Source organism: Paenibacillus residui, from assembly GCF_042677205.1.
GTDB lineage: Bacteria > Bacillota > Bacilli > Paenibacillales > NBRC-103111 > Paenibacillus_L > Paenibacillus_L residui.
This window is the reverse complement of record NZ_JBHTIU010000042.1, coordinates 1-57,671: the sequence shown is the minus strand read 5'-3', so window position 1 is coordinate 57,671 and position 57,671 is coordinate 1. Positions and strand designations below refer to the sequence as shown.

43 protein-coding genes and 4 pseudogenes (1 of these 47 running past the window's edge) are annotated in these 57,671 nt (G+C 46.9%); 42 read left to right on the top strand and 5 right to left on the bottom strand.

Translation table 11 applies throughout. The features are described 5' to 3' along the window. The 22 genes and pseudogenes from ACFQ03_RS14150 to ACFQ03_RS14045 form a co-directional block, all read left to right on the top strand. Positions 1–208: the 3' portion of a DJ-1/PfpI family protein gene (locus ACFQ03_RS14150; RefSeq protein ID WP_213528212.1), read on the top strand. 452 nt of this gene lie to the left of the window's left edge; 208 of the gene's 660 nt are visible here — the last part of the coding sequence; its start codon lies off the left edge, out of view; its stop codon occupies positions 206–208. Between the two features lie 345 nt (positions 209–553). Further along, on the top strand, positions 554–868 hold the full coding sequence (gene trxA / locus ACFQ03_RS14145) for a thioredoxin (protein ID WP_036623452.1): 315 nt from the start codon (positions 554–556) through the stop codon (positions 866–868). Positions 869–892: 24 nt separating this feature from the next. Beyond that, complete coding sequence (locus ACFQ03_RS14140; RefSeq protein ID WP_036623451.1) at positions 893–1,795, top strand: NAD(P)/FAD-dependent oxidoreductase; 903 nt, start codon at positions 893–895, stop codon at positions 1,793–1,795. Positions 1,796–1,905: 110 nt separating this feature from the next. Continuing rightward, positions 1,906–2,814 (top strand): class I SAM-dependent methyltransferase, encoded by a 909-nt coding sequence (locus tag ACFQ03_RS14135; protein ID WP_036628257.1) that lies wholly within the window; start codon positions 1,906–1,908, stop codon positions 2,812–2,814. A gap of 78 nt (positions 2,815–2,892) precedes the next feature. Further along, positions 2,893–4,278, top strand: a complete 1,386-nt coding sequence (locus tag ACFQ03_RS14130) for a DHA2 family efflux MFS transporter permease subunit (protein WP_036628256.1) — start codon at positions 2,893–2,895, stop codon at positions 4,276–4,278. A 122-nt stretch (positions 4,279–4,400) separates the two neighbouring features. Next, positions 4,401–4,802 carry an Rrf2 family transcriptional regulator gene (locus tag ACFQ03_RS14125; protein ID WP_036623450.1) on the top strand — a complete coding sequence of 134 codons (402 nt, stop codon included), beginning with the start codon at positions 4,401–4,403 and terminating at the stop codon, positions 4,800–4,802. A 414-nt stretch (positions 4,803–5,216) separates the two neighbouring features. After that, on the top strand, positions 5,217–5,384 hold the full coding sequence (locus ACFQ03_RS14120) for a type II toxin-antitoxin system HicA family toxin (RefSeq protein WP_074048767.1): 168 nt from the start codon (positions 5,217–5,219) through the stop codon (positions 5,382–5,384). Between the two features lie 39 nt (positions 5,385–5,423). Next, complete coding sequence (locus ACFQ03_RS14115) at positions 5,424–5,708, top strand: type II toxin-antitoxin system HicB family antitoxin (protein WP_213509925.1); 285 nt, start codon at positions 5,424–5,426, stop codon at positions 5,706–5,708. Beyond that, positions 5,705–6,010 carry a hypothetical protein gene (locus ACFQ03_RS14110; RefSeq protein WP_379288899.1) on the top strand — a complete coding sequence of 102 codons (306 nt, stop codon included), beginning with the start codon at positions 5,705–5,707 and terminating at the stop codon, positions 6,008–6,010. The genes ACFQ03_RS14115 and ACFQ03_RS14110 overlap by 4 nt, the downstream gene beginning before the upstream one ends. An 18-nt stretch (positions 6,011–6,028) precedes the next feature. Next, positions 6,029–7,495: a spore germination protein gene (locus ACFQ03_RS14105; protein WP_379288897.1), complete on the top strand. Its 1,467-nt coding sequence runs from the start codon at positions 6,029–6,031 to the stop codon at positions 7,493–7,495. Positions 7,496–7,510: 15 nt separating this feature from the next. Beyond that, positions 7,511–8,695: a Ger(x)C family spore germination protein gene (locus tag ACFQ03_RS14100; protein WP_379288895.1), complete on the top strand. Its 1,185-nt coding sequence runs from the start codon at positions 7,511–7,513 to the stop codon at positions 8,693–8,695. Next, positions 8,692–9,783, top strand: coding sequence for a GerAB/ArcD/ProY family transporter (locus ACFQ03_RS14095; RefSeq protein ID WP_007130945.1), 1,092 nt, complete (start codon positions 8,692–8,694; stop codon positions 9,781–9,783). The genes ACFQ03_RS14100 and ACFQ03_RS14095 overlap by 4 nt, the downstream gene beginning before the upstream one ends. A 7-nt stretch (positions 9,784–9,790) precedes the next feature. Further along, positions 9,791–10,009 carry a hypothetical protein gene (locus tag ACFQ03_RS14090; protein ID WP_379288905.1) on the top strand — a complete coding sequence of 73 codons (219 nt, stop codon included), beginning with the start codon at positions 9,791–9,793 and terminating at the stop codon, positions 10,007–10,009. Between the two features lie 194 nt (positions 10,010–10,203). Further along, positions 10,204–12,765, top strand: coding sequence for a LuxR C-terminal-related transcriptional regulator (locus tag ACFQ03_RS14085; RefSeq protein WP_379288893.1), 2,562 nt, complete (start codon positions 10,204–10,206; stop codon positions 12,763–12,765). Between the two features lie 213 nt (positions 12,766–12,978). Then, positions 12,979–18,039, top strand: coding sequence for an RCC1 domain-containing protein (locus tag ACFQ03_RS14080; protein WP_379288891.1), 5,061 nt, complete (start codon positions 12,979–12,981; stop codon positions 18,037–18,039). A gap of 288 nt (positions 18,040–18,327) precedes the next feature. Continuing rightward, the gene (locus ACFQ03_RS14075; RefSeq protein WP_213593033.1) at positions 18,328–21,564 is read left to right on the top strand and encodes an S-layer homology domain-containing protein; all 3,237 of its coding nucleotides are present in this window, start codon (positions 18,328–18,330) and stop codon (positions 21,562–21,564) included. 209 nt (positions 21,565–21,773) lie between these two features. Further along, complete coding sequence (locus ACFQ03_RS14070) at positions 21,774–21,968, top strand: hypothetical protein (protein ID WP_379288888.1); 195 nt, start codon at positions 21,774–21,776, stop codon at positions 21,966–21,968. Positions 21,969–22,163: 195 nt separating this feature from the next. After that, complete coding sequence (locus tag ACFQ03_RS14065; RefSeq protein ID WP_379288886.1) at positions 22,164–25,076, top strand: S-layer homology domain-containing protein; 2,913 nt, start codon at positions 22,164–22,166, stop codon at positions 25,074–25,076. A 567-nt stretch (positions 25,077–25,643) separates the two neighbouring features. Beyond that, positions 25,644–27,059, top strand: a complete 1,416-nt coding sequence (gene ltrA / locus ACFQ03_RS14060) for a group II intron reverse transcriptase/maturase (protein WP_379288884.1) — start codon at positions 25,644–25,646, stop codon at positions 27,057–27,059. 427 nt (positions 27,060–27,486) lie between these two features. Then, a pseudogene (locus ACFQ03_RS14055) lies at positions 27,487–27,705 on the top strand (group II intron reverse transcriptase/maturase); the annotation flags it as partial. Between the two features lie 4 nt (positions 27,706–27,709). Further along, positions 27,710–28,060: a hypothetical protein gene (locus ACFQ03_RS14050; RefSeq protein ID WP_050954049.1), complete on the top strand. Its 351-nt coding sequence runs from the start codon at positions 27,710–27,712 to the stop codon at positions 28,058–28,060. Positions 28,061–28,256: 196 nt separating this feature from the next. Further along, positions 28,257–28,349 (top strand): annotated as a pseudogene (locus ACFQ03_RS14045) (GTP cyclohydrolase); the annotation flags it as partial. Between the two features lie 1,227 nt (positions 28,350–29,576). Here the strand turns inward: ACFQ03_RS14045 and ACFQ03_RS14040 are convergent. Continuing rightward, a pseudogene (locus tag ACFQ03_RS14040) lies at positions 29,577–29,789 on the bottom strand (IS256 family transposase); the annotation flags it as partial. Between the two features lie 739 nt (positions 29,790–30,528). Between ACFQ03_RS14040 and pbp4 the strand changes: the two are divergent. The 18 genes from pbp4 (at position 30,529) to ACFQ03_RS13950 (ending at position 49,347) form a co-directional block, all read left to right on the top strand. After that, positions 30,529–32,556, top strand: a complete 2,028-nt coding sequence (pbp4, locus tag ACFQ03_RS14035) for a penicillin-binding protein PBP4(5) (protein ID WP_379288882.1) — start codon at positions 30,529–30,531, stop codon at positions 32,554–32,556. A gap of 73 nt (positions 32,557–32,629) precedes the next feature. Further along, on the top strand, positions 32,630–33,019 hold the full coding sequence (locus ACFQ03_RS14030; protein WP_379288880.1) for a BlaI/MecI/CopY family transcriptional regulator: 390 nt from the start codon (positions 32,630–32,632) through the stop codon (positions 33,017–33,019). Continuing rightward, entirely contained in the window at positions 33,019–34,812 is a 1,794-nt protein-coding gene (locus ACFQ03_RS14025; protein ID WP_379288878.1) for a BlaR1 family beta-lactam sensor/signal transducer, read from the top strand. Before ACFQ03_RS14030 ends, ACFQ03_RS14025 begins: the two co-directional genes overlap by 1 nt. Before the next feature lie 69 nt (positions 34,813–34,881). After that, the gene (locus tag ACFQ03_RS14020; protein WP_144936252.1) at positions 34,882–35,463 is read left to right on the top strand and encodes a DUF4256 domain-containing protein; all 582 of its coding nucleotides are present in this window, start codon (positions 34,882–34,884) and stop codon (positions 35,461–35,463) included. A 294-nt stretch (positions 35,464–35,757) separates the two neighbouring features. Beyond that, positions 35,758–36,111: a VOC family protein gene (locus tag ACFQ03_RS14015; protein ID WP_144936250.1), complete on the top strand. Its 354-nt coding sequence runs from the start codon at positions 35,758–35,760 to the stop codon at positions 36,109–36,111. A 91-nt stretch (positions 36,112–36,202) separates the two neighbouring features. Continuing rightward, positions 36,203–36,706, top strand: coding sequence for an MFS transporter (locus tag ACFQ03_RS14010; protein WP_379288875.1), 504 nt, complete (start codon positions 36,203–36,205; stop codon positions 36,704–36,706). Between the two features lie 126 nt (positions 36,707–36,832). Then, positions 36,833–37,546 (top strand): MFS transporter, encoded by a 714-nt coding sequence (locus ACFQ03_RS14005; protein WP_379288903.1) that lies wholly within the window; start codon positions 36,833–36,835, stop codon positions 37,544–37,546. A gap of 145 nt (positions 37,547–37,691) precedes the next feature. Then, entirely contained in the window at positions 37,692–38,267 is a 576-nt protein-coding gene (locus ACFQ03_RS14000; RefSeq protein WP_144936246.1) for a PadR family transcriptional regulator, read from the top strand. Between the two features lie 48 nt (positions 38,268–38,315). Then, positions 38,316–39,560, top strand: a complete 1,245-nt coding sequence (locus tag ACFQ03_RS13995; RefSeq protein ID WP_379288873.1) for a mechanosensitive ion channel family protein — start codon at positions 38,316–38,318, stop codon at positions 39,558–39,560. Positions 39,561–39,787: 227 nt separating this feature from the next. After that, entirely contained in the window at positions 39,788–40,066 is a 279-nt protein-coding gene (locus ACFQ03_RS13990) for a hypothetical protein (RefSeq protein WP_144936242.1), read from the top strand. Then, positions 40,050–40,349, top strand: coding sequence for a type II toxin-antitoxin system RelE family toxin (locus ACFQ03_RS13985; protein WP_379288870.1), 300 nt, complete (start codon positions 40,050–40,052; stop codon positions 40,347–40,349). Before ACFQ03_RS13990 ends, ACFQ03_RS13985 begins: the two co-directional genes overlap by 17 nt. 182 nt (positions 40,350–40,531) lie before the next feature. Next, positions 40,532–42,340 (top strand): cache domain-containing sensor histidine kinase, encoded by a 1,809-nt coding sequence (locus ACFQ03_RS13980; RefSeq protein WP_379288868.1) that lies wholly within the window; start codon positions 40,532–40,534, stop codon positions 42,338–42,340. Beyond that, positions 42,341–43,186, top strand: a complete 846-nt coding sequence (locus ACFQ03_RS13975) for a response regulator transcription factor (protein ID WP_379288866.1) — start codon at positions 42,341–42,343, stop codon at positions 43,184–43,186. A gap of 824 nt (positions 43,187–44,010) precedes the next feature. Next, positions 44,011–44,934: an ABC transporter permease gene (locus tag ACFQ03_RS13970; protein WP_379288864.1), complete on the top strand. Its 924-nt coding sequence runs from the start codon at positions 44,011–44,013 to the stop codon at positions 44,932–44,934. After that, positions 44,934–45,809, top strand: coding sequence for a carbohydrate ABC transporter permease (locus tag ACFQ03_RS13965; RefSeq protein WP_379288862.1), 876 nt, complete (start codon positions 44,934–44,936; stop codon positions 45,807–45,809). The genes ACFQ03_RS13970 and ACFQ03_RS13965 overlap by 1 nt, the downstream gene beginning before the upstream one ends. Before the next feature lie 59 nt (positions 45,810–45,868). Next, positions 45,869–47,521 (top strand): hypothetical protein, encoded by a 1,653-nt coding sequence (locus tag ACFQ03_RS13960; protein ID WP_379288860.1) that lies wholly within the window; start codon positions 45,869–45,871, stop codon positions 47,519–47,521. A 1-nt stretch (position 47,522) separates the two neighbouring features. Then, positions 47,523–48,443 (top strand): sugar phosphate isomerase/epimerase family protein, encoded by a 921-nt coding sequence (locus ACFQ03_RS13955; RefSeq protein ID WP_379288858.1) that lies wholly within the window; start codon positions 47,523–47,525, stop codon positions 48,441–48,443. Further along, positions 48,412–49,347 carry a DUF6528 family protein gene (locus tag ACFQ03_RS13950; RefSeq protein ID WP_379288856.1) on the top strand — a complete coding sequence of 312 codons (936 nt, stop codon included), beginning with the start codon at positions 48,412–48,414 and terminating at the stop codon, positions 49,345–49,347. The genes ACFQ03_RS13955 and ACFQ03_RS13950 overlap by 32 nt, the downstream gene beginning before the upstream one ends. Before the next feature lie 477 nt (positions 49,348–49,824). Here ACFQ03_RS13950 and ACFQ03_RS13945 read toward each other — a convergent pair whose 3' ends face one another. Both ACFQ03_RS13945 and ACFQ03_RS13940 read right to left on the bottom strand, forming a co-directional pair. Next, positions 49,825–50,583, bottom strand: a complete 759-nt coding sequence (locus ACFQ03_RS13945) for a ThiF family adenylyltransferase (RefSeq protein WP_379288854.1) — start codon at positions 50,581–50,583, stop codon at positions 49,825–49,827. Beyond that, positions 50,583–51,191, bottom strand: coding sequence for an N-acyl amino acid synthase FeeM domain-containing protein (locus ACFQ03_RS13940; protein WP_379288852.1), 609 nt, complete (start codon positions 51,189–51,191; stop codon positions 50,583–50,585). The genes ACFQ03_RS13945 and ACFQ03_RS13940 overlap by 1 nt, the downstream gene beginning before the upstream one ends. Positions 51,192–51,313: 122 nt before the next feature. On the opposite strand from ACFQ03_RS13940, the gene ACFQ03_RS13935 reads away from it, so the two are divergent. Continuing rightward, positions 51,314–52,522 carry an HD-GYP domain-containing protein gene (locus ACFQ03_RS13935; protein WP_379288850.1) on the top strand — a complete coding sequence of 403 codons (1,209 nt, stop codon included), beginning with the start codon at positions 51,314–51,316 and terminating at the stop codon, positions 52,520–52,522. Positions 52,523–52,841: 319 nt separating this feature from the next. Continuing rightward, on the top strand, positions 52,842–56,009 hold the full coding sequence (locus ACFQ03_RS13930; protein ID WP_379288848.1) for an AAA domain-containing protein: 3,168 nt from the start codon (positions 52,842–52,844) through the stop codon (positions 56,007–56,009). Between the two features lie 191 nt (positions 56,010–56,200). Here ACFQ03_RS13930 and ACFQ03_RS13925 read toward each other — a convergent pair whose 3' ends face one another. Continuing rightward, positions 56,201–57,277, bottom strand: a complete 1,077-nt coding sequence (locus tag ACFQ03_RS13925) for a DUF4179 domain-containing protein (protein WP_379288846.1) — start codon at positions 57,275–57,277, stop codon at positions 56,201–56,203. Then, positions 57,274–57,591 (bottom strand): annotated as a pseudogene (locus ACFQ03_RS13920) (sigma-70 family RNA polymerase sigma factor); the annotation flags it as partial. The gene ACFQ03_RS13925 and the pseudogene ACFQ03_RS13920, both read right to left, overlap by 4 nt. Positions 57,592–57,671: the final 80 nt, after the last annotated feature.

The window sequence follows — 57,671 nt, the reverse complement described above, 5'->3', positions numbered from 1 at the left end:
TCCGATTGAAGCAAGAGTCGTTGAAGATGGTCCTCGCTTCGTAAGCGGGGGAGGCGTGACTTCGGGTCTTGATGTGGCCTTGTATTTGGTTGATCGTGAGTTAGGTCCTCAAATCGCAAATGCTGTAGAACAGTTATTCGAGTACGAGAAAAGAGGCACGGTGTGGCGAGCGGAAGGCATTGCGCCGATCCATTTTGACGAAAACTAATACCGATCCGATAAGAGCAACAGCGGCAGACTAGGATGATGCAAAACACCCTGGCCTGTCCGCTGTTGTTGGCTCGATCACAGGCCAAAAGAATACAACTGGCTTGGGTTTGGCTAAATTTTCTTGGGACTGACTTGCATCTTATCCAAAACAAAGTTATCATAGATACATGAAGTCTTTAATTCGAATGGAGGAGTGCTATGAAAACTCACAAGCCACTGATTATGCGTTTGAGGTGATGTTCCATTTACTGGCAACAACGCCGGACAAGATTACTAGACCCATCTTATGACAAATTAAAGATATTATATATCCATAGTATATTTAATCGAAAGGAAGATCACGATGGCTATTCAACATGCGAAAGATTCTACTTTTAATGAGATGGTGCAAACGGAAGGTATAACAGTAGTGAATTTTTGGGCCGCTTGGTGCGGTCCATGCAGAATGTTTGCACCTGTATTAGAGGAGTTTGAAAGGGAAGCAAATGATTCCATTAAAGTCGTTAAAGTTAATGTAGACGAAAATCCGGTAACCTCTTCACAATTTCAGATTATGAGCATCCCGACAACCATTATATTCAAAGATGGACAGCCTCTATATAAAGAAATAGGCATATTGTCGAAAGGTGAACTGCAGCAGCTTGTTGGCTCCAAATAAATCAACAAAAAAGGGGAGATTCTTTTGATTTATGATTGTGCTATTATCGGCGGAGGCCCGGCAGGACTCAATGCGGCTCTGGTACTTGGGCGGGCCAGACGCAGTGTTGCGTTATTTGATAACAGCCAGCCCCGAAATGCGGTTACACATGCCTCTCATGGATTTATAACAAGAGACGGTGTGACACCCGCCGAGTTTAGGCGTATTGCATATGAGGAGGTTCTGGGGTATCCCTCCGTTGAACTTTTACCTTGGGAGGTAACCGAGATTCACCGGACTGATCACAGGTTCGTCGCCGTGGCGTCAACCGGAAAACGGATTGAAGCACGCAAATTACTGATCACCACTGGACTTAGGGAGATTTTCCCGGATATTCCAGGTTTGCGTGATTGTTATGGAACAAGTTTGTTCAGTTGTCCCTACTGCGATGGTTGGGAGCTTCGAGATCAGCCGCTAATTGTTGTTTCCGAGAACTCTGGAGTGTTTCATATGGCCAAGCTGCTCTATACCTGGAGTAAAGATCTTGTGGTTTGTACAAATGGGCATGCGGTTCTGGACAACGATCAAAAACAACTGTTGAAATCCAGAAACATCGAAGTGGTTGAACAAGCAGTAACGATGTTTATCGGTCATGAGGGGAAATTGCGGCAGGTGGAATTTGCAGATGGCACGCGAATCGAGAGAACGGGAGGATTCATTACACCGGAATGGAAACCGAAGGCGTCTTTTCAGGGTTCGCTTGGTTATGAGGTAAATGAGTTTGGCGGTATCGCCACAAATGAGTGGGGCAAAAGCTCGGTTCCAGGTGTGTATGCCGCCGGGGATGCAGCTTACGTCATGCCTTCCCAGTTGATTTATGCCGCAGCAGGCGGAAGCAAAGCGGCGATTGGCATCAACATGGAGCTGACCGAAGAGGATTTCGTTTAGCTCTAAGTGGACATGTCCTTCTCTTGGGGAAAAGTTTCTTAGAGAGAAGGACTTTTTTCAAAAGTCATAAGTGTAATGACTGCATCAAACAGAAAGGGATGAAGAGGATGATGACGAACGATTTTTTTAATGATGCCGTTTGGGAAGCAGCTTGGAAGAAGGATCCAGATACAGCGATTAGCAAAATGAAAAAAGTTGGAATTGATCCAGCACATACTTTTGACCATAGGGCAAAGTCATTTAACGAGCAGGCGTTTAGCGAAGAAGGCAGGCGAAGAACAAAACGGATAATGAATTGGCTGGAAAGTCAGGGTGTGACATTTAAAGATACCTCCATATTAGACATTGGAGCGGCCTCAGGCGGATTTACAGTGCCGTTTGCGGAGAGAGGGGCTAGTGTTACTTCTGTGGAGCCTAGTCTTCCATTAGTTGAGCTCTTGAAAAGTAATATAACGGGATTAAAGAACGGGAATGTAGAGATTGTGGCTGAGCCTTTTGAAGACATTGATATTCAAGCAAAGGGGTGGGAAAAAGCCTTTGATTTCGTATTTGTCTCCATGTGCCCGGTTATTGCCGACTGGGAGAGTGTGGAGAAAGTGCTGAGCTGCGCACGACAGTATTGCTATATCAGCCTGTCTGTCGGCTCCAGGGAGCACAGTCTGGTAAAAGAGATTTGGCCTTTGGTCACTGATCAGCCCATGAAAACGGAACATTTGGAAATGGCTTATTTGCTCCATTTACTGTATCTCAAAGGGTATTCCTATCAGTCGCTCGTAACCCGGGAAATGAAATCTACAGAGGTACCTAGAGACACGGCGCTCCAGGAGGTGATGGAATGGCTGAGAATCTTCGGTTTGCCTGCGGACGACCAGAACAGGAAAATCATAGCCAATTATTTGGAACGGACCTATCCGACGGATAAGGTTGTCATCCAGCAGGGTGGGCGTTTTGGCAAGGTGCTTATTCAGTTGAAGGATCAGAGCATGTACACCGGTGTCCAAGAATTTTCCCATAAGTAATTTCTTTAACTATATAATGGACAAAAAATATCTGTAATATCTACAAACTGGAGTGTCTGTAGTAAATTGAGGAACGTTATGAAAAGAAAACCTGTAATCATTGTCGCATCTCTAATCGTCGCGAATTTTTTGGCACAACTCATGCAAACCATGCTGAACACGGCTTTGCCACAAATGATGCTTGACCTTGGAATCCAGGTCAATCGGGCGCAATGGCTGATCACCGTCTATCTTCTGGTTTCTGGAATTGTCATCCCTGTGACGGGATTCCTGATCGGAAAATACTCGACGCGAACCCTGTTTTTCGCATCCGCTGGGGCCTTTACGACAGGGACGCTAATTGCCGGCTTCTCCGTCGACTTCACATTGATCCTAAGCGGACGAATTATTCAGGGGATTGGCGCCGGATTGCTGGTACCGGTGTTCCTGAATACGATTATCCTAGTGTTCCCAAAGGAAAAACTCGGGGCAGCGATGGGACTGGCCAGTCTCATTGTGGGACTCGCCCCTGCACTGGGGCCGACGATTTCCGGCTTCGTGATTCAACATCATTCTTGGAGAATCTTATTCTATGGGGTGGCGCCCATAGCGATCGCGAACCTGTTTGTCGCCTATTATTGCTTGGAAAACGTTTGGGATACGCATAAAGCGAAATTGGACTGGAGATCGATTCTTTATTCAAGTTTGGGCTTCGGCAGTCTGTTGTATGGATTTAGTATCCTTAGCGATCAGGGAAAAGGGATTCAGCTTGCGCTGACCTTCCTTATCGTGGGATTCGCACTGTCGTTTCTGTTTGTGAAGCGCCAATTCAAACTGGCCGTCCCTTTGCTTGATTTCAACGTATTTCGTTACCCGAGATTTACTTATGCATCGATTATAGGCGTAGTCCTGTTCATTGTGATGGCCGGGGTGGAACTGCTGCTCCCGATATATGCACAAAATGTCAGGGGACTACTGCCTAGAGAATCGGGGCTAATGCTGCTCCCAGGTGCATTGCTGATGGGGGTGTCCGGAGTGGTATCGGGTAAAATCTACGACCGTTATGGCGGTCGCTATTTGATTCGGATCGGCTTCTTCGGGATAGCCGCCGTAACGGCTCTATTAACGATAGCGCTATCGATTCACGCTCCGTATGGTCTGTTGGTAGGGTTATATGCGTTGCTTATGACCGGGGTCGGTTTTATGATGACCCCAATTACTGCTTTTGCCATGGCGAGCTTGCCGAATTCGATGATGAATTACGCTTCGCCGATGACCACGGCCATACGTACATTGGGCATGTCAATGGGCGGGGCACTGCTCATCACCCTGGTGACAATTACCGCAGATTATAGCTCATTCTCTTTTCCGATCAATATGCATCAAGGAATTCAAGCCGCGTTTTGGTCACTAGCCCTCGTTGCAGCGAGTGGTTTTCTTCTTACTTTCTTTGTTCCATATGGTAAAGGTTCAGTGGAATCGTAGGTCTTGGAGTGTTGCCAGTTACAACGAATAAAGGAGTAATAAGGGAGGCGATATTTGACATAAGCCAATATAAAAAGTTATTATGGGCACATAAAGTCCATAATTGAGGTGAACATCACGTTATGAAATTTTCTAAAGCGACAAACTATGCTCTTCATACGATGCTCTTTCTTGCCGCATTCCCGCCGAACAAACTTATCGGCGTACAGCAATTGGCGGAGAGACAAGAGGTTTCTCCAACGTATTTATCCAAAATCCTTACCAAGCTGGTCAAGGCAGGAATGATTGAATCGACTTCAGGAGCCAATGGTGGATATCGCTTAAAACGGAATTGGGAAGAAATCTCGTTTCTCGACGTGATTCATGCCATTGAAGGCTCCGCCTCCTTATTCGACTGTGAAATGAATCATGGATCAGAGTGTTTAGTTCAGAAGGTGATGGTATCGGCTGAAGAGAAAATGGAGGACTTTTTAAAAAACCAAAAATTATCTGAGATTGCTAAGAAAATGACGGTAGTTCTTTGAAGAAAAACTGTTTTTATGAGAATGGTTTATTTTATTAAACCGTTTGGGAAAAGCATGAAAGGAAGATATACAAACGGCATTGAACAAGATTGTGCTGCGTTAGATTGATACCATTGTCCTCTCGACCGCATCGATGTCGCGAAGAAGAGCTCTCGATATACCTTAATGGTGAATCGAGAGCTCTTCTTTTGCATATTCGGAAACTTGTCGAATGCAGGAGCCTGGAGGGTCTGGTTTAATTCGTGAAATGATGGGTCAGGAATCGGGATGATGGACTGAAAAATAAAGTATTAGACGGGAAAGCACTCGTCCCTATTCTTCCTCCGCAGGATAAATTGCCGACGTTCGGACAATATCGTTACTGGTTCAAGACTTGGAAGATACCTTAAAAAGGCGGATTAGTTTGCGTTCTCAATTGACAAATATAATAGTATTTGTTACCGTGGATTTTTCTCGGGAAGTCATCACCAGTTCAAGCACCCAACCCAAAAGGGACGAACAACCGTCAAACATCCTGACAAAGACATTCCCGTTCCTACGCTCAAAAGCATTGAACGGCGGTCGGGGTTAAAGTTTGAATAGCCCCGGCTCCCTCCCGACCATTCAAAGGAGGTATCCGACATGAAGAAGCCGGAGCGATATTTCTACCCTGCCGTTTTCACTTATGACCCCGGCAAGGAAATCGCTGTTGTTTTCCCTGATCTGGATTGCGCGACAAGCGGAACGGACGATCACGATGCGCTTTTGTCCGCGCGGGAACTGCTCGGCATTGTCCTGTACGGGCTGGAAGAAGATGGCGAACCTATTCCCGCTCCAACGCCGCTTTCCCAGATTCAAACCACGCAAGCGAACGAACGCGCTGTGCTGATTGATGTCTATATGCCATCTATCCGCAGGCGCAAGTGAACCGTTCTGTCAATCGGACGGTCACGCTTCCGGCTTGGCTGAACGCCGCCGCGCTGGAGAAGGGCATTAACTTTTCACAGGCACTGCAATCCAAGCTGATGCAGGAATTGGGCATTGATCGCGTGAACGATGCGAAGTGCTTCCTACACAGTCACATTCGCACTCCCGGCGCAACCTTTCCCGGCTTGGACGTTTTCTTGAATGTCTCGTATGGATTTCACCTCACGATAATTTGCAACAGCATAACTGCCAATGGAATAAGAATCCACCCAATAGGAAATAATGATAATGATGAGATGTGAGAATCTGGAGGTTCGTCGATGGCAAGAAAAAAACAAAATCAATCGATCAAGAATGATTTTTTCGGAGACATTCAATCAGCCCTCGGGTTACCCCCGGACTTGGTCTGCCGATCCTTGTTTGTCCAAGGGGAACAAACCGTGCAGTGCGTATATCTGGAATCGATGGTCAATAAAAAAACGATTGACGAATACATTTTGAAATCGTTCACGGAAAATACGTTTTCCGAAGGGGAAGCGCCTCGTTCCGCCGAAAGCGGTTTTTTGCGCGAATTTTCCTTTTCCGATCCATATGAACAGTTGCGGGAACATGCCGTAAAAGCACTCCTTGCAGGCCATTGCGCACTAACCGATTTTGCAAGGGAGCGCGTTTGTCTCATCAATGTGACCGAATCCAAACAACGCTCCATTGAAGAACCGAAGTCGGAATCGACCATTCGCGGGCCGCACGAAGGCTTTACGGAAAGCATTCTGACCAATGTGGGGCTTGTCCGCAAAAGAATCCGCAACCCATTCCTCCGGTTTGATAAAATGAACATCGGCAATCAAACCGGGACGACTTTGCTTATGGTGTACATGGAGAACCTCGCCCCGGAATCGCTGGTCCGGGAAGTGCGCGGCAGATTGTCAGCCATCCGGACGGACAGTGTGCTGGAAAGCGCTTATGTGGAGGAATTCATCCAGGACCGGATTTGGTCTCCTTTTCCGACGCTTACCAACACCGAACGCCCTGATATGGTAGCTGCCCAGTTGCTGGATGGTAAAGTGGCCGTGATGGTGGACGGAACGCCCAACGTCCTGCTTGCCCCCATGACGTTTTTCGAGTTTTTCAGTTCTCCTGAAGATTATTATCAGCGAGCGGACATCGCCACGTTTATTCGCTGGATTCGGTTGATTTCCTTTTTTACGGCCGTGTTCGTCCCTTCCTTGTATGTCGCGGCCACGACGTTCCACCAGGAACTGATCCCGACCCAACTCCTGATCAGTTTGTCCGCCCAGCGGGAAGGGGTTCCCTTCCCCGCCATCTTCGAAGTGTTGTTAATGGAAGTCGTGTTTGAAATTATCCGGGAGGCGGGGCTGCGCATGCCGCGGGCGGTCGGACAGGCGCTTTCGATCGTGGGGGCGATTGTACTGGGGCAGGCGGCGGTGGAAGCCGGTCTCATTTCCGCCGCGATTGTCATTGTCGTTGCCATAACCGGCATCACCAATTTTGTCGTTCCGGTTTACAGCTTCGGCATGTCACAACGCCTGCTTCGCTTTTCGTTCGTGCTGTTGGCCGGCTTTATGGGCCTTTTTGGCATTTTATGCGGTGCCCTGTTTCTGGTTGCCCATCTGGTGTCGCTTAAGTCATTTGGCGTTCCTTACTTCACTCCCGCTTCCCCGTCCATAGGAACCGATTGGAAAGATGTGTTGGTGCGGCTGCCCCGGCCCTGGCTGGATCCGAACGGTCTGCCCGGATATATTCGGAATATGAAGAGAAAAAGGTAATCTGGAGGAACAAACATGACCAACCGGTATGCAGCGGGTCTGTTCATCCTGATGATGTTTACCGCCCTGCTTACGGCTTGCTGGGACAGGACGGAGATGAACGAACTGGCGCTGGTCAGTATGATGGGGGTGGACAGCGATCCGGAGAGCGACAAAATAACCGTGTATTACCAGATCATCAACCCGCTCAGCGGCACTTCCGCCAAAGGTACGCCGGGAGGCGAACAAGCCCCTGTGTACACTTACGAAATCAGTGGATCCTCTTTTGGAGAAATCAAATCTACGATTTACAAAATGTTGCCGCGCAAGTTATTTATGGCCCACTGCAAGGTGCTGCTCGTTTCCCAGCGGGCCGCCAAACAAAACATGCGCGATATTGTCAACTTTATCGAAATGCAACCCAACGGCCGCTCATCGGTCCCGATGCTGATTGTCGACGGATCGATATCTCAGGTCATGAGAACATTAACTCCCCTGGAGCGGGTGCCGTCTGACACGATCGATTCCAGGCTCGACCTGCTGATCCGGAATTCGCTCCTGGTGGGAAAACAGATCAAGGTCAGTGATGTCATTGAACGGATGGAAAAGTCAGATACGATCGTATTACCGTTGATCACCGGAATGACAGAGGCACCTTCTTCCAACAGCGGGGAAAGGTCGGCGGATATCGACGCCAATCAAAACAACTTTATCATCCGAGGCGGGGCGGTTTTCCGTGATTATCGCATGGCGGGCAAACTGAATGATACGCAGCTGGTCTGGTACCATTTGCTAAATGGCGATCGAGGTCGCCACGTGCGACAGTTTCAGGTGGAAGGAAAACAGGTATCCGTGGAATTGAGACTGGTTCGCATAAAACGTGAGGTCTTCTGGAAATCCGACCAACCTGTCGTTCGGATCCGCATGGACCTCGAACTTTCCACTGCCTATACAATCGAGTCCGTCCCGAAGTCTCGGAACGAGGTGGAGAGACTTGAAAACAGACTGAATCAGATCATAGCAGACGAGTCGCTTGCTTTCTATCAAATGATAAGGGAGCGTGGCTGGGATCTGTTAAGCATCAACGACTTGTTGCGCAAACAAACGCCAAATCATCCGGATATCGACCAAGCGGCGAAAAATGCACAAATTGAGATTCGTGCAAATACCCGGCTGCTCCGAACGGGAAGCATGAGTCAACCTTATGGAGGAACAGGATGAAGCCAATGATTTCCCGATTCCAGTTTTATCTGCTGACAATCAATTATATCCTCGGAACCACCCTTTTCGTGCTGATCGGGCGGCTGGTCGTACAGGCGGGACAGGATGCCTGGCTCATGCCCTTGTGGGCAGGAAGTTTTGGCATACTCGTCGGTCTGTTCTGGATTTTTCTTTTCCGATATTACCCGGGCAAAAGTCTGGTGCAAATCCCGCTGGAAGCTTGGGGACGTTCTCTGGGAACGCTTGTTTCCGTCCTGTATTTTCTTTATTTCTGTATTTTGGCTGGATGGGCTCTTCGAAATTTAAGCGATTTTTTAAATGGAACCATCATGCCGGAGACGCCGAAAACCGTTTTTCACGTCATGTTTTTGCTTGTCGCCTTTTACACGGTCGCTCAGGGGACGGAAGCCATCGGACGATTAAATCAAATCATCACTCCGTTTTTGTTCTTCCCGTTCTGGTTTGTTCTGTTGCTGGCAATGGTGAACTGGGATTGGGGAAGACTTCAGCCAGCTTTCCATTCCGGCCTGGGTGCCATTTTACAATACCATTCCTTTTTGGGCTTTCCCTATATGGAAACTATTGCGCTCACGATATTGTTTCCGCTGGTCAAACAGGGGGCAACACGCCCCTTTTTGCTTGGGTTGATGACCGCTTCCCTTTCTCTTAGCATGACCTTGTTTATGATTATCGGTTTATTAGGAGTGGAGAGGGCGTCACAACTTACCTTTCCAGTGTATACGACCGTGCAGGAAATTTCCATCGGAGAGGTGATCGTCAACATCCATTCCATTATCTCCGTTATTTTACTGATTCTGATTTTTATCAAGCTGTTGGTACTCGTTTACGGAGCTTCCGAAACGCTGCGTCAAGTATTTCGTCCAAAAACCCGGTGGCCTCATTTTCTGGGTTTGACGATTTTGTTGTCGGCGACCGCCTTGTCCATCTATGAAAACCCGATCCAAAACGAGGAATGGGATGAAAAATATACATTCATATATGACAGTTTCTTTGTTCTACTGATCCCCTTTTTGTTGCTAGTGACAACATGGGTCAAACGCACGTTCGAGAAGCGAAAAGGAGGATGAATTGAACATGTTGATGCTTCACATCCTGCTGGCGCCTTTGATAGGTTTACCGATGTTGGGATTGCTTCGAAAGAGACTTTATCGGGATGCAGCAGTTTTTGGGGCTGTATCTGTTACTGGCTACGGATTATGGATTTGTATCGTGAATCATCGTCCTTTTATCATTACGATTTTTATTGAAAGAATGATTGAAATGTTAAAATCCATTTCAACGACGATGATATAAACGTAGAATGAATTGTTTTGCGGGTTCTTCCCAGTTTAGTACCACTATGATCCGCCAATCCTTGTGAATAGTCAACATCATAACTTTTCCGCGTTGTGTAACCAGGGATAGCCCCGCCAAAATAAAAGATTTTTGGTAAAATGGTAAGGAAAATGTTCATTCCTGATGCTTATAGTCAAAGGGAGGGGCTAACCATGATCATAGCCACGAAACTTCATATTCCCCGATCGCGAAGCTCGCTTGTTGCGCGTTCCCGTCTCACCCGGCTTTTGCATGAAGGGTTGGATCGCACGCTTACGTTGATCACAGCTCCAGCCGGCTATGGCAAAACGACATTGCTCGGCGAGTGGGTGATGACGCTGGAAAATCCCGTCGCCTGGGTCTCGCTTGATCAAGGGGATAATGATCGCATGCGCTTCTGGGCACATACCCTTGCAGCGTTAAAACAAGCTTATCCGTCTTTTAACGAACAGGCCGTGCTTCGTCATGCCGTGGAAGATCCATCGGGAGTTTCACTGATTGCCGCGCTCGTCAACGGGCTTCATCGTATCTCGCAAACAACGGTGCTCGTTTGGGATGACTTTCATCATATCGAAGAAGAATCAATCTTGAAGGGGGTCACTTATCTGCTGGAACGTTTGCCGCCACATGTCCATCTCTATCTCGCAAGCCGAAATCCTCCAGCGCTTCCTCTTTCCAGACTACGAGCAGAAAATAGGCTGATCTCGTTGGATGCGAGCGATCTCCGGTTTGCGCCGGACGAAACGACCGAATTTTTTGCGAAGTGCGGTGGCATACAATTATCCAATGAAGACGCGGCTGTCGTACAAAAAAAGACAGAGGGTTGGGCAGCTGCGATGCGACTGGCGATCTTGTCGTTACATGAACATGCTGATCCCGCGTCGCTGGTCTGGAAGATGGCGGGAACGGAACGTGATATATCGGATTACTTCTTCGATGAAGTGTTTTCCCTTCAATCCGAAACGATGCAGCATTTTTTACTCTATACATCGATTTTGGATCGGATGACGGGCGAACTTTGTCAAGCGGTAACCGGTATAGCCGAAAGTGATGCGTATCTGCAACAATTAGACAAGGAAAGCTTGTTTCTTGTCGCTTTGGACCAGCGGAGGGAGTGGTACAGGTATCATCATTTATTCCGGCAATTTTTGACAGCGCAGTTGAAAATACGCGAGCCGCGGCAATGGAAAACCTATCATATGACAGCAGGAAAATGGCTTGAAAAGAACGGTTATCCACATGAAGCGGTGGATCATTACCTTGCGGCTGCCGGTTATGAACATGCGCTATCATTGATAGAGAAAATTGCACAGGAACTGATGGACAAGGAATGGACGACGCTTTGCACGTGGTTGAGCGCAATTCCCGACACGCTGTTATTTGCCAGGCCGATGATGCTGTTGACAAAGCTTGCCTCCCAATACATGTCCGGGCATGTCGAAGCGGCCACAGACGGGTATTGGCAAGCGGTTCGCTGGCTGGAAGAGAACACCGCTTCCCTTCCTTCTTCGGCAACCGAAACATTACATGCCGGACTTGCTTTTCTGGCCGCATTTCGCACGTTTATGGAGCGTGAATTTGAATATGCCGTTCAATTTTCAAAGGAATATGTCGAGAAACATGCGGAAGGCGAATTTTTGATCGGGTTCGGGAGCGACCGGGACGGTTATCATCCGGTGTTTGACATCTACGTGTCGGATGACAGCCTTCAACTGGCGGAACAGGTACTGACTCCTCTGCTTTCGATTTGGTCCGAAACCCGAAATATTTATTTTGTCGCTCATCTCTATATCGACTTAGGCAAAATGCAGTACGAACGAAATCGCTTGGTCGAAGCGGAAAAGGTGATGCGCCAAGCCTATGATATTGGAAGAACGCATCATAATATAAGCCTGATGACCATCGCGGCGCTATGGCTCGCCCGTATTGCCGCTGTACAAGGAGACGAGGAGACGTCAAATCAAATATTACGCGAGTTAGCCCGGCTCACGTCCGAGACGACGAATTCCCGTTTGTCCGGGAAAATCGCCTTGTTTCGAGCCATGCTGGGCCGGATGAAAAGAGACGAGAAACCGGTGAGACAATGGCTGAGAAAGAGCGGCCTCCGATTCCGTGATGAAATTCCGCTATCCATGATCAAGGAATATGATGTACTCGCTTCTATATTGGCGGAGCAAGGAAAAATGGAAGAAGCCGCAGCATTGACGGAACGACTGCTCCAGCTGTCAATAGAAGAAGGACGGCAAAGCGACCGAATTCGTCTGCTCGTTCATAAGAGTATGATCCTGTCCTTACAAGGAAGGATTTCGGACTCCATGGACGTACTGGAAGAAGCGCTGGCATTGGCGCGGCCGGAAGGGTATATCCGGACCTTTGTCGACGAAGGAGCATCACTTGGGCAATTGTTGGATCAATATATCCAACTGCGTCAAAAACAGCATCGCCGCCCCAGTCATAAGGTGTCTTTATCCTATGTGAAACGACTGCGGAGACTGATACCGCAAGTCGAAAGGAAAGCCGGTACTCTCCATGAAGCAACGGTGGTCGTTTTAACAGCCAGAGAACAAAGCGTGCTTCGGTTGATGGAAACGGGAATGTCTAATAAAGAAATCGCGCTTAAACTGAACGTTTCCCTGGCGACGGTAAAAACACACATTAACAATATCTACGGCAAATTGCAATCCAAAAATCGCTTACAAGCGTTGGAACGTGCCAGAACACTACAATTGTTCTGACCCGTTCTTTTTTTTATCTAAATAAACTCCACCCCCATCTTCAACCTTTGTGATTTTTGTGACAGGCAGGGTTGATCACAATGGGATTGGAAGAATATACAATAGATGGGGTGAAGCTATGCAGAGATTAACTTGAAGGAGGATTTGTAAGAGATGAATCCATGGGGAAAAAACTTGGAACAATCATACATATGCAACAGGAGGAGCGGCTTGGTGAAGCTGTGCATCGCTTTGCTGCTCATCCAGTCGTTTCTGATCACGGTACCCTATGACAACGTGTCTGCTAAAGAATCAGAGACAAATGCAAACTTGGTCAGCGTATTTTCGTTCGGAATGGGTATGTATGGCAAATTAGGACATGGCGATACGGCCAATCAACTCGCGCCAAAGAAAATCGAAGGTTTGTCGGACATTCAGGCGATCGCTGCCGGGACTAATCATTCCCTTGCTTTAACGAAGTCAGGAGATGTGTACTCGTTCGGATTTGGGCTGTTTGGCCGATTAGGCCATGGCGATACAGATAGTCAACTCCAACTCGAGCCGAAGAAAATCGAAGGTTTGTCAGACATTCAAGCGATTGCGGCAGGCGATTTCCATTCCCTTGCTTTAACGAAGTCAGGCGACGTATACTCGTTTGGAAACGGTACGTCTGGATTAGGACATGGCAATACGGAAGATCAATCCACGCCAAAGAAAATCGAGAGCTTGTCGGACGTTCAGGCGATCGCTGCCGGGGGGAATCATTCCCTTGCTTTAACGAAGTCCGGAGAGGTGTACTCGTTTGGAATGGGTAATTCTGGCCGATTAGGCCATGGCGATACGGATAGTCAACTCGAGCCGAAGAAAATCGAGGATTTGTCGGACATTCAGGCGATCGCTGCCGGGGGGAATCATTCCCTTGCTTTAACGAAATCAGGCGACGTGTACTCGTTTGGATGGGGGCTGCATGGCCAATTGGGACATGGTGATACGGAAAATCAACTCACGCCGAAGAAAATCGAGGATTTGTCGGACATTCAGGCGGTAGCTGCCGGGGCTAATCACTCCCTTGCTTTAACGAAGTCCGGAGAGGTGTACTCGTTCGGAAGGGGTAATACTGGCCAATTAGGCCATGGCGATACGGATGATCAACTCACGCCGAAGAAAATCGAGGGGTTGAAGGACATTCAGGTGATTGCGGCAGGCGATTTCCATTCCCTTGCTTTAACGAAGTCAGGCGACGTATACTCGTTTGGAAACGGTACGTCTGGATTAGGGCATGGCGATACGGCCAATCAACTCGAGCCAAAGAAAATCGAAGGTTTGACGGACATTCAAGCGATAGCTGCCGGGGCCAATCATTCCCTAGCGCTTGCCGTTGAAGAGCAAGACAGCACCATTGATCCGGACGAGGCGTCGTTCGACAAGAACATCCTGAATCAACGTGATATCACTGTCACGATGGAGTTGAATGGCAATACGCTCATAGATATTACGAATGGTACAACATCGTTATTGAAAGGCACGGATTACAACGTAACTGACAATATCGTCACCATTACAAAAGAATACCTGGTTAACCTGCCGATCGGTACGACTAAATTGGTCTTTACGTTCAGTGCAGGAAGCGATGCAACGCTCAGCGTAACGGTGAGCGAGAGCACACCTGTCCCCGGCGTATTTTCGTTTGGACTTAGTGATTATGGCCAATTAGGACATGGCGATACGGATGATCAACTCACACCGAAGAAAATCGAGGGTTTGTCGGACATTCAGGCGATAGCTGCCGGGGGTAAACATTCCCTTGCTTTAACGAAGTCAGGCGACGTGTACTCGTTTGGATACGGTACGTATGGCCGATTAGGACATGGCGATAGGGAAGATCAACTCACGCCGAAGAAAATCGAGAGTTTGTCGGACATTCAGGCGATTGCGGCCGGCACTTTCCACTCCCTTGCTTTAACGAAGTCAGGCGACGTGTACTCGTTTGGAAGGGGGAGGTATGGACAATTAGGACATGACAATACGGAAGATCAATTCACGCCAAAGAAAATCGAGGGTTTGTCGGACATTCAGGCGATAGCTGCCGGGGATAATCATTCCCTTGCTTTAACAAAGTCAGGAGATGTGTATTCGTTTGGATATGGTAGGTATGGCCAATTAGGGCATGGCAATACGGATGGTCAACTCATCACGCCAAAGAAAATCGAGGGCTTGTCGGACGTTCAAGCGATAGCTGCTGGGGATAATCATTCCCTTGCTTTAACAAAGTCAGGAGACGTGTATTCGTTTGGAAGGGGCAGGTATGGTCAATTAGGACATGACAATACGGAAGATCAACTCAAGCCAAAGAAAATCGAGGGTTTATCGGACATTCAGGCGATAACTGCCGGGGATGATCATTCCCTTGCTTTAACGAAGTCAGGAGAATTGTACTCGTTCGGACGTGGTGATTCTGGCCAATTGGGACATGGCGATACGGATGATCAACCCACGCCAAAGAAAATCGAGGGCTTGTCAGACATTCAGGCGATAGCTGCCGGGGGTAAACATTCCCTTGCTTTAACGAAGTCAGGCGACGTGTACTCGTTTGGATACGGTACTTATGGCCAATTAGGACATGACGATACGGCAAATCAACTCACGCCAAAGAAAATCGAGAGCTTGTCAGACATTCAGGCGATTGCGGCGGGCAATTACCATTCCCTGGCGCTTATCATCGAAGCGAAGCAAGACAGCACCATTCATCCGGACGAGGCGTCGTTCGACAAGAACATCCTGAAGCAGCGAGAGATCGCTGTCACGATGGAGTTGAATGGCAATACGCTCATAGATATTACGAATGACACAACATCGTTATCGAAAGGCACGGATTACATCGTAAATGGCAACATCGTCACCATTACAAAAGAATACCTGGCCAACCTGCCGATCGGTACGACTACACTGATCTTTACGTTCAGTGCAGGAAGCGATGCAACGCTTAGCATAGCGGTGAGCGACAGTACACCTGTCCCTCCAACCGGCTTGCAGGCGACAGCGGGAGACGGGAAAGTAGAGCTGAGTTGGACTGCAATCGATGCGGTCGATGGCTATAACGTCTATAGGCAAGAAGCTGACGAAGGTACGCCTCCCGTTGCCGACCGATGGATGGTTGACAATGATAAGGGGCCGGTAACAGGAACGTCCTATACGGTCGACCATTTAACTGCTGGAAAGTTGTATTGGTTTGCTGTAACGACCGTGAAGGATGAGATGGAAAGCGGCTATTCGGAATCAACGTCCGAAACGCCGTATACAACGGTTGCGGCTGTTGCATCTCCCGGTGCGATCGAGGTTGGCAAGGGAGTCGCACCAGAGAAACTGGAGGCATACCTTCCCGAACATATTCAAATTCAATTAACGAGCTTGCCTGTCACGATGGACGCGGGTGTGCAATGGGATCTGGAGCATGCTGATTATAACCCGGATCAAGCCGGAGTGTACGCGGTTACAGGAGAGTTGCAATTGCCGGGATATGTTCGCAATCCACAACGGCTGCAAGCCGAAATGGCGGTTCATGTACGGCCGAATACGAATGCGAGACTGAGCGGCATTACCCTGAACGGAGAACCGTTGGCCCCGTTTGATCCGGATATTTATACCTACGATGTGTCGGTTCCTTATGCAACGGAGCAAGTGATCGTGACAGCGGCAACGGATGATCCGGCTGCGAACTACGAAGTCGTCAGCGAGGTTGTGCGTGGCGAAGTACAACCGCTGAAGGTCGGCTTAAATCGAATTGACATCCTGGTAACGGCAGAGGATCAACAAGAGCAAGTCACCTATACCCTTCATGTGAAGCGTCTCTCACAAGAAGCGGAGCCAGAGCAAGTATCGAAACCTGTTGCAGAACCATCAGGCGGTGCAGTCCCGGCAGGTACAATGGTAACATTGAGCACGACAATGGAAGGAGCAACGGTTTACTACACAACGGATGGCAGTACACCGAGCCGCAGCAGTGTCGAGTATACTGCGCCCATCGAAGTGACAACAGAGATGACGCTCAAGGCGATTGCTGTGAAGGAAGGCATGCTGGACAGTGAAGTGCTGGAGGAACAGTATACGATTGCAACGATACCTGCACCGGCGAATTTAACAGCTTCTGCGGCTGATCGTTCCGTTACATTAAAGTGGGATGCGGTCACGGGAACAGGCAGCGTGACTTATGCGGTTTACCAAGCGGAAGGCACATCAGTTCCTGTCGATCCGGCGAACTGGAAGCTCATTCAATCGAATGTGTCGGCGAATTCCTACAATGTCACGGGATTGACGAACGGAACAACGTATGCATTTGTAGTGAAGGCTATCACTGTGAAGGGGGCCAGCGATTTCTCTAATGTAGCGATAGCGACCCCAAGAGCACCAGGAGGTAACAGCGGTTCCGGTGGTGGCGGGGGCGGCCGTGTGTTGTCCAACAATGCGGATCTTGCGGATCTGCAAGTATGGGTGGAAGGGAAATTATTGAAACTAAGCCCTTCATTTACTTCTGGAACAACAGAATATACGGCCCGTACAGAAGGCGAACGAATTGAGATTGTGGTCAAAGAAGCTCACTCCGCGGCGAAAGTGATATGGAAGGGCAAGGTATTTACGGACAGTATTCAAGTCGATTTGGAGGAAGGCGACAATACGATTGAGCTAACGGTACAAGCGGAGAATGGCACGAAGAAAACCTATACACTGACCATTTATCGTGAAATGCCAAAGCCAAATGAACCGGTTATTGCATTTACCGACATCGATGGACACTGGGCGGAGGACTATATCATGCGTGCTGTAGAGAAAGGCTTTGTCAGCGGTTATCCGGACGGCACTTTTGAGCCAAACAATCCGGTTACTCGCGCCGAGTTTACTGTGATGATGGCAGGTGCATTGAAACTGGAAGGCAACGGTTCTGAGCTAACTTTCACGGATCATGACCGGATCGGCGGATGGGCGAAGCAAGCCGTTGCGCAGGCCGTACAAGCGGGCATCGTGGATGGGTACAACGATGGCAGCTTCCGTCCAAACGCACAGATCACCCGCGTAGAAATGGCTGCGATGATCGCTCGGGCGTTACAACTACAGCTTAACGCTAACGCGTCAACCGGCTTTGCCGATGATGAAGCGATTCCGCAGTGGGCGAAAGGGGCGGTCGAAGCCATCCGCAAACTTGGCATTGTCGATGGCCGCGGCGGAAACCGTTTTGTGCCGAACGAAACGGCTACCCGTGCAGAAGCGACGGTGATGCTGCTAAGATTGTTGGATAGATGATAGAGCATCGTGCTGACAAGTATTTCCCTCATCGTCACGAAGTGAAATCAATGTCCGTCCTATATAGACTGGAAACGCACTTGTAATCTGTATGCTGCATGATGACGATCACCGGAAAGCCGTATGAGGGAAAACCTCACGTACGGTTTGATGAGGAGGGGCTGGCTCCGCCCAGCCTTTCACTCTAGCTTCAATGTTTTCAGTTTGAAATGAGTAGATCTTTTTATAATGGTTGCCAGGTTTTTAGCGTTTTCTTCATTGATACATTGATACAAAGGTGAGAAATATATGAAGATGAATAAAAAATTCAATCTGTTATTCGCTATTTTTTGTTATATGGCCATTATACTTGTCGATGGCAGCGTTGAAGCATCTGCTGCTGAGTCGTTTATACAAGGCTCTGGATATGAGCAAGGGAATTATGACCTGGAAGCGATTCAACCGACGGCGTTTAACTGGACGAGACAGTCGAGGTTTTCCGGCAGCGAAGCGTTTGATATGAAATGGTCATTTAAAACTGAAGGACGTGTACGTTCATCACCGGCGATAGCTGCAGACGGTACAATTTATGTCGGCTCAGACGACGGGCATTTGTATGCGTTGACGGCGAGTGGCGAGCAGAAATGGAAATTTGCGATCAATGGTAGTGATTTTGGCAACCCCGGCATTTATTCGTCGCCATCCATCGGAGCTGATGGGACGATCTACGTCGGGGGGGATGACAGTTATTTATATGCGATTCATCCAGACGGTACTTTGAAATGGGATTTGAAAATAGGGTCACTGGTTTTCGTGTCCCCTTCACCAGCCATCGGAGCGGACGGGACGATTTATGTCGCTACCGAGGACGGTACTTTTCATGCAATTTCCGACGATGGAGACACGGGAAGGGAAAAGTGGTCATACAAAATATCAGCATTTTGGCCGATGATTAAGTCGTCCCCGGTAATTGCAGCTGATGGTAAGATCTATGTGGGTGATTTCGAAGGTATTCTCTATGCATTTGAACCGGAGCAAGATGCGGATGATGTCAAGCCGAAATGGATCTTTGAAACTAAAACGGGTAGTGCGATCAGAGCGACACCGGCAATCGGGGATGATGGGACGATCTACTTGGGTTCAGAGGATGGTAATTTATATGTACTGGATTCGTCGGGTCAATTACAATGGAGGTTTGATGCAAAAGATCCGATCTCCAGCACTCCGGTTATCGGTTCTGACGGTACGATCTATATAAAGACTCATTCGAAACTCTATGCATTTGCGCCGCAACAAGCGGCGGATGACGTTAGCCCCAGATGGTCGGCGGAATTTGGATACGTTACTTATGCTACGCCGATTGTCGATGCCAATGGCATGCTTTATGTCGGAACTCACGACAGCAATTTGTACGCGATAGATTCAGCGGGCAATATGCGGTGGTCATTTCAGACAGGCGGTTCGATTACTTCATCAGCGGCCATCGGTGCCGATGGTACGATTTATGTGGGTTCTTACGATGGACATTTATATGCGATCGGGCAGGTTGATATAAATGCTCCGCCTAACGTAACGGCAAAGGCTGGAGAAAGGTCTGTGCAGCTTGAATGGGAGGTGGTTTCTGATGCCTCCTCTTACGCAATCTATATGGCTACAGGATCAGAGCCGCCGGATACGCAGGATTTATCGAACTGGAAACCATTAAATGACGAGCCGCTTATGGACACATCATGGCTGGTTGATGAGTTAAAGGCAGGAACAAAATATTGGTTTGCTGTGCAAGCCGTTACTGAAGGGAATAGTAGAAGCCAGTTGTCAGCTCCGGTTAGCGCAACGCCGTATGCTGTGGTAAAAGCGGTGAATGATCTCAATACGCTTGAAATAAGCAAGCATATCACGAGCGATCAATTAGCGCAATATTTGCCAACCGAGGTTTCTATACAACTGGACAACGAGACGTTAGAGCCGGATGTGGGAGTCAATTGGGAAATAGTGAATTCTGATTACAATCCGGATCAATCTGGGACATATTGGATATCTGGAAGCTTGCAATTGCCCGAATATTATCTGAACCCGGATAAATTGAAGGCAAAGCTACAGGTTCGTGTTTTACCGGGGTCGAATGCCAAGTTGTCTGAGATTCGAATCAATGGTAAAATTTTAGAAAATTTCAATCCAGATCTGTTTACTTATTATTTGACGGTACCTTATTCAATGGATCGCGTGACAGTAACAGCTTCAACTTACGACTCATCGGCATCGTATGAGGTGATTGGTGGGCAAGAAGCGGTGCTCGAGATCGGTGACAATTCGATTTATATCCAAGTTATATCAGAAAATGAAAAGGAGGAGCGCACTTATTCTTTATACATTGAGCGCCAACTGCTAACGATTACGGAAATTCAAAGGCCAGATACGATATATGTGCCTTATAACACGAAGTTGCAGGATGTTTCCGTACCCGATTCGGTGTATGTTACGTTGGACGATCTTCGCACGATTGAGGTGCAAGTGAGCTGGAATGAAGTTCACCCTGAATACAATGGCAAGGTGGCTGGTCGTTATGAATTTATAGGCACCTTGCAATTGCCTGAGTGGGTGAACAATCCGCTGAATATCAAGGCGAAGGTAAGTGTGATCGTGCTGGACGAGCGTAAGCGAAGCTCCTCGTCATCACCGTCTTCCCGTACGGATCGTGTTTCCAGCGATGCCAAGCTTTCATCACTGGAAATATGGGCAAACGGTCGGATGTTAACTTTACAACCTTCGTTTGCTCCTGATGTGCATGATTACACCGTATTTACAGATGCAGAGGAAATGGTATTTATTGCTCAAGCAGCGCACGATGCGGCCGAAGTGTACGTTGATGGTGTACTTTTGTCACGCTCGGTGCCGATCAGCAAGAAGCTGACAAGTGGCAACAATGAGTTCACGTTTGTCGTTCGTGCGGAAGACGGTACCGAGAAGCGATATACGCTGACCGTGATTCGAGAGACGGCTACTCATGAATCGTCGATGCCATTTTCTGATATTGCCGGACACTGGGCGGAGGACTACATCATGCGTGCTGTAGAGAAAGGCATCGTCAGCGGTTATCCAGATGGCACATTTAAACCGAATCATCCAGTCACACGCGCCGAGTTTACTGTGATGCTGGCAGGTGCATTGAAACTGGAAGGTGACGGCTCCGCGCTAACTTTCACGGATCATGACCGGATCGGCGGATGGGCGAAGCAAGCCGTTGCGCAGGCCGTACAAGCGGGCATCGTGGATGGATACAACGATGGCAGCTTCCGGCCAAACGCACAGATCACCCGCGTAGAAATGGCGGTGATGATCGCTCGGGCGTTACAACTACAGCTTAACGCGAATGCGTCAACCGGCTTTGCCGATGATGAAACGATTCCGCAGTGGGCGAAAGGTGCGGTCGAAGCCATCCGCAAACTTGGCATTGTCGATGGCCGCGGCGGAAACCGTTTTGTGCCGAACGAAACGGCTACCCGTGCAGAAGCGACGGTGATGCTGCTAAGATTGTTGGATAGATGATAGAGCATCGTGCTGACAAGTATTTCCCTCCGATTGGGAAGCGATCAGTTCCGACGAATCCGGGGAACAACAGCAGTGCGTGAACAAGGCCATGCTTGCGATGGAAAGAATTGATCTGGAAGCCTTGGAGAAGGCGAGGAGTGGACTTTATGACGGACAATGATGTGGAACTTGCGGTCTCCGCACATTAGAAAGGAAGTGAAAGGAAAATGAGACCGTTTAAATCATCCGTTCTGTTGGCGGCGTTCGTTCTTTTTTTCGGATGGACCTGGACACAACTGTTTGGGAATGTCGGCATATTGGTTCAGGCCGCCGATGACGGTGCATTCGCGCCGTTAAGCAGTGATTTTGCCGGCGGCTCAGGCACGGAAGAAGCCCCGTATATTATCGAAACCGCTGAATAGCTGAACAAAGTGAGAGATTATCTGGATGCCCATTTCAAATTGGGAGCCGATATTAATCTTTCAACTTACAGTTCCGGAGAAGGATGGTTGCCAATCGCAACGGAATACTCTTCTCCTTTTACCGGAACATTTGATGGCAACGGCTATCAAATTACAGGTTTAAAGATCAACCGTGAAGATGAGAACTACCAATCTTTGTTTGGAGTAACGTCAGAAACGGCTGTCATCCGGAATGTCCATCTCGAGGTCGTGGAGATCAAGGGGTATGATTACATCGGCGGGTTAGTAGGGTATAGCTACGGGATAATTGAAAACAGTACGGTAACGGGAACCCTTATTCGAGGAGAAATGAAGGTTGGCGGGTTAGCCGGTATTGTTAGAAATGACGTGATCGGGTCATCCGCCCATATCGAAGTTGTCGGAGAGCGTGAAGTCGGGGGTCTGGCAGGTCTATTTAGGGGTTCGACTGGTAAAAAGATTACGATTCGCGATTCATTTGCAACTGGTGACGTTGCGGGCATAAATAATCTTGTAGGTGGTTTAGTTGGCATAATTTCATCGGGAAATATAGGAAGTGTCAATGAAATCACGAATTCATATGCGACTGGGGAGGTTAATGGAGACCAGCTTGTAGGTGGATTTGTTGGTAAAGCTGAAGCCCTTCCATCTGGTGTGGTCAGAATTAAGAACTCCTATGCGACAGGGAATGTCAACGGTAAGCAATACGTGGGTGGTTTGATCGGATTTAATGTTACAAATGGTTACGATTCGCCAATAAGTTCAGTGATAGAAGTTGAGCATTGTTACGCGACAGGCAAGGTAACAGGTCATTCTGAGACTGGCGGGCTGGTCGGGGCGAATAATGAATATGAAGAAAGAGGAAATATCATTGAGGTCGCCGGCAGCTACTGGTTGACCGATAGCTATACGGATGGTGAACTCCCTGACAATGGAATCGGAATACCTGTGGAAGAGGCGGATCTCCGCGATCCGGAAACATTTAAGGATTGGGATCTCACAGAGGGCTGGTACCAGTACGACGGACATCGGCCATTTCTCCAATGGCAAAACCCGCTCATCTCCTGGGCTGCGTCCATTGCAAACGATCAGTTGAACCTTGACGACAAGACCCACATTACCGTGAATACGGAACATCAAAACGGGGATCGCTACAATGCGACAACAACCGCCAGGTATAGCGTTGATCCGGATGACCCCGAAATTGTGCGTGTTGATCCTAACGGGGAGGTCAGCACCGTCAAAGGCGGCAAAGCGACGATCACCGTCTCCTTATTCGACAAGTCCGAGACTCTCGACATCGTCGTGGACAGCGGAAATCCGGAACCGCCGACGATCACCCTTCATCCCGACGGCTGGACCAATGCTGCCAAAGTGGAAGTGGCGATCGACCACAGCGCCGCTAACCCAAGGCAGACAGATGTTCACACGATTCGTGTGAAAGTCGGCGACAAGGAGTGGGAGGATCGTGCATTTAACGGTACACCTATCCGCTTAGAGGTGACGGAAGAAGGGCAAACGAAGATCCAGGCGCAAGCGATGGATGACATCGGCAATAAGAGTACGATCGTTGAGCGGACCGTGAAGATCAGCAGAAGCGGCCTGAAGCTGGATGTGGATTTGTATTTTACCGATAATGACAGTAAAGCATATCCCAGCGGAACGTGGACGAACCAAAGTGTGACCGCAGCGGTTTATGCTTCTCATGACCACGGGATCGCGCTGCGGCCCATTGCATATTCGTTGGATGAAGGAGCGGCTTGGGAGATTTATCATGATCCGCTCGACTTCACAACAGAGGGGCAGTACTCGCTTTGGTTCAGAGTGGAAGATGTATTAGGCAATGAAATGAGCGAGCATGTACTCATCCGTATCGATCACACGAATCCGGAGATCGAATTGAAACCCGACGGCGATGAAACCCTTTCGCGGACCATATCCAGTCAAGTCAACGTGAAGGACGACGGCAGCGGGATCGATGCCGCTTCCCTCCGTTATGTTTGGTCAACGAGTTCAGACCCGTTGGATGAACATGCATATTGGCAACCTTTCATTAACCAAAGCACGTTGAGTCATGCAGACAAAAACGGCGGCGACTGGTATTTGCACATTTACGCCAAAGATCAGGTTGGTCAAGAGAGTTACCGAATATCCCGGCGCTTTCGTTTAGAGCGGGAGCCGGTTTCTTCAGAACCGCCGAGTCCGCCTGTCTATATCCGCTCCGGCAATGCAACACTGAGGGAGCTCATCTTGTCAGAAGGCGCGTTGATACCGGAATTTTCGGGGGACATTACGACGTACAAGGCTTTGATCCCGCATGATGCTGACAGCATCCAGCTCACGATCCGTGCTGCACATCATCAGGCTGGAATCAGCGTGAATGGTCGGCAAGTCCGGAGTGATCAGGGAAGCATTCGCATCCCCTTGCACACGGATACGGATATCATTGACATCGTGGTCACTGCAGAAGACGGAACGCGCAGAACGTATTCCATCACCGTGGAACGTATGCAAGAGGAGATGCCGGACCCGCCTTCCCCGGAGCCGTTATTTGCGGATATTGCGGGTCATTGGGCGGAGCCGTTCATTCAGGAAGCCTATGCAAAAGGCATCATTGCCGGATACCCTGACGGTACGTTTAGACCGGATCATGCCGTCACCCGCGCTGAATTTACGTTGATGCTCGTTCGTGCCTTGCGGCTGGAAGGAGAAGCGGGAGGCGATGCGCCTGCTTTTGCGGACGGGGAGCAAATTGGCGAATGGGCAAAGCAAGCGATTGATTTGGCGGCAAGGGCAGGCATTGTTTCAGGATATGAAGATGGAACATTTCGACCTGGTCGCCCGGTCACTCGTGTGGAAATGGCGGTGATGATCGCAAGAGCAACAGGAGCGGAGTTGACCGACCATACGCACACCCGATTTGCAGACGATGCCCGTATTCCGGCATGGGCGAAAAGTTACGTGGAAGAGGTTCGTATCATGGGCATCATTCACGGTCGCGATCGCAATCTCTTCGCGCCGAATGAGACGCTGACCCGCGCGGAAGCGGTCACCAGTATCCTGAGATTGTTGGAGCTGTTGTCACAATAAGGTTTGGTGCAGAAGCGCTTTTGCTTCTGCACCTTTTTTTTGCGGCGTGCCCAGCTAAGCACGCATCTTCTAGCCGGTGAAAGTCCGGTCGCGGGAAGGGCCAAGCCCCCGCGTAGCTAGGATACCTACGTATGGCGAAATCTGTACGTAGAAGCGTATCGACGAAAGTACCTGTCAGAGGCAGGGCGAGCAACATACCAGGCCGTAACATGAAAGTGAATCCTGCCGCGTCGTCAAAAAGGCCTCGCAAGAGGGAAAAGAGGAAGCCGAGTCCCGCGTACATGGACGAAGGCCATGGAAGCTGCCTAGAACTTGGAGCGGCAGTGAAGAATCCTCCGGCGTAGAGGGAACGGCATGGTATGAAAGAGGATGCAGTGAACTGGGGAGGCCCTCCCCTGCACGGTTGCAGAAACCGTAAAGAGGCCTTCTATAAGCCCCAGAGGTGAAGTGAACGGTCTGCAGGAAGGGAGTCCGAGGGGCTCATAGTACCGTGGAACGCAGGACAACACAACCTGCGGGAGGGAAGGAGCCCTGCTTTGTTCAAGTTTCTTGAGGAGGTACGAGTCAGTGAATGCCAAACGGCTAACAACACCAGAGGAAAACGTTCAACAACTCCAAGGGAAACTCGGTCATGCGGCCAAGGAGAACAAGAAGCGAAGATTTCACGCGCTGTACGACAAGGTCTATCGGGTAGACATCTTATGGGAAGCGTGGCGAAGGGTACGAGCCAACGAGGGCTCGGCAGGAGTGGATGGAGAGACGTTGGCAGACATCGAGAAACAGGGAGAAATGCGTTTTGTGCTTGAATGTCAACGGCTACTGAAAGAAGGGAAGTACCATCCACAACCCGTTAGACGCCACTACATCCCGAAGAAAGATGGCAAACTGCGACCGCTGGGGATCCCGACGGTGAGAGACCGCGTCATCCAGATGGCGACCAAACTCGTCATGGAACCCATTTTCGAGGCGGATTTTCAGGACACGTCTTTCGGTTTTCGGCCTAAGCGGAGCGCGAAACAGGCGTTGGAGCGAATCCGGAAAGCATGCAACCGCAAAGGAAATTGGGTGGTCGACGTCGACATCCAAGGCTACTTCGACAACATCAATCAGGAGAAACTGATGAAGCTGATCGAAATGCGGATCAGTGACAGGCGAATCTTGAAGTTGGTGAGGAAGTGGTTAGGTGCGGGAGTGATGGAAGAAGGAAACATCCGACGCTCAGACTTGGGTACACCGCAAGGGGGAGTGATCTCACCACTGCTGGCGAACATCTACCTGAATTACTTTGATCTTCTGTGGGAACGACATGGCGGTAAGCTTGGGGAACTGACGCGTTATGCAGATGATCTGGTGATCATCTGCAAGACGAAGAAGGACGCACAGCGGGCCTATGAACTCATACGAGCGATTATGGAACGCCTGGAATTAACCCTGCACCCCACGAAAACGCGCATCGTTGGACTTTGGACTGGGGAAGAAGGCTTCGATTTTCTGGGCATGCATCATCGAAAGACGAAGGCCGAAACATCCAAAGGCCAAGTGTACTACACAACCCAGCAGTGGTTGTGCCGGAAGGCGGAAGAGCGAATACGGGAAGGGGTAAAAGAGCGATTAGCTCCGCCAGGTATGCGACGCCTGAGTTTCGAAGAGCACGTGGAGTACCTGAATCCAAAGATTCAAGGCTGGCGCAATTACTACTACACAGCTTACAGCCAGAGGAAGATGGCGAAGTTGGATTGGTATATCCGGCAGCGGTTTGCGAAGTGGTATGCTAAGAAACACAAACGCAGACGATGGTTGAGTTCGCTGCGCGAAGTGAAGTCTTTCATGATGACGAACATCGGAAAGCCGTATGAGGGAAAACCTCACGTACGGTTTGATGAGGAGGGGCTGGGCCCCGCCCAGCCTTTCACTCTAGCCCGGCATGGGTGCCGTGCTTTAGGGGAAAGTCCCAAGCGGGGGCTGGCGAGCACCTACCGTTAGCCAAAAGTAAGGGTGTCCATCGTGAGGTGGAATCTGAAGGAAGCTGGAGGCAAACACTCGACCTGAGATACACGAATCCAATGTGAGGCTAGTACAGTCGGACGAGTCTGCGAAACAAGGCGAAGTCCTAAGCCGCCAAGGGCTGTATGAGTATATTGGACAGGTGCATGGATGAAAGTACGCATCCTTATCCGGGGAGGCCTGCATGGCACGCCATCTGAGGATGGTAACCAAGGCCGTAAGGTTTTGCTGAGCGTGCAGGAGTCAGCAGAGGTCATAGTGCGTGAGTAAGGGACGCCTGAAAAAGGGAAGGGCCAAACGTCAACTCAGGGATGGATCAGACGTTTTCGAGAACGACGCGTTGAAGCAGAATTCCTATGGAACTCCTTCAGGGAAGTACGGGTGAAGCCCAGAGGACCTTGAAGTGATGGTTAAGCGTCGTCCGGCAAACTCCGAGTCCCATGAGTACTGGCCGCTTATACGACAACAATTATTAGAAGGGGCCTATCAAACGGCACCAGTCCGAAGGGTCGAAATCCCGAAACCCGACGGCGTTGTCAGATTATTTGGCATTTCGACTGTGGTAGATCGCTTTATCCAACAGGCTCTTCTCCAAGTGCTTACTCCTATCTTTGAAGCACATTTTGTCAATGACAATTGAAACCGATCGGGAAGATATAAAGCGGCTTTTTGCTCCGGTTGCACCGGGAATTAAGCTGCGAATTCAAGCATTAAGAGAAGTACATGAGGTAGGGATAACTACACAAGCGTCAATTTCACCTGTACTGCCGTTCACTCCGGATTTCCCAAAGTTACTGGAAGGTATCGTAGATCGGATATGGATAGATACACTTAATATCGGGGATGGTTCGATGGGGAAACACTCTGAACGACTCGGCATGCACCAGTTGTTCAAAGCCTATGGACTTTCGGAATGGTATCAAAAAGATATCCATCTCAGAGTAGAAAAGTACTTTAAAAAACATTCCCTCAAGAAATGATTCATGTTTCCAAAGAAGAAGCTTTTCCGGTCTTTGAGAAAGGTACTTAGTTCAGATGAAACCATACCTGGATACTAATTCACAGGCTATATAGTTTGCCCCTTAAGGATAACTCTCAACATAACTGTCGCAATATAAGCACAAGATAAGACAAGGCTTTTCCAGAAAACCAACGAAATGGAGTTTATACATGTCAGTTTTACGCGATTTCGAAAATGCAGAGCACGCCTTAATTCGATTTCATTCCATCTACCATACTGGAGATGTTTTTGGCAGTAGGAGGGCAGAACAAGTGCAGCTTATTCATTCATTGCATGCAGGGTCGAGCGGTAGACAATGACCAGCACCTATATATATAATGAGTAATCTGAACAACCTGCAGCGCATTAAGCTCTTAACAAATAAAAGAAAGCGACCCGCCAAATTCGAGTCTCCTCCCATACCAATCATGTTCGTAACTTACAAAGTCACAATTATAGTTAAATAACTCAGGTCAGGATATAGCTTTAAAGTGAAGTAATACCGGACTGGAAAACAACATATCGAATTTGCAAACTAAGCAAAAAAATCAATGAATTTCCATAAAATCAAAGTATAATCGGAGAGAATTAATTCCACAGATATTTACATAAGATCAAAAAGCAGTAGAGCCTTTCTTGAAAAGCTTCCTGCTTCTTCTGAACTCTCTTGAATTATTCTTCGGGATCCACCAGTTCACTAGCTTCCACCCTCAACGGGATTTTCTTCACTTTGTTCAGTTTCCTTACATGTAAAGCTGGTTATTGACCGAGATGTAATCGCGACAGCATTAAGTGGCCATTTTTAATTTTTTTCGGCAACAGATACATCCCATCTTTTCTGTAACCGAGATTAAACTCTCGGCGCATGTGGATGATGATCTCGAAATACTCACATTATTTTCCCTCAAATTGATTCATCATTTTTTTGAGCTTTCTGACAAAGCTCAGAACCTCTCTTGTTGGGACCATTTCTTCCATACCTCGCCATTATTATAGCTTATTATGCCAAAGATTTCCACTGTACAGAGAGCTTTCTATCATTATTTTTCATAGAAAGGTCCGATTTTGACTTCAAAATGAAACGGATGATAGAGGGGCATGTCCCCTGCTGTTTTTCTGTACCTTGAAAATCAAATACCATCCATTCCAGTACGTTCCCCGCATGTCTAGGAAAGCCAAATTGCAGGTGCGCCATGACCATTCTGTTTTTTTTTCGATCTATGTTTGAAGTAGCAGGGTGAGAGCGATTTTTGTCCATGCAATAATAAATGGTGGTTCCATTTAAGGCGATGACCCATGCGGGGGATAATGATACTTCCGTCCAGCCACAGCTCTGCTTTTAGGCAGATCACGCAATGGGGGCGGCTTTTGAAGGTAGCGTCAAGAAGTTTGTGTAAGCTGGTAGGGTTATCCATCGGGACGATGGATAAGAAATATTTTTTATGTTTAAGCTCGGTGGAGGACGTAGCCCAAGCGAAGGCGCGGGAAGCGGTTTTTTATTCTACTTCCGGGCCATCATCCGGATAACGTTCCTCAAACAGATCTTGCAGCCTTTGTTTCACTAATGGATCACCGAAACCACGAATGACGCGATGTCCCCACCTTTCGTTATATTCAAGCGCGTCCAAGTAGATAATCTTTTCTGCGGCTTCGATGTTCGTCAGACTGTTCATAGGCCGCAGGCGCTTTCGGAATTCCTTTATCATCCGTTATGGACATAACTGTAGATGCTATAAGACTTGATAATAACTTTGACATTTTGAGTATTAAAGTAGAGTGGGGAACTAAGGAAACTAAACAATCGAATAACATTGCGAGATTAGCAAATTTGTTTAGAAATGAAGGAATTATTACACGTGAGCAAATGAGTTATTTACGCAGTCTACGTGACGAAATTCGCGTTATTATACGTGATGGTCAAGACGAAGTAGTCAAGGAATTGAAAGATATTAGTGCCGACAAGTTAGAGGAACTAAAAAAGACAATCCATGAAAAATATAATCAGGGTACAAATTAGTAATCTAAGATCGGTAACGGAATAGAGATTTACTCTATTCCGTTACTTGTAAGAAATTAGGTGACTTACATGGGACATATTGATGCAAACGAGATTCTAAAGCTTGGAATGAGTCACAAATATCGTAACAGAAAAACAGGATATGAGTAACTTCAATAAAGAAGACTACTTTAACTATTGGATTAAAACGTTTGAACAACGTTTATCCGATCGATACATACAGCTTAGGAAAATGATACGATATCCTTAGATTTAGATGAACCGCTTCGTTCGAAGCGGTTTTTTTGTTATGGGGGCATTACGGCAAGAAGACTTCCGATTGTTGTTAAGCAATTTGCCAATGTGCTATAATCTCAATATTACTACAAGTGTAGTTCTAACATATAAACTACACTTGTAGTAATTAAAACGAAAGAAAAGAAGGGAATAGGATGGGCCTTATTAAAAAGAAAAAAAGAAGAATCATTCCTTACGTTGTAGTGGCAATGATCATTCTAGCGGGTGTTGGAAGTATTCTTTTTTACTTATTTATGCTTAAGGATGATAGCAGGCAAGTGCGGGAAGCAGCGTACCATTTTATTAGCATATTAGAGAATAAGGACTATGAGAAATTAGGGGATGTGCTCGCTAAACAATCCTATTCATCGTTAGATTATACGTTGGAAGAAGTAATAAATAAATATGAGCGAATTTACAATGGAATCGGTATTCACGACATTCGTGCGTCCAATATCCGGATTGAAAAAATATCTAATAAGGAGCAGGAACTTTCCTATCAATTAAGCTTCACTACTCCTTTAGGCAAATTAGAGCATTTGGATTACCGGACACAGATCATAAAGGAAGATGGACTCTATATGGTGAAATGGGATCCATCCTTAATCTTTCCTGGAATGGAGGGGAAGGACAAGGTGGAATTCCATTATTGGAAAGCCGAGCGTGGAGAAATTAAAGATCACCGCGGCAATGGATTAGCCGTAAATGAAGATTTTAAAGAGGCCGGAATTGTGCCGAAAGACTTGTCTCAGGGGAATGAGAAAGAAGAAAGGATTCAAAACATAAGCCAACAATTGAATATCCCGGTTGAAGAAATCGAGCAAAAATTAAATCAAGGCTGGGTGAAGGATGATTTATTCGTCCCTATAAAAATAATTGAATCCGATAAAGCGGAAGTGATTCCCGGCATCTCCTACCGGACGATAAAACAACGTTATTATCCTTTAAAAGAAGCGGCAGCTCATTTAATCGGCTATGTCGGAAAAGTAACCAAGGAAGATTTAGATAAAAACCATGATTTAACGGAGGACGATATCATTGGCAAGGCGGGGTTAGAAAGAGCTTTTGATAAAGAGCTGCGAGGAAAAGATGGAGGAGAAATCATCATTGTCGGTGAGAACGGTGAAAGAAAGCAAGAAATTCAAAAGCAAGAAAAGGCAGATGGGGAAACGATCCAACTGACCATTGATCGATATATCCAGTTGGAAGCATTCAGGCATTTAAAGGGAAAACCCGGCGCCACCATCGTGATGAATCCTAAAGATGGAGGGCTCTATGCGGTCGTTAGTTCCCCTTCGTATGATCCGAATAAAATGGTACAAGGGATATCCCTGGAGGAATACGATGCGTATGCCGGTGATGAGAACAAGCCTTTTATATCAAGATTTGCTATAGGGTATGCGCCCGGCTCCACGTTTAAGACAATCACGTCCAGTATCGGCCTTGATGCTCAGGTGACGTATCCTGATAAGCTTAGAGAAATCAATGGCTTAAGCTGGCAAAAGGACAAGTCTTGGGGCGGATATTCAATTACTCGTGTATCTGATGTACAGAATGTGGATATGAGAAAAGCGCTCATCTACTCTGACAATATTTATTTTGCACAGGAAGCTTTGGAAATGGGGGAAGAAGTGTTTAGAGATGGGCTAAACAAGTTTATTTTCGGAGAAGAATTCGATTTGCCAATCGCCATGAAGCCGGCCAAAATTTCTAATCAGCCGGAATTTAAGTCGGAAATACTCTTGGCCGATACGGCCTATGGCCAAGGAGAATTGTTGATTTCGCCGATTCAGCAAGCGGCGATGTATTCCGTTTTTCAAAATGAAGGAAAAATCGTTTATCCGAGATTGTTAGTGAATGATAAGCTAAAAGTAAAATCAGCGATAACGGCTTCCACCGCAAATGAAATGAAAAAGTGGCTGGAAGAAGTAGTAAAGGATCCGAACGGAACGGCCCATCTTTTGTACAACCCGAAATTTCAATTAGCTGCTAAAACGGGAACGGCAGAACTGAAGATGCAGCAAGGAGAACAAGGAGATGAGAACAGCTTTTTACTTGCCTTTGATACGGAACAAGCTTCCTTTCTCCTCCTTTCATTGGTAGAGCATTATACGGCGGGAAGCTCCGCAACGCAGCTGAATAAATCATTTATAGAGGATTTATATCAATATTTGGATGAATAAGCATTTACGCTTTAAGCCATGGCCCCGACTTGCTATAATAAATACTACAAGTGTAAAAGCAGGAGGGTCAAGATTGAAAGAGATCCCGCAAATATCTGAAGCAGAATATGAGGTCATGAAGGTTGTATGGAAATACGAGCCGATATCCACTCCCGAGGTGGTGGAAAAGGTAACGAAAAAAATTGACTGGAAGCCGAATACTATTCAAACCATGCTTACACGCCTGGTCAAGAAAAAAGCACTGCAAACGCGTAAGCAAGGGAGAGTGTTTGTATACACGTCCCTTATTGATGAACATGAATATGTTGAGCAGAAGAGTAAATTATTTCTCAAACAGTTTTTCGGCGGTGCATTAAATTCCATGGTTTTAAATTTTATTGAAAATGACCAGCTATCCAAGGAAGATATTTCCGAACTAAAGAAAATATTATCTGAGAGGGACATGAAGGAAGGGGAAAAATAATGGATGCCTTTATACTCCGTTTCTGGATAAGTACGATTGTGGTATCCGTCCTTGTTTTATTGATCCTCTTGACGAAAAAAATATTATATAGACACATGTCTAAAAAAACACACTATAGCATTTGGTATTTTCTTTTCATCTTGCCTGTTACGGCTCTTCTTCCTTCGGATTTATTCCGGTTAGGAGAAATGTATCGACGGATAAAAAATTCCTTCCGGGAACAGGGAGGCACTGTATTTAAGGATGGAGAATTAAGCGGATATAGTGACTTCCAGGCACCCGGCAAAACTTTACTGCAGGATTTTGCGATATCTGTGAATAAATCGACGCCGGATTTTGTTTTCTATACTTTTTTTGGTGTTTGGGTCATTGGCCTGCTCATTTGTATGGGTGTGGCGGTATATGCAATCTACCAGCTTAATCGAATGAAAAAATCAGCCGTTGCCATTAAGAATCCGGAAATAAATGAATTATTGGAGAAATGCAAGGAGACGGTCGGGGTACGGAAGAAGATCATCTTACTGGAAAGCTCATGGATTACCTCGCCTATTACGCTTGGGCTATGGCAGCCATATATATTGTTACCCAAGAATATTCAGGAAGTCTTTTCACTTAACGAATTAAAATATGTGTTGTTGCACGAGTTAAGCCATCAAAAAAGTAAGGACGTATTAGTGAATTATGGAATGTGGCTGCTGCAAATAATATATTGGTTTAACCCATTAATATGGTATGCCGTAAGAAGAATGCGGTTAGACCGGGAATTGGCTTGTGATGCATCTGTATTAAAATTATTAGATGAGAACGGATATATAGAATACGGGCACATGATTATTCATTTTGCCGATAGAACGGCTCGGCCTTACCGTCAGTTTGCCTCGGGGATGGGGGGGACACAACAACAAATTAAACAAAGAATTCGAAGTATAGCGGATTATTCCGGGGATTCGCCGCTATTCAAATGGACAAGTAGAGGGATTTGTGTAGTTCTAGCCATTTTCGTTTTACTTCTTGCTCCGCTCACTTCTGTTATAGCCGGTTCTGATGAGGTGTATCATTTTAGCGGAAAAAATACGGTTTATGAAGATTTAAGCCCATATTTTGAAGGCTACACCGGCAGCTTTGTTTTGTATGATCCTTCTAATGAACACTATCAAATCTATAATCGGGAAATGAGCGAACGAAGAATTTCACCTAACAGCACGTATAAAATTTATTCGGCTTTGTTTGCCTTAGAGGAAAATATCATTTCTCCAAATAACGATGAGCAGGCTTGGGATGGAACCGTCTATCCCTATGAAGAATGGAATACGGATCAAGATTTATCTACGGCCATGAGTCGTTCGGTCAATTGGTATTTCCAAAGCTTTGACCAAAAAATGGGGAGGGAAAAACTACAAGCCTATATTGGCCAAATAAAATATGGAAACGAGAATCTATCAGGGCAATTGGACCGTTATTGGATGGAATCTTCATTGAAGATCTCGCCGATTGAACAAGTGGAGCTATTGAACGCATTAGAGGAAAACGCATTTGGCTTTAAAGAGGAAAGTATTCGAGCTGTAAAAAAGTCGATTTTCATTAGTGAGCAGGAAAGCGGTCGGCTGTACGGTAAGACGGGTACGGGGATGATCAATGGGAAGAATGTTAATGGCTGGTTTATTGGCTTTGTAGAGCAAGACGATCATACTTATTATTTCGCAAGTGCTATTCAAAATAAGAATGGACAAGCAAATGGAAGCAAAGCGGCGGAAATCGCCATCCGAATACTGCAGGATAAACAGATTTATTAATGCAGCCCATGAGCAGGAAGCAGTATTTTATGTAACCATGATGCCGAAAAATTCAAGGGAGGAACTAACATGGCCAAAAGTAGTGAAACCAGCAACAAGAAGGAGCTGTCACCGGAAGAACGAGAAGGATTACTCAAAACATTGAAAGCCCGTTTCGAGAAAAACATGAACCGACATGAAGGTTTGGAATGGGCTGACGTACAAGCAAAGCTCGAAGCTTCTCCTGAAAAACTGTGGTCGCTCCATGAAATGGAGACGACCGGCGGCGAACCGGATGTTGTTGGACATGATGACAGGACGGGCGAATACATTTTCTATGATTGTTCGGCGGAAAGTCCTAAAGGCCGCAGAAGTATTTGTTACGACCGTGAAGCGTTGGAGTCGAGGAAGGAACATAAACCGAAAAATAATGCCGTTGATATGGCAGCCGATATGGGCATTGAGCTTCTAACGGAAGAACAATACCGGGAGCTTCAGAAGCTTGGAAGCTTCGATACGAAAACATCGAGCTGGGTTCAAACACCTGCCAATATTAGAAAGCTCGGCGGGGCAATCTTTTGTGATCGCCGCTACGACACGGTCTTTGTATACCACAACGGAGCAGAATCCTATTATGCTGCAAGGGGATTCCGCGGCTCGCTACGGGTCTAAACAAGAACGCCAGGATATTTTCCTTTTCTGAACAATTAGAAGATACGAATAATAAAGACGGTTTTCATCGCCAGTTTTCGGGATGAGGGCCGTTTTTTTCTTTATTAAGCAGGCACCTTTAATCCGGGAAGTCGTCCCCAACTTCAAACCGCTTAAGCTTTTGCCGGCAGAAAACAAGTATTCATCCATTGTACAAGCAGAGATTACCAGAAATATATATCAAAAAAATATGTTTACACATTATATTATTTTGATATAATAAAAACGATCAAAAGAATAAGGAGGAATTATGCTATGTTCAAGAGTGGCAATGTGACGGTGATGGTAGCGGATATGAAAAAGGCGGTACAATTTTACATCGAGACTCTGGGATTGGAGCTGCAGCACGAAGGGGATGGGCATTTTGCACAGATCGCAGCACCGGGATTGACGATCGGACTCCTGCATTTGGCCGGAGAACAAGGTTCGGAGCCGGTAAAATCGGGGAGCATGTCCATTGGGCTTGAGGTAGAAGAAATGGGGTCAGCCATCGCGACACTGAAATCCCGCGGCGTAGATTTCCATGATGCTGTGGATGGCAAAGCGGCCCAAGTCGTACACTTCAGCGATCCTGACGGCAATACTCTCTACTTGGTTTGCAATCGTTAAGCCAATGAGAGAAAAAGAGACAGCGCAAGGGAGCCTCCGCCCGGCCCCGAAAACCAACGTTAACCTGGTCGTCGCCGGACTGCTGGCGGCGATGTTTATTGGCGCGTTGGACGCGACCGTCGTCGCCACCGCCACGCCGCATATGATCACGGATTTGCATGGCGAGACCCTGTTCAGTTGGGTGTTCGCGGTTTATACGTTGACCACCTGCGTGGCGACGCCCATTTTCGGCAAGTTGGCCGATTTGTTCGGGCGCAAAGCCGTGTTCGCGGCCGGCATCGGTTTATTCGTGCTCGGTTCCATATTGTGCGGGGCGGCACAGTCGATTGCGGAACTCATTTGGTTCCGGGCTTTGCAAGGATTCGGTGCCGGGGCGTTGGCCCCCGTATGCTTTACGATTATCGGCGATTTGTTCTCGGGCAAGCAGCGCGGCAAAATGATGGGTGTCTTCTCGTCCGTCTGGTCCGTGGCAGGCCTTCTCGGTCCGCTAATCGGGGGCTATTTCGTCGATCAGGTGTCGTGGCGCTGGATATTCTACATCAACGTGCCGATCGGCGCCGCCTCCCTGCTGCTGGTCATCGTATTTTTGCATTAACCGATCGAGCGCCGGGCGAAAAAAATCGATTACCTCGGTGCTCTCATCTTTACCATTTCCTTCTCCACGCTGCTGTATGCACTGCTGAGCGGCGGGTCCGACCATTCATGGGATTCCCCGTTGATTGTGGGGCTGTTCGCGGCGTCCGCCATATTATTCATGTTGTTCCTATGGGTTGAAAAACGGGCGGAGGAGCCGATGATGCCGTTGTCGATTTTCCGCATCCGCGTATTGAACGTGATCAATTTCAGCGGTTTTCTGACGTTCAGCATCACGACGGGGCTGACGGTTTACTCGCCGATCTGGATTCAGTCCGTGCTCGGAAATTCTGCGACAAGCTCCGGCCTGCTCGTCATGCCGATGTCGCTGGCCTGGCCGCTCGCTTCCAACATCGCCGGCAGGCTCATGTACCGAATCGGGGTGAAGGCATCGATTGTATTCGGTTCTTCTCTCGTAGTGGCCGGCTCCATCTGGCTTATTGCGCTTCAGATGAACTCGCCTTACTTATACTGGATTGGCATCCTTGTTCTAATCGGGCTGGGGATGGGCTTCGTTGCGACACCCTCGACCGTTGCCGTGCAATCGGTCGTAGGCTGGGAACAACGGGGGGTCGCCAACGCTTCCAGCATGCTGTTGCGGGCGATGGGCCAAACGGTCGGCATCGCGGTGTTCGGCACGATTTACAACCAGCATGTGACAACGCTTGGCTCCAAAACGGAGCTGGTTGCCGGTATGCATGCCGTTTTTCTGCTCATATGCGGTATTGCGGTTGCGAACCTGCTCGCCGTGCAGCTACTGCCGAAACACCGCAATGTAATGGTGCAGCAGACGTCGGCGTGATAGTGGAGCGAACGATAGGCCGGGATCGGCCGCAAACGACTGGACAAAGCCGCGAAAACCGCGGCTTTTCTGTTATTTCAGGCAGCCGTATGTTATACTGTTCTTTACTTAAAAGCAGTAGGAACTTATAAGGGAGGCCTTTCGCGTGTACGAATTGTTCATACTCGGCGAATTGATGAATAACCCGATGCACGGCTATTTGCTGCATCAGATTTTGAACGGAATTGTTGGACCTACGCGAAAAGTCAGCTGGGGGGCGATTTATCCGCTTATCCACGGCATGCTTGCAGACGGGCTGATCGAGCAGGTCCCCGATGAACAACCGGAGGGTGCCAGGCAGGGAAGAGGAAAGAAGATAAAGATTTATAAACTTACAGATGAAGGCAGAATACGTTTTTTTCGGTTGATGGAAGAACCGATTCCTTATTCGCCGGATTACGAGCTGCATTTTTATACTAAATTGAAGAATTTTGGTCTGGTCAGCAAGGAATTGCAGTTTTTAATTTTACACCAATACAAGGACTACCTGCGGTATGAAATCCGCCATGAGGAAGAACGGTTGGAGTATGCGAGCAAGGATGAGCGGATTCCCGACGGGGAGCAGCGATACATTCTGATCTTCTTCCGGCATCGGTTGGAGAAGCTCCGGTTTGATGAAGAGTGGGTTTTACAGTTAATCAATAGCCACCGAGTGGAAGGAACAGGGCCTGAACGGGAGTGAAGCAGTCCATGCGTGCTATGGTGGACTTTTCTTTTTTTAGGAGGAGTTATGGAATTCATTAACAATCTACTTGTAGAGCTCGGAATCCAAGCAGATACAGCTGTTTACCTGTCTAATGCGATCATGATCGTTGGAATCAGTGCGCTAAGCATACTAGCAAATTTTATTACCAAAAAGATTGTTATAAAAGTCCTTAGTCATTACATTAACAATAACCGGTTCAAGTGGGACAATTATCTTCTGGAGCGGAAGGTCTTCCAGAAGCTCTCTCATGTGGTTCCCGCCCTTATTATTTATTACTTCTCTTTCACCTTCCCCACCTATCAACAATGGATAGAGAAGGGTGTCGTCATCTACATGATCGTGGTGATGATGCTGGTACTGGACGCTTTTCTTAATGCAATGAATGACATTTATACCACTTACGAAATTTCCAAGGTCAGACCGATCCGGGGATACATTCAGGTCGTAAAAATTATTATTTTTATCATTGGCGGAATACTGATTATCTCCAACCTGATTGGCGAGAGCCCAGTCATTCTTCTAAGCGGGATCGGCGCATTATCAGCGGTCATTATGTTGATTTTCAAAGATTCTATATTGGGCCTGGTAGCGGGAATTCAATTGACTTCCAATGATATGGTGCGCGTCGGGGATTGGATTGAGATGCCGAAGTATGGAGCGGACGGAGATGTTATCGAGATTTCCTTGGTCACGGTTAAGGTTCAGAATTGGGACAAGACGATCACGACCATTCCGACTTATGCGCTAATCTCCGATTCCTTCAAAAACTGGAGAGGCATGCAAGCCTCCGGTGGTCGGCGGATCAAACGTGCGATTCACGTGGATACGGGCAGCATTACCTTCTGCAGCCCTGAAATGATAGAGAAATTCAAGAAAATTCATTATCTTCACGACTATATCACCAAAAGAGAGATAGAAATTGAGCAGCATAACATCGAAAATGAAATAGACCGATCCAGCAAAGTGAATGGCAGGGCAATGACGAACATCGGTGTGTTTAGAGCCTATATCGAACAATATCTCGAGCATCATCCCAAAATTCATAAAGGAATGACACGCATGGTCAGGCAATTGAATCCGGGGGAAACCGGCCTGCCTTTGGAAATTTACGCATTCACGAATGATACCGCCTGGACGGTTTATGAAGGGGTTCAGTCCGATATTTTTGATCATATTCTTGCTGTTGCGCCGGAGTTTGGACTTCGAGTCTACCAGTCTCCAACCGGACATGATTTGCGGAGCGTGTTAAAGTCGGTTTCGTCCGAATAGAGGGCTTGCGAGGCCAAGAATCGAATAAGCGCAGCTTTCCATCAACTTATTTGAGAATATAGCATCTTGCTCATTGCAAACTTGTTGACAGGACGTTGATGAAGTCGCGAAAAATGATGCTTTATGCCAATGGTTACCCGTCGATTTCTCTTCTGTCTTTAGCCTGCTCTTTTTGTGGTATAATGGGAATAATGTGTCATTAGGAAAATGGAGAGGCGGTGAACGGTTTGAGTATAGACCGCGAAGAACTAAAAAGAATGATTGACCGAATCCCCGAACAAGACGCAATCGAAGTATATGATTTTATCGGATATTTGAATATGAAACGGGAAAGAGCCGTTCTGGAACAATTGGATGACGCATCACTCGCGGAGGATGCAGATCTCATTAGACAAATTGGTCAGAGTCGTGAAGATCGTGAACATGGACGGATATACGGTAAAGAAGCCGGACTTGATTATTTACGCAATAAGGTCAAAGATTTTGAACATGAACAAAACGTATAGCGTTTATTGGACGCAAACGGCTTTGGATGAGCTTAGCGGTATTCTTGCCTATCCACCAGATGTGAAGGAAAAGATTTTTCTGGACTCGTTTACCAGGTTGCTGTATACACTAACGCTCACTGCTAAACAAATTATGACAGGCGAATTGAGAGGTCTTTGGGCAAGACTGGGGCTTTATCAAGTTATTCTTGTGTTTGAAGTCGACGAAGATGAAGCAATTGTTTGGATAAATGGTATTAAACATAAGCGAGAAAATGTGTATTGGAAAAGAAAGAAGACTTAGTCCGGTAATAGTATAGTAATAAAAAAAACTATGCTTTGCTCCAACTACAGCATGCATCTGCATGCTGTTTTTTTGTGCTTGTAATGCTTGTAAGCCTTTCCATCCCCGCGGCGCTGTGCTAGAATCCCACATAGGTGAGATATGAAGCGGGCTCGGGTCTGCTTGTTTGCGGGAGGGGTCGCATGCTTGCTTTCTTAAGAAGACATTCGATACGTTGGCAGTTGATTTTTACAGGCATCGTTATTTTGCTTATGCTCATTGTTATTGTCATTTGGAGCTATTATCGCATCCTGGACATTACCTATGAACGAAATAGCGTATATACTCAAGAAATCATTACTACGATCAATCAAAATATTCTATCTAACGCGGATACCATCAACCGGATCATGCCGAATATAGCGTATAACGATACGGTGCAGCAATATTTACGGAACGAAGATCCGCTTGCCAGGTACGAGCTTTATTTGAAGCTGGAAAAATTGCTCGTGAACCTGAGATCGATGAAGCAGGGCATTCTTGAAATCGTACTGATTGGAATGAACGGCAACACGTATAACTGTATCAACTGCGAGAAGGATATTCCCTTGGAAGAGATTCCTGCGCGTACAACGGCCTATTACTTGGGCATCCACCCGCTTCCGGCCGGAGTTCCCCTCCATCTGAGATCAGCCTTTTCCGAAGATTATGTGATTTATGTCGGGGTGCCCGTTTATGATACCGCTACCGGAGCCGGAACCAAAATCGGATATGCGATTATGGTGCTGGACGTCAATGCGCTCGTACCGCATATGGACTACATGTCGCAGCGCATTACGGGAAAATTTTATGTTACAGACCGCAAGGGGATCATTTATGCGGGCAACAGTCCAACGGAAATTGGCCAACCGCTTCCTGAGACCTTAAAGATATATGAACAGGAAACTATTCCATCGACCTTTAAGCTTAATGGGGAGAACTCTGTCGTACATACGTTGGAGGTTCCCGAAATTGGCAGCAGGATCATAAGCGTTTTTCCGGTGAAGGAGCTGTTTCGTGGTCTGGAGGACGTGCAGGCTTTGATCATTGGAGTTTTTGCTCTGCTGATTGCTGTTTTGATCTTATGCTATATTTTCATCAGCCGGAACATTCTGCTCCCTCTTCGTTCTTTCCTATCCTACATCTATGGGATTCGGGCTAAAGGGCTTGAAAGCAGAAGCAACCGCATAGCAGTCAGGGGATATGCGGAATTTGACGTGATGGCCAACAAATTTAACTCGCTGCTGGACGAAATTGATGATTTGGTGGAAGAGCTGATCGAATCCCGAACTCATATTTTTGAATTGGAAATATTGAAGCAGCAGGCGGAGCTTCGCTTCCTGAAGAGTCAGATTAACCCTCATTTCTTATACAATACATTGGAAACGATGAAAGGGATTGCCCTGGCACGGGGGGTTCGGGAAATCCGCGATATGTCGGATGCGTTGAGCCGGATTTTTCGTTACAGCATCAAGGGAGAGGAGCACGTAAGGCTGCAGGAGGAAATCGATATTATTCAAGCCTACGTCCATGTTCAGCAAATCCGCTTTGAAGGACGCTTTAATGTGCAGTATGAGTTCGCTGAATCCACTTTAAATAATAAAATCATCAAGATGATCCTCCAGCCTCTGGTGGAAAATGCGATATACCATGGGATTGAGCCGAGTATGGTAACCTGTCGTCTTGTTGTAGGCAGCCGAATGGGCGATAACGGGCAGATGATCATGTGGGTGGAGGATGATGGTGTAGGCATGGAGGCCGCATTGCTCAACAGCATCAGGCAAAGCTTGCGGAATCAGGAAACGGGAGGAGAACTCCTCCCTGTTTCCCCCTCCAAGCATATTGGTATAATGAATGTGCATCGGCGACTTCGTATTGCCTATGGAGACGGGTACGGTATCTCATCCATTGATAGTTTGCCGAACGAAGGGACCAAGGTGACCCTCTGCATTCCTGTAAAGGAGAAGATTTAGATGTATAAGGCTATGTTGGTTGATGACGAGAAGTGGATTCTGGAGAGCTTGAAGGGAACGGTTGATTGGACGGAGATCGGCTTCGAAATCGTCGGGGTGGCCGCGAATGGCATTGAAGGCTATGAACGCATTACCGAGCTTCGGCCGGATGTCGCCTTTATCGATATTCGTATGCCGGGTATGAATGGGATCGAGCTAATCGGGAAGCTGAAGGCTGCCGAAGTGGCTACCAAGTTCATCATTGCCAGCGGTTATGCGGAATTCGAATATGCCAAACAGGCGATGTCTTACGGAGCTGTCGGCTATTGCTTGAAGCCCTTCAAGGAAGAAGATATTATGGAGGCTCTCCTGACCGTCAAGAATTCGATTGCTAAGGAACGGCAGGCATTGCGCCATGAACTCGAACGGCTTCGTGACCAGGGAGATATGACGCGGTCCTTGGATTCGGGTGAGATAGAACCGGCGCTCGATATGGCCCCGGGCGCAATGGATGTAGCCCTCCCCAATGCTGCGGATGCAGTGGATACGGACGGCAAAGAGACGCTTCGGCTCATCGTGCGGCATATTCATGAACACTTTCGCGACAATCTGACCATTCAGGACATTGCCAGACAATTTTACTTGCATCCGAATTATTTAAGCTCATTGTTCAAGAAGGAGCTGCAGGTGAACTTCACCAAATATTTGACCGATTTACGCATGCAGCACGCTTGCAAATTGCTTAAAACGACACAACTGGCGGTTAGCGATATCGCCATGCAGTCTGGTTACAAGGAGTACTATTACTTTGCAAAAACCTTTAAGAAATATACAGGACAGACGCCTACCGAGTTCCGCATCGACTAATGGATTAGTCGCGAGCTTGGTTTTTTTAAAAATATAAGAAAGTATAAGTTTTGAGAGCTTATTTAGTTCCTTAATTAAAACCGAACGTTTTAGCGGATAGCTCTTCTTTCAATTAAGGCGCTGCCCCAAAATCCAGTTTGCGATTTTTCAGCACCGCTAGCACCGGAATTTTTCGTTTTATATTAAACTTTTTTGGGCAACCCCGGATCGTCTACCGGATGGTGTAAAAGACAAGCAAAACTGCAGGTCTTTTTTTGGGAAAAACCGCGAAGCGCCCTATTCTAAAGCGATAATGCACGTCTTTTTGGAGAAAAGTCGCCACATACCGATTCTAGAGCAATAATGCAGGTCTTTTTTAGAGAAAGCTACGCAATGCCCTATTCTAGAGCGATAATGCACGTCTTTGGAGCGATTTTTGCGAAATGGCCCCATTTTGTGAAAAAGACCTGCACATTTGAGCGTCTTTCGCCTTTTTTTGGAAAAGGGCACGATTTTAATGTATTTTTGCTCGTCTTTTGTGATGTCTTTACCGACCCGAATGCGACGTTGGCTTTCCCTCAGGGCTCCGTTAGGAGCTTTTTTTATCACAATCAGAATTTATAAGTTATTGCGTCCTGAATAACTTCAAATTCTATTTGGCGATAAAAACATCCTTTAAACGCGGTCGCTCATCCATGAAATACTCCGTTAGGAGCTTTTTTTATCGACAAATGCATTAGAAATTTCCATACTTTACGTGAGATAAATCCATAGGTACTTTACCAAGGCTCCCTTACAATAATGCTGAAAGCGCTTAAAACAAAAACGAAATGAGGGGATACGGATTGGGTCATAGCAAGAGCCTGTTAAGGCGGATGTTCGAATATAAATATTTCTACATTCTTGTCGCTCCGCTGCTTGCCTATTACATCGTCTTCGAGTATGTACCGCTCTACGGCCTGATGCTTGCGTTTAAGGAGTTTAATTTTTCCAAAGGGATTTGGGGGAGTGAGTGGGTCGGCTTAGCAAACTTTCGGGAAATTTTCTATCTGAACGATTTTTGGATTGCTTTTCGGAATACGGTCATTATAGCGTTCGGCCGACTGCTGTTTGAATTCCCCGTGCCGATCGTTGTGGCGATTTTGCTCAATGAAGTTCGCACCGCCCGGTTGAAGAAGTTCTATCAAGTCGTTTATACGTTTCCTCATTTTCTATCGTGGGTCATTATCAGCGGAATTCTGATTAACTTCCTGGGGACCTTCGGGGTATTGAACCAGCTTCTCGACATATTTGGATTCCAAAAAGTCAACCTGCTCGTCGACCCGAGTTCATTCCGGGCTCTTATCTTCAGCAGCAGCTTGTGGAGAGATATGGGCTGGGGAACGATCATTTACCTCGCGGCCATTGCGGGGATTAACCCCTCCTTATATGAAGCGGCCAGCATAGACGGGGCGAATCGTCTGCAGCGGATGTGGCACATTACTTGGCCGGGATTGAAGAGCACGGTCGCCATCCTGTTCATTCTCAATGTCGGTGCGATGATGAGCTCGGGGGGAGGCGGATTTGATCAGATTTTCAACCTGTATAATCCCGCGGTTTACGAGAAGGCGGACATTCTGGATACCTATATATACAGAAGAACTTTTTCTGTGGGAGAAAGCTTCGGCACGTCAACCGCCGTCGGCTTGTTCAAATCGATTATTAATTTTGTCTTGTTATATACGGCGAATAAAGCAGCCAAACGTCTCGGACAGGAAGGATTATTCTGATGAATCGGAAGAATACATGGACGGATTACGCTATTCACGTATGGTTAATGCTGTTGGCTTTGATTACGATCTTGCCGTTCTACAACGTGCTGATTACTTCTTTTGCAGACCCGGCCGCGGTGGTCAAGCAGCAATTCTATCTGATCCCGACCAGCTTTAATCTGAGCTCCTACGAGATATTGTTGAAAGGAAGCTATATCGGCAGAGCATTGACAAATTCGCTGATCGTCACTTTGGTAGGGGTAACCGTCAACATGCTGGTAACGACTTGCGGCGCTTACGCCTTGTCGAAGAAAGGCATGCCGGGCCGAAATGTAATGATGTCCGGGGTTATTTTCGCCATGCTGTTCAGCGGCGGCTTGATTCCATTTTACTTGACGATCAAGAACTTGAAGCTCATTAACAGTTATGGCGCCATGATCCTGCCGGTGGCGGTAAGTACCTTTTTTCTGATCGTCATGATCAATCAGTTCCGCTCCATTCCTTCGGAGCTGGAAGAATCGGCGAAGATGGACGGCGCCAACGATATCTTTATTCTGTTTCGTATCGTTATTCCCATATCGAAGCCGACGATTGCAGCGATTACACTCTTCTATGCCGTCGCCCGCTGGAACGAATGGTATTACGCGATGCTATTCATGACGGATACGAAGATGTATCCCATGCAATTGTTCCTGCGAAATATGCTGATGGACGTTACCAAAATGGCCAGGGACGATATGGGCGCATCTATGGTGGCCCAGCTTAGCGAAACCTACCCGGACGGCCTGAAGATGGCCAGCGTCATCATAACGATGGCACCGATCATGCTGGTATATCCATTCCTGCAAAAGTACTTTGCGGCAGGGGTTACCTTGGGTGCCGTGAAGGAATGACCCGCAGTTTTGAGACGGATGTCTTAAAATAGACAAAGAATGTACAAGGGAGGACTATCGTGAACAAGAGCAAAAGAACGATTTTGTTAATGACGGCATTGGCTATTCTGCTTGCGATTATGGTTGGCTGCTCGAAGGATTCAAATTCGACGAATGGAAATGGGGGGAATTCCGGGGGGAGCGAGCAAACCGGCGGCACGGACGCCAATCCATTCGCCGAACACATAGACATTTCCGTATCCACGTTCAATATTGGCAAGGCGTTTCCGGATCGGAATTCGGACGAATATTTAAAGTGGATGGAAGAGAAGTTTAACGTGACGTTCGTAGACAAAGTGATCAGTTATTCCGATTATGTGGAGAAATATCAATTATGGAGCGCTTCCGGCGAATTACCGGACGTCTTCAGCCACGACATCATTAATTCCGACACCTACTACTCATGGATCAAGCAAGGAATCATTCGAGAATTGCCGGATGATTTGAGCGCGTTTCCCAATGTACAAAGAGTAATGAATCTGGATGAGACCCAAGCGCTTAAAGTGGATGATAAATTTTACATGATCCCGCGTCAGACCTACCAGGAATATGATCAATGGGCCGTGGAAAGATCGTTGGTGGTAAGAAAAGATTGGATGGAAAATCTGGGGCTGGAGGTCCCGGTCACGTATGAAGATTATTTAAAAATGCTCAGAGCCTTTGCCAAGGAGGACCCGGACGGCAACCAGAAAGACGATACGGTCGGTCTGACGTTCCGCTCCAACGCGATGCTGCTTCCGATCGCTACAGGGACCTTTGCCAATCTGAGCAATAGCTCCTGGGTCAAGGAGGACGGCAAGTATATCCCTTACTATGCTTCCGAGAGGATGTATGACGTCGTTCAGCAAATGCGCGAGCTCTTCACAGAAGGAGCCATCGACCCGGACTTTGCCATTATGCAGACGAACGACGGCATTGATAAGTTCGGGCAAGGCAAGGTCGGCGCCATCTCCATTCAAGCCACGCCGAATGCATTGAAAAATCTTAATAATTCATGGGATAAATATAACAAAGATGTCAAATTCGAAGATGTCATCGCCATTATTCCTGAATCCTGGGTAAGCCCCGATGGGAAGCGCTATCGCTATCAAGCTATCACCTTCTGGTCGGAAAGCTATTTCAGCTCCCAGGTAGACGACAAGAAGATGGAGCGGATTCTTCACATATATGACTATTTGCTGTCGGACGAATTTATGACCGACCGGTTTTACGGGATGGAAGGAAAAGATTACACGAAGCAAGGCGATAACTATAGCATCACTCGGGACAAGAATGAAGAGGGGGAATTTGTAAGCATAGGTTCACTCTATCCTTCATTTAATATGTTTGGGAGTCTTGCGGCCTGGTACCAGTGGATGGAGTTTACCGAAAGCGAAGCGGTGGATATTGCCTATGGAGCGGAGTTAGCCAGGATGTCCCGTGAGGAATTGAAGCATCGTATTGAAAAGTATAAACCGGTTCCGACCAATTTCAAAGTGGAGTTGCTGCATACGCCGGCTAAAGCGAAGCTGAGCGCGATTAACGTGGCGGAAGATATAATACGGATTATGCTGGCCAAGGAAGATCCGGTGGCCATGTGGAAGGAGACGGTTAAAGGGTACGATAATAAAGGACTGCAGAAAGCGATCGAAGAAGTCAATGAAGCGGTGCAAGCTCAAGGGTTGGATAACTGATATGAACAAATCTGAAGACATTCAAACGGGGATAGGGCGGACGGCATGCGCCCCGCCTGCTCCCGCTGCTTGGAAGCCCGGCACCTCCATCCAGCTTGGGGCAGGCGCTGAGCCGAATATGAAGCTGGAGGATTTACGGGACAACGGCGTGGGCTGCATTGAGCTGGCCTGGCCCAATGATGTATTCGATATGCTGGAGCCGGACAACCGGAATCGGTGTGAGGAGCTTGTGCGGCAAGCCAGGGAACTGGGCATTCATGTCTGGTCCCTGCATCTGCCCTATGGTACAGAGTGGGATGTCTCGGCGGTGGATGAACGACACAGGGAAGCGGCAATCGCCCGGCATCTGCAGTTGATGCACTTGGCGGCTGCATGGAAGATCGGCACGGTCATCCTGCATCCAAGCTGGGAGCCGATACCCGCTGCCGAAAGAAACGAGCGTCTGCAGGCTTGTCGAAGGTCATTGGCCCGTATGGCGGCCGAGGCTGAGCGGCTCAGCTTGCGGGTCGCGGTGGAATGCTTGCCGCGAACCTGTCTTGGCAATACGAGCGCAGAAATGAGGGAGCTTCTTGCAGCGGACGAACGGTTAGGAGTATGCTGCGACGTGAACCACCTGCTGCAGGAGGAACCGGAAGAATTTGTAAGAAAGCTGAGCTCACGCATCATTACGGTCCATATGTCGGATAATGATGGCTTGGACGAGAAGCATTGGTATCCGGGGGAAGGGGTCATTCGTTGGAATGACGTGATTTCCGCTCTGCTTGAATGCGGGTATCATGGCCCGTTCATGTTCGAAGTACGACCGGTTAGTCCTGACCGGCTTGGACAATGCTGGAGCCGTTTGATGAGTGATTATAGTAAAATAGGATTGAAAATAGCGGGAGGAGAAGATGAAGATGCCGCACCTATCGAAAAATGTTGACGTCAGCAGCAGTTATGTTGCTGTGACGGATCAAGTTTCGCACCGGATCATGGTTCTGAAGGCAGACGAATGGGCAAAGGGCCGGGAAGCCTCCGTTGTGTGGACTTGGTTTGCATCCGCCTCTAACGGATTTAAGGGACTCGAAGCTTCCTGGGGACTTCCTACCGATGCCAAAATCAGGTGGAATGAACGGCTTGGCGGCGGATATTGGATGGTCGTTACGGATTCCAGAGGATTGGCTGCGATCGTTCCCTACCCGCAAGGCGACAGCAGACAATGGGGATGGAATGTCGGAGGCAATCCCCACTCTGCCGAATTATTGCCGAACGGAAACATTGCCGTAGCAGCAAGTACGGGCGGTTGGGTGCGCATTTACACATCATCCCAGGGACCGGACTGTGGCGATTATGTGGAGTACCCGTTCCCCGGGGCTCACGGAGTCCAGTGGGATCCCGAGCGTCAGGTGCTCTGGGCTCTTGGCGATGATGATCTGGTTGCGCTAGAGATTACAGGGTCCGATGCGGCCCCGGTAGTTCGGGAAGTGCATAAGGTTGCCCTCCCGACGCGGTATGGTCATGACCTTCAACCGGTATACGGGAATACGGATCGACTCTGGGTCAGTACGGGGAGCCATGTGTATCAATATATCAAGTCCTTGAATGACTTCGATGAAAGCTATTCTAATAGCGATATGATTAGCCGGGCAAACGTTAAAAGTGTCGGGAATTTGCCTTCGGGTCAAGTCGTATCCGCGGTCCCGGATCAGGTGATCCGACCGGAGTCCGGAAGCAGCTCCAACGATTGGTGCACGGCCCGTATTGATTTCGTTAACCCCTCCATGACCGGCATTCTTCCCGGAGCGGGGATTTATATAGCGCGGGTTTGGAATCCCGATTACAATTAATGTAAACGAATCGAGACAGGGTATAACAATGCAAACAAGTGATTGATTATTATGATCTGATGAGGAGCGATGTTTGATGAGTTCATCCAAACCATCTGATCCCAGACAGACATCGAAAGTGAAATAATTACTTCATTAAAAAGGCTCACGGGAATTATCCCTAGACAATACAGACAAAAAGAGGTTGTCTCATAAGTCGATCTATGATTTTTCAAGCCCCACCTTGAGTTAAATTTAGCTGCTAAAAAAGGACCCCGTTCCCACTCACAGTGGGATTTGAGGTCCTTTTTGCTTTGTTTTTGGGATGTTCCTGTTTTATGTGAACGCTTTTGGAACAGCCCCCTTAAGTTATGCATTCTATTATTTCCGAAAAAGGGCGGTTAAGGTGCAGTTTTGCCTCTTAAAGATCCCCAAATATTGCAGGGCTCAATTGGATTGCATTTGTACACCTCAACCCGCAATTATGCGCAGCGTTCCTCAGTCTTCAAATTGAAGCTGGAATCTTTCCGGAACGATCTGGGGCTGCTTTCTTCCCAGCAAATGCAGAACAAGCTTGGAGACCAGCACGCCTGGCCCGAGGGCTTGTCCAACGCTGATCGTAGGAATAGTCTGCTCGCTTAGCCATCCTGCCACTAGCTCGGGAGTCGCATATTGGGGGAGCTGCTCGCTGTAGGAAGCCGCAGGAAAGGTCAGTTCCTTGGCTTGCTCGGGAGTAATGTCCTCCGGGATGCCGATGTATTGCTCCAGACTCAGGCCGTCGGGGGCGAAGGTCAATACGGAGGTCCCGAATCCAAGGGCTACCGCCGTAGTCACGAACAGCCCGTTTGCCCGCGCCGCTCTGTGCAGAATTAAAGAGTCGGAGAAGGCAAAATAATCGATGGCATCAATGACATAATCGGCCCCGGCGAGAAACTCCTGTACATTGCCGCTGTGCACACCTTCCGGAAAGGCGTCGATTTGCAAGTCCGGATTGATCGTAAGCAGATGCCGGCTTAGCGCTTCTACCTTCGGCTGACCAACGGTCAAATGAGTGGCGGCGCACTGCCTGTTTATATTTGATACATCGAAATGATCAGGGTCAGCCAGCATTAGCCGGCCGATCCCCATGCGGGCCAGCAGCTCCGCGGAGAAGCCTCCGATGCAGCCGCACCCGGCTATGGCAATAGAGGAGCGCTGGAGCTTGTCCATATCGGCTTCAGACATGATTCCCAGATTACGAATAAACTGTTCCTTCATTATAAGCTCACCCTTTCAGAGGCATTATTTAGCGGTGACATAAAAAATTCATAGAGAGAAGGTCGATGCTGCTGGAGGCTTGCGAGGAATTCGGACAATTGCAGAGCGCAGGGAATTGTCACGGAGCCAAGGTATACTTGCGGCTCGCCGACGACTTTTAATGGAAATTTTATCATCCGGGTCATATACTTGTACACCCTTTCGTCAATGCAGCAAATCCAATGGGTCAGCCCCGTATCCAAAGAGTACTGCAGGACGGTTTTGATCAAGCCCGCACCTACTTCATGCTGCGGCATTTTCGTAAACGCGCTTACCTCTGCAAATCGGGTTCGATCCAGCTGATTTAACTTCGCCATTTCGAGATCGTAAATACGGAAATGCTTTATGGTAGGCAGCTCCTCCAGTCTGTCTTTAATGAGACGCGTGACCCCCACAATCACACCGTCTTCCGTTTGCGCAGCAAAATAAGTGGAGAGCTGCTCGTAAGGGTCGGTTTCATCCTTCTTGAAAAAACCGATTTCCTCATACCTGTCATGATGGAGACGAATGGCCTGTTCCCGCACCATCCCTTTGGCTACGCCATACTGATACCGTGTTGTGTCCTTCATTTTTCAACACACTCCTTATATTTTTTTGAGTGATTTGCACTCCACTCGAGTATAGTTCAAGTTGGAAAATCATGTTACAATAAGCTATACGACGCTATGAAAAACAGGGATGGTACGTACATATGCTGCCAACAACGGACAAAATGATCATGCTTGGCAATTACTATAAGATCCACAATGAGCAGGTAAGCACCAAAATATTGAATGCTACCTTCTTCTATTTATTGCTGAGCATTGTTTGGAATTCCGCATTTCTTCTTTTTAGGCTTCCGTTTTCACGGGCCAACCTTCTTTTGCTGCTATCGTGTCTAGGGGCCTGGTTCATTGTGGTAGGGGGCAAACGACTCTTACGTTTGTCTGCCAATATCTCTATGCATCTGGTTTTGCTATTTATGATCTTAGTTGTCTGTTGTCTATACTTCGGCTCCGGATATAGGGAAGCGTGGGGATTTTTCTTTCTGATTCCGCTGATTTCCGGTTTTTACGGAGACCGGTTCGTGCTTATCCTTTACTCTCTGCTCGGGCTCTTGATGATGATATTCGTGGGGCACCAATACCCGATTGTTTCCGGCATTTTTGACTCTATTGATTTGTCCAACCGCATTCTGCTGTATCTTATTATCGCTACCTTCAGCCATCTGCTGCTTAAACAGCTGAATCAATTGTATGAGGCGCAGGTTACTACCATTATGGATTCGGCGGACGCCTCTATTAGGCAAGTGGTCAAGACGTTTATCATTGCAGTGGAGGCCAAGGATGCGTATACATTTGGACATAGCGAGCGCGTCAGCAAGTATGCCATTGAATTGGCCCGCAACCTTCCCGAGTACTGGGATAAGAAGAAATTGCAGTGCTTGTATTTGTCAGGACTGCTTCACGATATCGGTAAAATCAACATTCCGGAGCAAGTATTAACTAAATCAGGAGCTTTAACGAAGGAAGAGTACGATTTGATTAAATCTCATCCTGTAGTTGGGGGGAGAATGGTTGAAAAGCTGCCCATGCTGGGCTCGCTCAAACCCGGAGTTCTATATCATCATGAAAAATGGGATGGGACCGGTTATCCTACCGGCATCAAGGGCGAAGAGATCCCGCTGGATGCCCGTATTTTAGCTATTGCCGATGTCTTTGACGCGGTCACCTCCAGACGCTCTTATCGAGAAGCAATCTCTCCTGAGGAGGCCTTCAAGATTATTGAGCAAGGCAGCGGCACCCATTTTGACCCTTACTTGGTTGATAAATTGAGAGAAATTAAAGCTAAATGGATTGAGGTATATAATGAAGCTAGTAATGAAATCAAGGAGTTCGAGCAGTTGACTGAATTTTTATGACTTGGTCGAGAATACCAACCCCCGTCATTAGATTTTAAGATGAAACCAACGAAACAAGAAGAGTGGTACCACGAAGGAAAACCTATCGCCTCTTTACAGGCAATAGGTTTTTTTACCACATTAGAAAGTTTAAGTTCATTAAAGCATTAATATGGAACAACTTTCTAATTGGCATAAAAAGTTACCTTTAAAACCGGGTTATTCGTCTTCGAAGAGGCTCCGTTAGGAGCTTTTTTTATTCCCTAATTATTAAAATAGGTAAACGGAATAGGCCAATGGTATAATATTACATAAGTAAATGTTGAAGGGAATGCTACCATTGAATTTGCAGTTCGTTAATAAAATCGAAGCATGGCACAAGGTTGAATTTCTAACACCTTTCCAGTTCCAGTGGGATAAGGATGAAGATTATCTGATAATGGAAGAGAGACATATTCCATGGATGGACCATGAAAAATATCGTCTCCAAGAGACGGAAGAGGATACATTTCGTTTTACCGTATACTTAGGGGTTATGGACACTGAAGTCGTTATGCAATCGGTACGTAAATTTTTGCATGATGAAGAACAAGTCCTGGAGGATATAAATTATAAGACAAATACAGCCATTGCAGAGATTTCATTAGATTTTAACGGGAAATACGTAGCTGGAAGTTTTAAGTTATCGACGTTGCCTTTTGCACTTGGCAAGATGAAAAAAGGGGATTTTTATAAGGATTGGTACCATGAGTTTAATAAACTTCACGTACAGTTAAGTGAGATGGTTGAAAGAGAACTTCAACATACAGTCACTTTGGACAGAATGAAATTTATTCAGCAAGAAATTAGTGATTTTGTCAGATGGTCATCAGACTATTCTTATTTTATTGCAAAATGCAGGAAAGTTCCAAAACCTAAGCAGGAAGACAAAGAACAAAGTTCTTTAAATAGAGAGCCGGGGATTTTAAACAGTTTCTATATTAAAGATCTTGAGTTGGTGCGAAATAGTCTTAAATCGGAAGGAGTAAAGAGCGGCGGGCTGGTCCAGTTTTTAAGCGGTGAAGAGATTCCTCAAGAAAATCGGCAAGACATTCATCGTAATAAGGAAAAACTCTTCGAGATCCTTTCCCCTGAAAACATCCCACTAGGAAAATGGCCGGGAAATCCGGAACATTCTCTCAACTTAATGCAGCAGGCTGCAGTAAACCAGATATTTAAACAATTACAAGACTCAACTGGAATATTCTCCGTTAATGGTCCGCCGGGGACCGGAAAAACAACGCTGTTAAGGGATGTCATCGCCGAAATCATGGTTCAACGGGCTGAGCGCTTAGTAGCCTATGATGATCCGAAAAAGGCCTTTTCCTTCATCAAAGAAGCGGACGGTTCTATCAAGAAAGTGCAAAATTCTTATGTAAATACACTTTCTCCCGAATTATGCGGGTTTGGCATAGTTGTGGCGTCTTCGAATAACGGAGCCGTAGAAAATATATCAAAAGAGCTGCCCGATATTAAAGCGTTACATGAATCATTTTTAGAGGTTGAAGGGGCAGATTATTTCAGGGATATTGCCGAAAGAATGCACGGAGCCCATTCATGGGGGCTTATCTCTGCCGTTCTTGGCAATAGCGGTAATCGGTTTACTTTCAATACAAAATTCCTTGACCGGGGCAAAGATAAGGGTAAGCCGGGAAAATCCTATTTTCAAATTCATGATGAATGTAAGGCCATACCAGATCACGTACATATAGAGAAATGGAACAAAGCTAGAGAATTATTTAAACAAGCCCTAAAAAATGTTCAAGATTTAAAGAAGGAAGCGGTAGAGTTATATGAACTCTGCAATAGAAGTAATAAAGTCGAAGCGGAGATAAAGCATAGGCAGGATGAAATACAGTCCCTTACTTTGAAAATGGAAGAACTGAAAGAAAAGCATCAGCGATTAAACAGAGAATGTAGTGAACTGGATGAGAAAATTTACGATTTGAAGGAAGCGCTAGATTATCATAATAGGCAAAAAATTGGTTTTTTTGTCAAGTTATTTAGACGTAAACCCTATAAAGATCATTTGGCACGGGCAAATTTATTAAATAAAGATATATCTGAACAAATTCATTTAATTAGCCAAAAGAAATCTGATCTAAAAGCCGTAGAAGACAAACTTGCGCCAATATCTGATAAATCTATCAAGTTAAATGAAGAGCTTGCTCAACTAAGGGAAGAATTTGCGTCCATTGAATCGAGGATCAAGAACTCATTGCAGGAAAAACCGCGCTGTGTGGTTAGCTTGATGGATTTAATTCATGGCGATAATGATGAGATGCAAAAATCTTCTCCATGGATTACGCAAGAGTTTTCTGCAGCAAGAAGCAAATTGTTTTTAGCGGCTATGCATGTTCATGAATGCTTCGTCCGTGCATCGGTTTCGAAAATTATTGGCAATGTAATCCTTTTTAGCAAACTAAATTCACTTGATACTTTTGCGGAGAAAGAGGTTTTCAAACCTATATGGGATGTTATCAGCTTGATCATCCCTGTCGTTTCCACTTCATTTGCTTCCGTTGCCAGCATGTTTAGAGGTATTGGAAGTGAAAGTTTAGGATGGCTTATAGTCGATGAAGCAGGACAAGCGGTGCCCCAAGCTGCTGTTGGTGCCGTATGGAGAGCCCAAAGAACAGTGGTGGTTGGAGATCCAATACAAATTGAACCGGTAGTCACCTTACCGAAATCTGTCTTTAATGACATTAGGAAATATTATGAAATTACTCCGCACTATTTGTCCGAGAAAAGCTCTGTTCAGACACTTATGGACCTAGCTAATAAATACGGTACATTTCTTCAAAGTCGGTGGATAGGGTCGCCATTATGGGTGCATCGAAGATGTATCAACCCTATGTTTAAGATCTGTAACGAAATTGCATATGATGGCAACATGGTACTCGCTACGGAGAATCCCGAGGATAAACAAGCACCTCTTAAGGCAGAGGAACAGAGTCTGGTAAAGTTTCTAAAGCATATGGGTCCGAGTTCATGGTATCAAGTTCAGGGAGAGACGGATGTCAGACAATATGTTCCGGCCCAGGGCAAACTGGTTGCTGAACTGGTTAAGAAAGCATTTCAATACTTTAACGGACAAGTTCCGAGCTTGTTTATTATTACACCATTTACGGCTGTCAAAGAAGAACTCAAGTCTTTATTGAAAAATAGGTATGAAGAGTTAACTTCCTCTAAGATTAATAAAAAGCAGTTTCATAGATGGGTTAATGAATCGGTAGGAACCGTTCATACTTTCCAAGGTAAAGAAGCATCCGTTGTCATTTTTTGTTTAGGAGTTGATCATAAAAATCTGGGCCCGGCTTCATGGGCCACTAACGAACCTAATCTTATTAATGTTGCCGTTTCCAGAGCGAAATATCGCTTCTATGTCGTAGGAGATATAAATATCTGGGGGCCTTTGGAATATATGAAGATTGTTAGGCGCGAGTTAGCTTGCGAACAACCCGGGTAGAAAGGTATGGTCTAATAGATGCGTACAAGGTCTTCTGGTCGAATGCATCAAGGGGAAGACAGACAAAAGAAGCATAGATTTAAAGCAACTAAGGATTTAGTGGATAGCTGTCGAAGAATCAAAAGAATCATAGGCGAGTGTTTATGCAAATGTAAAAGGGACCGAAAGAGGGGGCTTCGGTCCCTATTTTCTTATTCAGCTTCTCTTGGTTTAAAGTATGACAGCAGCTCTAACATTAATGGTTTCGTTACGTTCCCTTGGGTCTGAATTTCGTAATACATACCGTCCTTATGGCCGCGCCATAGTTTATCTGAATAGTAACTCCATTCGATTTCTCCTATAATAAAGGTTTCTTTTGGTTGAGGAGGGGCATAATCGAGATCCGGTTCCCTTATTACCGCCTTTCCATTATCAACAAGTGTACTCTTCATTTTGGAAGAGAAAGCAGATTGGGGAAAATTCTCGACATCCCCTTCTTTGTATTGGTAGATAAATAGCACCCCCTGAGTTGAGAAAGAACTACCGTTCTCATGAATATCCGCCTCAGGCAAGCTGTAATAGATAGTTGCCCCCCGATCAGGATCAAATTTAACCAAATTTGCTTCCAAGCGTTCCTCTAAGCCAATGAATTCAGCAAATTCCGGAGCACGTTCCCTTATATTGTCGAGGGCGATTCCTACTTCTGTCGGATCATTTTTGGCATGGTTAATCTGGGAATGATCCGGTTGTACAACTGCCTCTTGTCTTTCTAAGACAATATATGCGCTAAGGAAATTTATTTGGCCTAGAGAAACTTTAACGGCTATTTTTTCACTTTCGTTTACCTTATCTATCTTATATAGAGGAGTGGAGGGTGCAAATTCGTTAGAGTCCCCATCCTGGACCAATTGCCAGTTTCCTGCCCGGAGAACCTCTCCGATTTGTTTGCCAAGTTCGGGTTCCTTTATTTGCTCCCCATTTGCTCTATAATAATGTCCGTCATAGACGACGTATTTGTTATGTTCCTGAGCTTGACTAGCCATGAAATTTGCTGCCCATACAGGTGCGGAAAGAATTCCTCCTATACCTAACGATACTATGAGGCAGCAAGCGACCGCTGCTTGACGCAGTCGTCTACGGCGTTTTAAGGAAATTAAAGTCGCACACTCTCTCCGCTCAGGTAAATTACGCAAAATCGCCTCAATTCCGATACGAACTGATTCCGGTACGGGTTCATATTCTTTCTTAAGATCATGTTTCAACTTTTTATCCAACATGTTTTCGATCATAAATCTTCCTCCTTCTGAACTTTTTTAAGCAGGTCCGCTAGTTGGTTTCTACCCCTATACAGCCTCGATTTCACTGTTCCTTCAGGTATTTCCAGTAATTCAGCAATTTGCTTTAGAGGTAAATCCTCCATATAAAACAGAATGACCGTTGTTTTTAGGTCTGGCTCCAATTCTTGTAGTGCCTCTTTCACATTCTCGAATGATGGTGTTGAAAATTCTGAAGAGCGAACCTTTTCCCCAATCTTATCCATAGGAGTAACTCTTTTTTTGTAAGTCAGGATTCGGTTGCACTCATTAATAAGAATACGGATGAGCCAGGTTTTAAAAAATTATAATGGACTAAGAAAATTAGACAGCAAAAAAGGAGTTTCTTAGTTGTATGGCAACGATGAGG

What these genes read in the sequence shown, in the direction of transcription:
- ACFQ03_RS14115 (WP_213509925.1), top strand. Translation starts at nt 5,424, where the DNA reads ATGAAGAAGCCGGAGCGATATTTCTACCCTGCCGTTTTCACTTATGAC.
- ACFQ03_RS14025 (WP_379288878.1), top strand. Translation starts at nt 33,019, where the DNA reads ATGGATGCCTTTATACTCCGTTTCTGGATAAGTACGATTGTGGTATCC.
- pbp4 (WP_379288882.1), top strand. Translation starts at nt 30,529, where the DNA reads ATGGGCCTTATTAAAAAGAAAAAAAGAAGAATCATTCCTTACGTTGTA.
- ACFQ03_RS13995 (WP_379288873.1), top strand. Translation starts at nt 38,316, where the DNA reads ATGGAATTCATTAACAATCTACTTGTAGAGCTCGGAATCCAAGCAGAT.
- ACFQ03_RS14105 (WP_379288897.1), top strand. Translation starts at nt 6,029, where the DNA reads ATGGCAAGAAAAAAACAAAATCAATCGATCAAGAATGATTTTTTCGGA.
- ACFQ03_RS13985 (WP_379288870.1), top strand. Translation starts at nt 40,050, where the DNA reads ATGAACAAAACGTATAGCGTTTATTGGACGCAAACGGCTTTGGATGAG.
- ACFQ03_RS13955 (WP_379288858.1), top strand. Translation starts at nt 47,523, where the DNA reads ATGAACAAATCTGAAGACATTCAAACGGGGATAGGGCGGACGGCATGC.
- ACFQ03_RS13945 (WP_379288854.1), bottom strand. Translation starts at nt 50,583, where the DNA reads ATGAAGGAACAGTTTATTCGTAATCTGGGAATCATGTCTGAAGCCGAT.
- ACFQ03_RS13975 (WP_379288866.1), top strand. Translation starts at nt 42,341, where the DNA reads ATGTATAAGGCTATGTTGGTTGATGACGAGAAGTGGATTCTGGAGAGC.
- ACFQ03_RS14070 (WP_379288888.1), top strand. Translation starts at nt 21,774, where the DNA reads ATGAGACCGTTTAAATCATCCGTTCTGTTGGCGGCGTTCGTTCTTTTT.
- ACFQ03_RS14020 (WP_144936252.1), top strand. Translation starts at nt 34,882, where the DNA reads ATGGCCAAAAGTAGTGAAACCAGCAACAAGAAGGAGCTGTCACCGGAA.
- ACFQ03_RS13935 (WP_379288850.1), top strand. Translation starts at nt 51,314, where the DNA reads ATGCTGCCAACAACGGACAAAATGATCATGCTTGGCAATTACTATAAG.
- ACFQ03_RS14085 (WP_379288893.1), top strand. Translation starts at nt 10,204, where the DNA reads ATGATCATAGCCACGAAACTTCATATTCCCCGATCGCGAAGCTCGCTT.
- ACFQ03_RS14135 (WP_036628257.1), top strand. Translation starts at nt 1,906, where the DNA reads ATGACGAACGATTTTTTTAATGATGCCGTTTGGGAAGCAGCTTGGAAG.
- ACFQ03_RS13965 (WP_379288862.1), top strand. Translation starts at nt 44,934, where the DNA reads ATGAATCGGAAGAATACATGGACGGATTACGCTATTCACGTATGGTTA.
- trxA (WP_036623452.1), top strand. Translation starts at nt 554, where the DNA reads ATGGCTATTCAACATGCGAAAGATTCTACTTTTAATGAGATGGTGCAA.
- ACFQ03_RS14125 (WP_036623450.1), top strand. Translation starts at nt 4,401, where the DNA reads ATGAAATTTTCTAAAGCGACAAACTATGCTCTTCATACGATGCTCTTT.
- ACFQ03_RS14015 (WP_144936250.1), top strand. Translation starts at nt 35,758, where the DNA reads ATGTTCAAGAGTGGCAATGTGACGGTGATGGTAGCGGATATGAAAAAG.
- ACFQ03_RS14010 (WP_379288875.1), top strand. Translation starts at nt 36,203, where the DNA reads ATGTTTATTGGCGCGTTGGACGCGACCGTCGTCGCCACCGCCACGCCG.
- ACFQ03_RS14050 (WP_050954049.1), top strand. Translation starts at nt 27,710, where the DNA reads ATGACAATTGAAACCGATCGGGAAGATATAAAGCGGCTTTTTGCTCCG.
- ACFQ03_RS14090 (WP_379288905.1), top strand. Translation starts at nt 9,791, where the DNA reads ATGTTGATGCTTCACATCCTGCTGGCGCCTTTGATAGGTTTACCGATG.
- ACFQ03_RS14130 (WP_036628256.1), top strand. Translation starts at nt 2,893, where the DNA reads ATGAAAAGAAAACCTGTAATCATTGTCGCATCTCTAATCGTCGCGAAT.
- ACFQ03_RS13980 (WP_379288868.1), top strand. Translation starts at nt 40,532, where the DNA reads ATGCTTGCTTTCTTAAGAAGACATTCGATACGTTGGCAGTTGATTTTT.
- ACFQ03_RS14100 (WP_379288895.1), top strand. Translation starts at nt 7,511, where the DNA reads ATGACCAACCGGTATGCAGCGGGTCTGTTCATCCTGATGATGTTTACC.
- ACFQ03_RS13950 (WP_379288856.1), top strand. Translation starts at nt 48,412, where the DNA reads ATGAAGATGCCGCACCTATCGAAAAATGTTGACGTCAGCAGCAGTTAT.
- ACFQ03_RS14075 (WP_213593033.1), top strand. Translation starts at nt 18,328, where the DNA reads ATGAAGATGAATAAAAAATTCAATCTGTTATTCGCTATTTTTTGTTAT.
- ACFQ03_RS14095 (WP_007130945.1), top strand. Translation starts at nt 8,692, where the DNA reads ATGAAGCCAATGATTTCCCGATTCCAGTTTTATCTGCTGACAATCAAT.
- ACFQ03_RS13940 (WP_379288852.1), bottom strand. Translation starts at nt 51,191, where the DNA reads ATGAAGGACACAACACGGTATCAGTATGGCGTAGCCAAAGGGATGGTG.
- ACFQ03_RS13925 (WP_379288846.1), bottom strand. Translation starts at nt 57,277, where the DNA reads ATGATCGAAAACATGTTGGATAAAAAGTTGAAACATGATCTTAAGAAA.